General features: G+C 34.5%; 53 protein-coding genes and 1 pseudogene (1 of these 54 running past the window's edge). 17 read left to right on the top strand and 37 right to left on the bottom strand.

The genetic code is table 11. The features are described 5' to 3' along the window. Positions 1-335 precede the first annotated feature (335 nt). A complete protein-coding gene (locus ACFX4E_RS22690; RefSeq protein WP_335571095.1) occupies positions 336-500 on the bottom strand; it encodes a hypothetical protein in 165 nt (54 codons plus the stop codon). Positions 501-664: 164 nt separating this feature from the next. Next, positions 665-1,840, bottom strand: coding sequence for a DUF4145 domain-containing protein (locus tag ACFX4E_RS22685; protein ID WP_377259201.1), 1,176 nt, complete (start codon positions 1,838-1,840; stop codon positions 665-667). Between the two features lie 730 nt (positions 1,841-2,570). Here ACFX4E_RS22685 and ACFX4E_RS22680 point away from each other — a divergent pair. Continuing rightward, positions 2,571-2,792 carry a hypothetical protein gene (locus ACFX4E_RS22680; RefSeq protein WP_377259197.1) on the top strand — a complete coding sequence of 74 codons (222 nt, stop codon included), beginning with the start codon at positions 2,571-2,573 and terminating at the stop codon, positions 2,790-2,792. 73 nt (positions 2,793-2,865) lie between these two features. Here ACFX4E_RS22680 and ACFX4E_RS22675 read toward each other — a convergent pair. Beyond that, a pseudogene (locus ACFX4E_RS22675) lies at positions 2,866-4,363 on the bottom strand (class I adenylate-forming enzyme family protein). Positions 4,364-4,793: 430 nt separating this feature from the next. Between ACFX4E_RS22675 and cax the strand changes: the two are divergent. Continuing rightward, complete coding sequence (gene cax, locus ACFX4E_RS22670; RefSeq protein ID WP_377259194.1) at positions 4,794-5,837, top strand: calcium/proton exchanger; 1,044 nt, start codon at positions 4,794-4,796, stop codon at positions 5,835-5,837. Positions 5,838-6,199: 362 nt separating this feature from the next. Then, on the top strand, positions 6,200-7,714 hold the full coding sequence (locus ACFX4E_RS22665; protein ID WP_098333864.1) for an arylsulfotransferase family protein: 1,515 nt from the start codon (positions 6,200-6,202) through the stop codon (positions 7,712-7,714). Between the two features lie 258 nt (positions 7,715-7,972). Here the strand turns inward: ACFX4E_RS22665 and ACFX4E_RS22660 are convergent, their stop codons facing one another. From ACFX4E_RS22660 to ACFX4E_RS22645, 4 genes are all read right to left on the bottom strand, one after another. Beyond that, entirely contained in the window at positions 7,973-8,374 is a 402-nt protein-coding gene (locus ACFX4E_RS22660) for a hypothetical protein (protein WP_034276572.1), read from the bottom strand. A gap of 309 nt (positions 8,375-8,683) precedes the next feature. Further along, entirely contained in the window at positions 8,684-8,866 is a 183-nt protein-coding gene (locus ACFX4E_RS22655) for a hypothetical protein (RefSeq protein WP_098333476.1), read from the bottom strand. A 161-nt stretch (positions 8,867-9,027) separates the two neighbouring features. Continuing rightward, a complete protein-coding gene (locus ACFX4E_RS22650; protein ID WP_377259190.1) occupies positions 9,028-9,267 on the bottom strand; it encodes a hypothetical protein in 240 nt (79 codons plus the stop codon). Between the two features lie 412 nt (positions 9,268-9,679). Next, on the bottom strand, positions 9,680-10,267 hold the full coding sequence (locus ACFX4E_RS22645; RefSeq protein ID WP_377259187.1) for an NDxxF motif lipoprotein: 588 nt from the start codon (positions 10,265-10,267) through the stop codon (positions 9,680-9,682). 192 nt (positions 10,268-10,459) lie between these two features. Here ACFX4E_RS22645 and ACFX4E_RS22640 point away from each other — a divergent pair, with 192 nt between their 5' ends. From ACFX4E_RS22640 to ACFX4E_RS22625, 4 genes are all read left to right on the top strand, one after another. Next, on the top strand, positions 10,460-11,353 hold the full coding sequence (locus ACFX4E_RS22640; RefSeq protein ID WP_098248865.1) for an AraC family transcriptional regulator: 894 nt from the start codon (positions 10,460-10,462) through the stop codon (positions 11,351-11,353). Between the two features lie 518 nt (positions 11,354-11,871). Then, positions 11,872-13,374 (top strand): spore germination protein, encoded by a 1,503-nt coding sequence (locus ACFX4E_RS22635; protein ID WP_028410003.1) that lies wholly within the window; start codon positions 11,872-11,874, stop codon positions 13,372-13,374. A gap of 30 nt (positions 13,375-13,404) precedes the next feature. Beyond that, positions 13,405-14,598: a Ger(x)C family spore germination protein gene (locus tag ACFX4E_RS22630; RefSeq protein ID WP_098525851.1), complete on the top strand. Its 1,194-nt coding sequence runs from the start codon at positions 13,405-13,407 to the stop codon at positions 14,596-14,598. Positions 14,599-14,617: 19 nt separating this feature from the next. Beyond that, positions 14,618-15,721 (top strand): GerAB/ArcD/ProY family transporter, encoded by a 1,104-nt coding sequence (locus ACFX4E_RS22625; protein ID WP_098332611.1) that lies wholly within the window; start codon positions 14,618-14,620, stop codon positions 15,719-15,721. A 9-nt stretch (positions 15,722-15,730) separates the two neighbouring features. On the opposite strand, the gene ACFX4E_RS22620 is transcribed toward ACFX4E_RS22625, so the two are convergent. From ACFX4E_RS22620 to ACFX4E_RS22605, 4 genes are all read right to left on the bottom strand, one after another. Further along, positions 15,731-15,943, bottom strand: a complete 213-nt coding sequence (locus tag ACFX4E_RS22620; RefSeq protein ID WP_225049659.1) for a YczF family membrane protein — start codon at positions 15,941-15,943, stop codon at positions 15,731-15,733. Between the two features lie 704 nt (positions 15,944-16,647). Then, positions 16,648-16,770, bottom strand: a complete 123-nt coding sequence (locus ACFX4E_RS22615; RefSeq protein ID WP_255256595.1) for a hypothetical protein — start codon at positions 16,768-16,770, stop codon at positions 16,648-16,650. 312 nt (positions 16,771-17,082) lie between these two features. Beyond that, entirely contained in the window at positions 17,083-17,781 is a 699-nt protein-coding gene (locus ACFX4E_RS22610; RefSeq protein ID WP_028409999.1) for a polysaccharide deacetylase family protein, read from the bottom strand. A gap of 1 nt (position 17,782) precedes the next feature. Further along, positions 17,783-18,985 (bottom strand): MGDG synthase family glycosyltransferase, encoded by a 1,203-nt coding sequence (locus ACFX4E_RS22605; protein WP_377238489.1) that lies wholly within the window; start codon positions 18,983-18,985, stop codon positions 17,783-17,785. A gap of 478 nt (positions 18,986-19,463) precedes the next feature. Between ACFX4E_RS22605 and ACFX4E_RS22600 the strand changes: the two genes are divergently transcribed. The 3 genes from ACFX4E_RS22600 to ACFX4E_RS22590 all read left to right on the top strand — a co-directional run bounded on the left by ACFX4E_RS22600 (position 19,464) and on the right by ACFX4E_RS22590 (position 22,899). Further along, positions 19,464-20,756: a VTT domain-containing protein gene (locus ACFX4E_RS22600; RefSeq protein ID WP_028409997.1), complete on the top strand. Its 1,293-nt coding sequence runs from the start codon at positions 19,464-19,466 to the stop codon at positions 20,754-20,756. A 93-nt stretch (positions 20,757-20,849) separates the two neighbouring features. Next, positions 20,850-21,569, top strand: a complete 720-nt coding sequence (locus tag ACFX4E_RS22595; RefSeq protein WP_098332609.1) for a response regulator transcription factor — start codon at positions 20,850-20,852, stop codon at positions 21,567-21,569. Further along, the gene (locus ACFX4E_RS22590; RefSeq protein ID WP_377238487.1) at positions 21,547-22,899 is read left to right on the top strand and encodes a sensor histidine kinase; all 1,353 of its coding nucleotides are present in this window, start codon (positions 21,547-21,549) and stop codon (positions 22,897-22,899) included. The genes ACFX4E_RS22595 and ACFX4E_RS22590 overlap by 23 nt, the downstream gene beginning before the upstream one ends. 217 nt (positions 22,900-23,116) lie before the next feature. Here the strand turns inward: ACFX4E_RS22590 and ACFX4E_RS22585 are convergent, their stop codons facing one another. The 3 genes from ACFX4E_RS22585 to ACFX4E_RS22575 all read right to left on the bottom strand — a co-directional run bounded on the left by ACFX4E_RS22585 (position 23,117) and on the right by ACFX4E_RS22575 (position 25,893). After that, a complete protein-coding gene (locus ACFX4E_RS22585; protein ID WP_051421143.1) occupies positions 23,117-23,350 on the bottom strand; it encodes a hypothetical protein in 234 nt (77 codons plus the stop codon). A 700-nt stretch (positions 23,351-24,050) separates the two neighbouring features. Continuing rightward, complete coding sequence (locus tag ACFX4E_RS22580) at positions 24,051-24,842, bottom strand: phosphotransferase (RefSeq protein ID WP_060744991.1); 792 nt, start codon at positions 24,840-24,842, stop codon at positions 24,051-24,053. Between the two features lie 274 nt (positions 24,843-25,116). Further along, on the bottom strand, positions 25,117-25,893 hold the full coding sequence (locus ACFX4E_RS22575; RefSeq protein WP_279620986.1) for an SDR family oxidoreductase: 777 nt from the start codon (positions 25,891-25,893) through the stop codon (positions 25,117-25,119). 430 nt (positions 25,894-26,323) lie between these two features. Here ACFX4E_RS22575 and mle point away from each other — a divergent pair, with 430 nt between their 5' ends. After that, a complete protein-coding gene (mle, locus tag ACFX4E_RS22570) occupies positions 26,324-27,163 on the top strand; it encodes an alpha/beta fold macrolide esterase (protein ID WP_098248876.1) in 840 nt (279 codons plus the stop codon). 230 nt (positions 27,164-27,393) lie between these two features. Continuing rightward, the gene (locus ACFX4E_RS22565) at positions 27,394-27,981 is read left to right on the top strand and encodes a DUF4825 domain-containing protein (protein WP_098333484.1); all 588 of its coding nucleotides are present in this window, start codon (positions 27,394-27,396) and stop codon (positions 27,979-27,981) included. Between the two features lie 87 nt (positions 27,982-28,068). On the opposite strand, the gene ACFX4E_RS22560 is transcribed toward ACFX4E_RS22565, so the two are convergent. The 9 genes from ACFX4E_RS22560 to ACFX4E_RS22520 all read right to left on the bottom strand — a co-directional run bounded on the left by ACFX4E_RS22560 (position 28,069) and on the right by ACFX4E_RS22520 (position 34,255). Beyond that, the gene (locus tag ACFX4E_RS22560) at positions 28,069-28,758 is read right to left on the bottom strand and encodes an alpha/beta fold hydrolase (protein WP_377238486.1); all 690 of its coding nucleotides are present in this window, start codon (positions 28,756-28,758) and stop codon (positions 28,069-28,071) included. Positions 28,759-28,923: 165 nt separating this feature from the next. Beyond that, positions 28,924-29,847, bottom strand: a complete 924-nt coding sequence (locus ACFX4E_RS22555; RefSeq protein WP_176524054.1) for a LysR family transcriptional regulator — start codon at positions 29,845-29,847, stop codon at positions 28,924-28,926. Between the two features lie 393 nt (positions 29,848-30,240). Continuing rightward, entirely contained in the window at positions 30,241-30,816 is a 576-nt protein-coding gene (locus ACFX4E_RS22550; RefSeq protein WP_377238484.1) for a hypothetical protein, read from the bottom strand. 155 nt (positions 30,817-30,971) lie between these two features. Further along, positions 30,972-31,319, bottom strand: a complete 348-nt coding sequence (locus ACFX4E_RS22545; protein ID WP_377238483.1) for an outer membrane protein assembly factor BamD — start codon at positions 31,317-31,319, stop codon at positions 30,972-30,974. A gap of 95 nt (positions 31,320-31,414) precedes the next feature. Beyond that, positions 31,415-31,747: a hypothetical protein gene (locus ACFX4E_RS22540; RefSeq protein WP_098333486.1), complete on the bottom strand. Its 333-nt coding sequence runs from the start codon at positions 31,745-31,747 to the stop codon at positions 31,415-31,417. A 110-nt stretch (positions 31,748-31,857) separates the two neighbouring features. Beyond that, positions 31,858-32,211: a hypothetical protein gene (locus ACFX4E_RS22535; RefSeq protein WP_098248881.1), complete on the bottom strand. Its 354-nt coding sequence runs from the start codon at positions 32,209-32,211 to the stop codon at positions 31,858-31,860. 357 nt (positions 32,212-32,568) lie between these two features. After that, positions 32,569-32,799 carry a DUF3923 family protein gene (locus ACFX4E_RS22530; protein WP_377238482.1) on the bottom strand — a complete coding sequence of 77 codons (231 nt, stop codon included), beginning with the start codon at positions 32,797-32,799 and terminating at the stop codon, positions 32,569-32,571. Between the two features lie 224 nt (positions 32,800-33,023). Beyond that, positions 33,024-33,317, bottom strand: coding sequence for a hypothetical protein (locus ACFX4E_RS22525; protein ID WP_279620719.1), 294 nt, complete (start codon positions 33,315-33,317; stop codon positions 33,024-33,026). Between the two features lie 434 nt (positions 33,318-33,751). Further along, positions 33,752-34,255 (bottom strand): DinB family protein, encoded by a 504-nt coding sequence (locus ACFX4E_RS22520; RefSeq protein WP_028409980.1) that lies wholly within the window; start codon positions 34,253-34,255, stop codon positions 33,752-33,754. Positions 34,256-34,351: 96 nt separating this feature from the next. On the opposite strand from ACFX4E_RS22520, the gene ACFX4E_RS22515 reads away from it, so the two are divergent. Together ACFX4E_RS22515 and ACFX4E_RS22510 are read left to right on the top strand one after the other, a co-directional pair. Further along, positions 34,352-34,786 carry a diguanylate cyclase gene (locus ACFX4E_RS22515; RefSeq protein WP_217599304.1) on the top strand — a complete coding sequence of 145 codons (435 nt, stop codon included), beginning with the start codon at positions 34,352-34,354 and terminating at the stop codon, positions 34,784-34,786. Positions 34,787-35,051: 265 nt separating this feature from the next. Then, the gene (locus ACFX4E_RS22510) at positions 35,052-35,666 is read left to right on the top strand and encodes a DUF998 domain-containing protein (RefSeq protein WP_221840346.1); all 615 of its coding nucleotides are present in this window, start codon (positions 35,052-35,054) and stop codon (positions 35,664-35,666) included. Positions 35,667-35,759: 93 nt separating this feature from the next. On the opposite strand, the gene ACFX4E_RS22505 is transcribed toward ACFX4E_RS22510, so the two are convergent. Beyond that, positions 35,760-36,356, bottom strand: a complete 597-nt coding sequence (locus ACFX4E_RS22505; RefSeq protein ID WP_028409977.1) for a YdcF family protein — start codon at positions 36,354-36,356, stop codon at positions 35,760-35,762. Between the two features lie 844 nt (positions 36,357-37,200). Here ACFX4E_RS22505 and ACFX4E_RS22500 point away from each other — a divergent pair. Together ACFX4E_RS22500 and ACFX4E_RS22495 are read left to right on the top strand one after the other, a co-directional pair. After that, the gene (locus tag ACFX4E_RS22500) at positions 37,201-38,370 is read left to right on the top strand and encodes an FtsW/RodA/SpoVE family cell cycle protein (RefSeq protein ID WP_028409976.1); all 1,170 of its coding nucleotides are present in this window, start codon (positions 37,201-37,203) and stop codon (positions 38,368-38,370) included. A 142-nt stretch (positions 38,371-38,512) separates the two neighbouring features. Beyond that, positions 38,513-39,703, top strand: coding sequence for an FtsW/RodA/SpoVE family cell cycle protein (locus ACFX4E_RS22495; RefSeq protein WP_028409975.1), 1,191 nt, complete (start codon positions 38,513-38,515; stop codon positions 39,701-39,703). Between the two features lie 228 nt (positions 39,704-39,931). On the opposite strand, the gene ACFX4E_RS22490 is transcribed toward ACFX4E_RS22495, so the two are convergent. Beyond that, positions 39,932-40,843: a C40 family peptidase gene (locus tag ACFX4E_RS22490; RefSeq protein ID WP_028409974.1), complete on the bottom strand. Its 912-nt coding sequence runs from the start codon at positions 40,841-40,843 to the stop codon at positions 39,932-39,934. A gap of 315 nt (positions 40,844-41,158) precedes the next feature. On the opposite strand from ACFX4E_RS22490, the gene ACFX4E_RS22485 reads away from it, so the two are divergent. Next, positions 41,159-41,671 carry a DUF2062 domain-containing protein gene (locus ACFX4E_RS22485; protein ID WP_028409973.1) on the top strand — a complete coding sequence of 171 codons (513 nt, stop codon included), beginning with the start codon at positions 41,159-41,161 and terminating at the stop codon, positions 41,669-41,671. A 166-nt stretch (positions 41,672-41,837) separates the two neighbouring features. On the opposite strand, the gene ACFX4E_RS22480 is transcribed toward ACFX4E_RS22485, so the two are convergent. From ACFX4E_RS22480 to ACFX4E_RS22425, 12 genes are all read right to left on the bottom strand, one after another. Next, positions 41,838-43,307, bottom strand: a complete 1,470-nt coding sequence (locus ACFX4E_RS22480; RefSeq protein WP_098578980.1) for a hypothetical protein — start codon at positions 43,305-43,307, stop codon at positions 41,838-41,840. A 101-nt stretch (positions 43,308-43,408) separates the two neighbouring features. Beyond that, entirely contained in the window at positions 43,409-43,792 is a 384-nt protein-coding gene (locus tag ACFX4E_RS22475; RefSeq protein WP_098248887.1) for a YkvA family protein, read from the bottom strand. Positions 43,793-43,896: 104 nt separating this feature from the next. Further along, positions 43,897-44,334, bottom strand: coding sequence for an NUDIX hydrolase (locus tag ACFX4E_RS22470; RefSeq protein ID WP_098248888.1), 438 nt, complete (start codon positions 44,332-44,334; stop codon positions 43,897-43,899). A gap of 283 nt (positions 44,335-44,617) precedes the next feature. After that, complete coding sequence (rpiB, locus tag ACFX4E_RS22465; RefSeq protein WP_377238481.1) at positions 44,618-45,082, bottom strand: ribose 5-phosphate isomerase B; 465 nt, start codon at positions 45,080-45,082, stop codon at positions 44,618-44,620. Positions 45,083-45,157: 75 nt separating this feature from the next. Next, on the bottom strand, positions 45,158-45,292 hold the full coding sequence (locus ACFX4E_RS22460) for a GapA-binding peptide SR1P (RefSeq protein WP_107917869.1): 135 nt from the start codon (positions 45,290-45,292) through the stop codon (positions 45,158-45,160). Between the two features lie 114 nt (positions 45,293-45,406). Further along, a complete protein-coding gene (gene pfkA, locus ACFX4E_RS22455) occupies positions 45,407-46,363 on the bottom strand; it encodes a 6-phosphofructokinase (protein WP_377238480.1) in 957 nt (318 codons plus the stop codon). Positions 46,364-46,463: 100 nt separating this feature from the next. Then, complete coding sequence (locus ACFX4E_RS22450; protein ID WP_098248889.1) at positions 46,464-47,795, bottom strand: MFS transporter; 1,332 nt, start codon at positions 47,793-47,795, stop codon at positions 46,464-46,466. Between the two features lie 704 nt (positions 47,796-48,499). Beyond that, positions 48,500-49,210: a FadR/GntR family transcriptional regulator gene (locus tag ACFX4E_RS22445; RefSeq protein WP_028409967.1), complete on the bottom strand. Its 711-nt coding sequence runs from the start codon at positions 49,208-49,210 to the stop codon at positions 48,500-48,502. Between the two features lie 208 nt (positions 49,211-49,418). Then, positions 49,419-50,177: an SDR family NAD(P)-dependent oxidoreductase gene (locus ACFX4E_RS22440; protein ID WP_098790777.1), complete on the bottom strand. Its 759-nt coding sequence runs from the start codon at positions 50,175-50,177 to the stop codon at positions 49,419-49,421. A gap of 49 nt (positions 50,178-50,226) precedes the next feature. Next, the gene (locus ACFX4E_RS22435; protein WP_028409965.1) at positions 50,227-51,174 is read right to left on the bottom strand and encodes a transketolase family protein; all 948 of its coding nucleotides are present in this window, start codon (positions 51,172-51,174) and stop codon (positions 50,227-50,229) included. After that, the gene (locus ACFX4E_RS22430; protein WP_303750122.1) at positions 51,174-52,025 is read right to left on the bottom strand and encodes a transketolase; all 852 of its coding nucleotides are present in this window, start codon (positions 52,023-52,025) and stop codon (positions 51,174-51,176) included. Before ACFX4E_RS22430 ends, ACFX4E_RS22435 begins: the two co-directional genes overlap by 1 nt. Before the next feature lie 299 nt (positions 52,026-52,324). Continuing rightward, a protein-coding gene (locus ACFX4E_RS22425; protein ID WP_098248890.1) for an MFS transporter crosses the window boundary here: on the bottom strand, positions 52,325-53,181 show its 3' portion. Its footprint extends 490 nt past the window's final position; 857 of the gene's 1,347 nt are visible here — the last part of the coding sequence; its start codon lies off the right edge, out of view — the gene reads right to left on this strand; it ends in the stop codon at positions 52,325-52,327.

Here is a 53,181-nt window from a genome sequence, read left to right as displayed (position 1 = left end):
TCCATTTCGGACACATCCTCTCAAAAGTCATTGTAAGGACTTAATTAAATGGTGTCCATGAAACTATACTAACTCCATTATATTTGTCTAACTTTCGGAAAAAGCAACCAAATAGTTGGTTGCTTTTTTATTCATCATACGTATAGAATGTCTTTTCATTTATTATCTGCTATGTGTCCCTTTCGCTCCCCAATAAATTTAAAATGAGGTTAGGAGGAGCGAAGGGAACAAGAACATATTTATGATAATAAAAAAAGAGAGAAATCCATTTTATTTTAAGCACCTTATTTCTTCTATTTAAAATCTAACCTCAATAAAAAAGCTTTCACAAAGGCTTAATAATTTAATATAAATTCATTTTCTTCATCGAATTCTGAAACTTCCTTTTGTACAGCTGGTACCTGATCCACAGGGGATGAACTTGAGTAAATAGCAACAACTAAAGTAACCAGAGACGAACAAACAACTACCCATCCTCCATAATACAATGCTTTTTTCATAGTGATCTCCTCCCTAGGGTATTCTTTATAAAATATAAGATATTTCTAACTTGAAGATAATGGAACTATCTCTATTTAGTTAAGCTGGAAGGTGAAAACCCTTAAAATTTTGAAAGGGTTAAGAACCCTTTCCGTTTAGCGAACTCGCTTAGCCATATTACTACCTAACTATATGCATTATTTAGCTTATATAAAAAATCATCTAGTTCTTCTTCGCTTTGAAATTTAAAAGAGTAGCCAAAATTAGTTGGTGTTTTCCCCTTGTTTATCGCTTTCGGAAAGCTTCTTAATGCCGTATTGTGACTCGGTTTGTCAGGAATTTCAAACTTTTCCTTAGCTGTATCTGGGTGTAGAACAATCGTTGTTAGCTTATTAGGTAGTAAATATACAATCTCTTTAGTAATTTTGTGTTCAAATTCTATAGCCTTTTTCGTTGGGTGATTCAATTTAAATTTATGTTTATCAAAGATTTTATTAACCTTTTCGCTTATCGTAATGGTTTTAACTTCAGTGTCGTGGGTTTCTGACATATTCATACGTACTACACTTTCAATACTATTAATTTCTTCCCAAAACTTTTCCATACCTTGGTTACCAATACCATTTAATTTCATATGCAGCTCAGCCATCGGCTCGTTAATTTTATTTAGAGAAGTAATTCCTACACGTGAAAACTCACTCAATAGATACTTACATCCATTTACAGGAAGCATAGTGATAGGCATATCTGCTAGTTCGCTAGGTATAAAAATCTTTTCATTTTTAAATTGAAGATGAGCATTCATGGGAGATAGAATTGCCTCGTTAGTGGCGGAAAGCTTTAGTTTCGCTACATTTTTTACTTCTTCCTTTTCTAACCTCATATCATCAATCTTTTGATCTAGATATAGTTTAAGTGTTTTATCTTGATCGTTATTTGTTTCTGAGGCAATAGGAAGTTTATACGCCGGAGCTTTAAACTCGTATGTCACATACAGCTGCATATACCAAACGCTTATTTCAAATAAAAACTTATGAGTCTGCAGCACATCGGCAGTCTCTACTTCCTTCACGTCATGTACAGCTTTATTTCCCTTCTTTCGAATCCACTCTAATTTTAGATAAATATCTTCTTCAATCGCATTTTGGCGATATAATTTATGTATTCTCTCAGCATGCTTAAGGGCATATAGCTCCTCAAGTTCTTCTTCCTTACTGATTAACTTCACAAGGTGCTCACTATATAAACGGGCCTGTATCAATGAGGCATGGGGCTCGTTAAACAAATTATCTTCTATACGCTCAGCCAGGTTTGCTAATTCGTTCGAGAATTGTCTAACGAAATCAAATAAAAAATTCATCTTTCTCTCTCCTGTTTCTTAGTATCTATTAAGCTAAAAGTTTTATTAAAAATTACTCGTTTTCAATACTATTTAGTTGAAATTTATTTAAGGAATGCTTTTATTACTCTTTCACTTGATATGATAGTAACCTTTGCAAATTAGGAAACTGATTATCTGGAGTAGATAAACAAACTTTATATCATGTTTTTGATACCAATTATTACGTATTAATTCGTTAGCACTCAACAGTTACTTTCACATGTAAAGTTATGCGGATTTTACATCATTTTAGCATAAAATCCCATAAAAAAATCACTCCTTTAAAAAACTATATAACTTTAGTGGCTATCATAACTGTTTTAGGAATTGTATAAATCCGGCTAAATCATCTACTTGTAAAGAAATAAAATATAGAGTTCTTTCTCCCTTTATACATATCGAGGTCCACTTAATTGACGTATTCAATAATAAAAAGAAGAATTTCGATTTACGGCCGATTAACTGGAGAAAAGATGTACCAATAGAAAGTCTCATCGGTCTTTTCATTGGTTTTTTTATTGGGATTTTTTTAATTTATTGTTTTACTGATTATCGTAAAAAGAAAAAACATAATTAATTCACTGCTTTACAAACGAAGCGCATGATGCAAATTTTAATAATCTAAAATAGCTTTCTGTACAACGTTCATAAAAGCAGCTATTTAGGTTAAATTATTATTGAATAAACGCATGGTACTGGAGGTTGTAATTTGTTAATAGGTGAAATTGTTCAAAAGCTAAATAATGGTGCTACTTATGAGGAGATTGCTTCTTCCACCAAAAGTAATGAAGATATATTGAGGAATGATTTAAAGAAATTCGGATTTCACTATGATAATAACGAAAAAAAGCTGGTATTTACAGGATACGAATCTGAGTATAAGAATACACTTCGTATTTGTTATCCAGATATAAAAGGACTTTCCACTTAACATTTCTGCTGTAAATATATAATCTCCCATCATAAAAGCGTGGACTGCATTCAGCCCACGCTTTTAACTAACTTCATTTTAGTTCTCTTTTTAATACTTTACCGAGCTGATTTTTAGGGAGTTGATCAATAAAATAAACTTCGGGAATTTTGTAGCTTGCTAGACGATCTCTACAATATTTTAAGATATCTTCTTTTGTTAAGGAAGAATGAGGATCTTTTACCACATACGCTCTAGGTTTTTCTCCATAAACTGGGTCTTCTACTCCTACTACAGCAGCTTCTATAACCGTATCTATTTGCTCAATTATTTCTTCTACCTGATCAGGATAGATATTATCACCGCCATATACGATAACATCTTTAAAGCGTCCCATAATATATAAAAAGCCGTCTTGATCTACCTTTCCAGCGTCTCCCATATAGAACCAGCCATCTCTAAGGACTTTGTCAGTCGCCTCTTGATTATGCCAATAGCCTTTAAAACAATAGGGGCTTTTTATGATAATTTCTCCAACTTCTCCTGTTTTCACTTCTTGTCCTGACTCGGGATCAATAATTTTTACTTCTACACCAGAAAGAGGCTTGCCTGCTGATTCAATTTTTTCATTTCCCATATTTGGTGTCCATACACTGACTGTCCATGCTTCTGTACTTCCATAACCTTGTATCATGCTGATGTCCAATTTTTCATATTCCTTAATAAGATAAGCAGGAACTTTTGCCCCTCCAGCAATAGCAACCTTTAGTGAAGATTTCTTTGCCTCTGCATTTTTCACTGCTTCGAGCATTTGCATATACATAGAGGGAAACGCTAACATCATAGTGATCTTATGAGTTTCAATCGTTTCCCAAATGATTTCCGGTGTAGGATCTGACAACAAAAATAACCCCATCCCGTTGGAAACAGATTTCAAAATGTTATTAATAGAACTCATATGATAAAAAGGATGCGAGGCAAGAAAACGACCATCCTCTTCATAATCGATTCGTTGACTAGATGGTTGTATGTAAGAATATACATGACCATGCTCAATCATACAGCCTTTTGCGTTGCCAGTTGTTCCAGAAGTAAAAAGAAGCATGGCAATGTCGTCTTGAGAGACCTGTATATTTGGATTTAGTATAGAATACGCAGAAAAAATTTCATTATATTCTTCAACTGTCTCCACACTATTTTTTCTTCCTACTTGTAAAGTAATCACGTCATTTAATATTTCAGAATCAAAAGGAATAACCTCATGAAATTTTTGGTCGTAGAAAATAACTTTAGGTTGTGCACTATCTAAAATATCAATAATTTCATACTTCGTAAGCTGCCAGCTAATAGGAACAGCTACGGCCCCAATTCTTAATGCGGCTAGCAGAATCGTAGGAAACGGATGATTGTTTTGACAGAGAATTGCAATTTCGATCCCCTTTTTTAATGTTATGGCTTAACAGGTAATGAGCGAGTTGATTGACACGTTCATTATATTCTTTAAATGTAAGGAAAGATGTACTCCAAATTAAAGCCTCTTTTTCAGCAGATTGTGTAGCCCTTTGCTCTAATAGTTCTCCAAGTGTATACATGATAGCTCTCTCCTTTAATGATAATGACCAGTTTGAATCATATTTAAATGGTGCTTCATTCTAATTATTTTTAAATCTATAAACTACATTACCCACAATTAACGTTAACGCAAACGTTAATTGTGGACATTCGAAAAATTCATATCTTTTTAGCATGTAGAAGATATATATTGGCTATTCAAAGCAGACTATTCAATATACTTTGAAGCTTATGTTGAGGAGTTCATAGCGCTTTATCTTGTACGATTCTTTTCTTTTTTAACTTTACACCAGCTATTAAGTATGTTCTCTTTCTATGCGTCGAGTTAATTGCTAGTTGCACTCTCCATGTGAATAACAAAAGTCTTAAGAGTTATATTAATAAAAACGCTAAGATAATATAGAGCTTCTCTTCTTGCTATAGGATCTATAAATGACCATGGAGGAAAATATGAATAAAGTCTTTTTCATTTTTATGATTATTGGTGTACCTCTTTCAATTATTGGCAGCATTTTTAATTGGAATTATATTTTCATGTTCTTTATTTACTGTGTGACATTAATTAGCTTGGCTAATTACATCAGACGTTCTACTGAAAGCCTTAGCGTTGTAGTAGGTCCAACAGCAGGAGGATTACTTAATGCTACGTTTGGCAACGCTGCAGAAATTATTATTTCGTTTTTTGCATTAAGTAAAGGACTAAATACAATTGTCATTTCCTCTATTACTGGAGCAGTCCTCGTTAATCTACTTTTTGCGAGCGGAATATCAATGATTGTTGGAGGAATTCGATTTAAAAAGCAAAAATTTAGTGTGTTTAAAACACGACACAATACCTCTCTCTTAATGTTTGCTATTATCGTAACTTTTGTATTGCCATTTATCTTTGCAAAACGCTTGGATGATAAAGATATGCAGGTTCTATCAACTTCTTTTGCTATTGTGATGCTGACCATTTACCTGCTTGCTCTTCTTTTTAAACTTGTCACGCATAAGGGGATTTTTACTGGAAACGCAGAAGAAAATGGAGAGGAACCAGAATGGGGAAAAAAGAAAGCAATCGTTGTACTTGGACTGGCTACAATTGTACTAGCTTATATTAGTGAAAAACTTGTTGGCACCATTGAGCCAGTAGGTGCTGCCTTAGGCTGGAGTCACGTTTTTATTGGAATTATTGTTGTAGCCATAGTCGGAAGTGCTGCAGAGTACGTGTCAGCAATTGCAATGGCCTATAATAACAGAATGGACGTAATGGTGGAGATTTCCATTGGTTCAACCGTCCAAACGGCCATGTTTGTTGCTCCTATACTCGTTCTATTTTCATACTTGTATGATTTTTTGCCTCTTGTATTTAATACAGCGGAAATGATTGCGATGATCCTTGCCGCTCTCATGACGGTGACCGTTGTTAACGACGGTGATTCCAACTGGTTCGAAGGTGTTTTACTTATTGGTACCTACATTGCGATAGGCTTTAGTTTTTACCTTTTATAGAATTTTTTCAAGAAAAAGATGAAAATTTCAGCTTACATAAAGACAACGCTTGGTCATCTTTTTAAATCTTGACGAATAACATATATGCAAAAATTTGCTTTTCTTTTGCATGGTTTTCAACTTTAAACACGATTAAAATATTGCTGCATTGATAATATATAAAGGTATATGAACGAGAAAAAAGAGCTCTTATCTGCTAAGGGCTCTTTTTTTACATTTATTTCATCTGCCCTTATATACAAGCATTTAAAATAAATAAAAGACACAAGTAAACCTAAAACATATGTACATATTCTGACGTAAATGACATATTAATAGCTCGACAGTGCTAATAATAAAATTCAGAGGAGATGAGAGTGGGAATGGATAATTTTAATTCACAATCATCCACCAATCATTCAAACCCGCAAGTATGGAATTTTGTTTCGGCTCCTAATTTACATCCCATGAAGGTTACCATTAATGTTGATAAGCCCGGAACAGCTCCCGGCCTATTATTTGTTGCGCCCTATACGGTATATGAAGCAGCGATGATTGGCCAAACTGGGGCACTAATTATGGATCAGACAGGTAATCCAGTGTGGTTTAGACCACTTGCTAGTAGATATATTCAAAACACAGACTTTCGAGTACAAATGTACTGCGGGAACCCTGTTCTTACGATGTGGCAAGGAACAATTTCAGGAACTCAAACCGCAACTCCAAACCTTCCAGCAGGCGATCCTGAACCTGGTGCTTATTTTCAAATTATCAACCAGCATTATAAGGTCATTAAAAAATTATTTGCTAAAAAAGGATTTACAGCTGATGTGCATGAGTTTACAATCACCGAACGGAATACGGCTTTGTTTACGGCAGTAAAACAAGTACCTGCGGATTTATCTAAGTATGGTGGACCAGTACGCGGATATTTTGATGATTACTCTATTCAAGAAGTAGATATTGAAACGGGAGAGCTTCTCTTCTTTTGGAGTGCACTTGAACATATTAATCCAGCTGATTCAGTGGTACCTGCTTCATCCGCGACAAGTTCTAATAATATATGGGATTGCTACCACGTAAATTCAGTCGAAGAAGGGCCAAACAATACACTTCTAGTGAGTATGCGTAATATGTGGGCCATTTATAACATTGATAAAAAAACGGGAAAGGTAATTTGGCAACTTGGTGGAAAACAAAGTGATTTTAAGCTTGGACCGAACGCTGCATTTTCTTGGCAGCATGATGCGCGCTACAGGTCCGAAAATAGGATAAGCTTGTTTGATGACGCCTGCTGTGCCTCTTCAACCTCTCCTCCGGAGGGACAGGCGCGTGGTTTAATTCTTCACTTAGACTATAAACACAAGGTCGCCAATGTAGATCGAACGTATTATCATGACCCAGCTTTATATGTTCCAAGTCAAGGAAATGCGCAAAAGCTTTCCAATGGAAATCAACTCATTGGGTGGGGGCAAGAGCCCTACCTTTCAGAGTTTAAAAATGCTGGCAATACACAAAGAAACCCTTCATTTAATTTGTTATATGATATGCGGTATCCAAATCAGAATCTTTCGTATCGAGCATTCAAAAATAAGTGGGTAGGTCTACCACTTTATCCGCCTAGCATAACGGTAGACTTATTGCATGACGGTCAAGCTACAGTTTACGCATCATGGAATGGTTCAACAGAAACGGTTGCTTGGCAGGTACTGGCGGGACCAACACCTTTTAAATTAGCAGTAGTGATATTTAGTAGCCCTCGTACTGGATTTGAAACAGATATTCATGTCCAGGCAGCTGGCCCCTATTTTCAAGTAAAAGCATTAGACTCTTGCGGGAACGTCATTGGTACATCACCGACTACTTACGTAAAAATAAGACGAAATAGACGAAAGTGAGCATTAATAATCTTCTATTAGATTTTAAAAATGGTCGTATAGCGCCCCACTCAGAAGGCTTGAGGGGGTCTTTTACCTTTTAAGGAATCAACTAGAAATTACATGAGCTAAGGACTTTTTCAAAAAACCGCTACTATATTAATCTAAACTGCAAAAATAAAATTTCTGATATATAATATTATATTTTAACAAATAGTAAGGATAAAGAACTGGGGGAATATTTGATATAGATGAGTATAAGGTGCTTTTTCTCCCTAATTACTTAACTTTTAAAATCATATCTTCTGACTTTTCATTCCATTTAACCGTTAAAATCATATATTCAGGTTTAATTACATCTTTACTAGCATCAATCTTTACTTTTTCTTTGAAATTCCCTTCTTTATTTAACCTTGCGTCTCTTACTGCAATTCCATTTTGATTATTTGAAGTGTCTAAATTAATCCCAAAATCTCCTACGGATTCTACCTTACCACCTAGATAATTTAAGTTCATTTGAGCTGTTTCTTTCCTATTTTCAACAGGATATAACGTAATAGTAGCTGACCAGCTTTGAGTTTCACCTGAAAACTCTAAAGGATCCTCAGCTTTACTTTGACATCCAACTACTAATGAAATAAAAAAGAAAAGACTAAATAAAGCAATATAAAACTTTCTCATGCTCTTCCTCCATGTAAACACCATAATGTCATTTTTACTACTATATATTTTATTAAAATATATACCTTTAGTTAACATGGCGTAGAATATTATCTAGTAAAGAACATATGCAAGATCTTTTTTAATAGCTGTTCATAGGTTTTGAAAGCCGCACTAAATGTGGAACGTTCCTTTTCATTTCCCATCATAATTTTATCCCCTTTTATTTTAAGCGGGTATATTATATACAAGTTTATACAAAATGAATTGTCGTTAGTTTAAATAATGAAAGGTCTCCCAGAAATAATTCTGAGAGATTAGTAAAAAAAATTAACCTGTAAAAAAACTTACAACACCTATAAGCACAAAAAATATGAGAATTGCAGATAAAATGAGTACAATTGTAAAGATAGGTTTATACTTTGCTCTACTTTCTTCATTACTTATCTTATTATGTAAATCATCTAATTTTCTTTCAATTTCATCCAGACGTTTTTCCGTGTTAATATCCATCACCTCCTACCTTTTATACGAATTACTTCTATAAAAGTTTCCTAATTACTGTATTTTAAGGAATGTATATGTAAAAGCCGTTTTGAATTGTATTTATAGTTAGTTACCGAAATCCCCTTTTCACATAGTAAATTTTCATTTTTTTAAAACCTTAATCTAAATCAAAAGTGAAGTGGACTTACTTGTTTGATAATAAACGAAATGATAAACGAAACAGAAATTGTTGCCGCTAGCTGCTTTGGATTTTTGTAAAAGACTCCGCATAAAACAGCATACATAATGAATTCTTCCATATAACTTACATGGATATAAAATACTCCAACCCCTAAAGAAAGACTTAGCAATAACCCCATAGGCAACGCTGGTAATATCCAAGCTAGACGTAAATTATTTTTAGCCATCTATATAATAGCTGCTAGAAACGGAGACGCTAGTGCGATACTTCCCCACAGTAAAAAATAACTAGTTGGAAAAAATCCAAATAGAAAAGCGGAATATATATAATAGCCTGTTAGCATTCCTATAAAGAACATGAATGTATTAAGAGCTCCACTAATTTTGGTTTTACTATACGCGGCTATAAGGGTAGCAATCAGGACCCAAATACCGGCCCTAGAACACAAATCCCCAAAATACGGCAGAATATTCATCCACCAGCTTCCATCAACACCTGCAATAGTATCTAAATATTTGGCTACTATCCCCAAAGCTGTACCGAAGACTAAATAGATAATAGAAAATGCAAGTTTATTTGTAGACTTAACTACTCCAATAGTAAACTCCCCCTAACCAAAGCAAATCTATTAAATTGTTTTAACTCTTTCGTCCAAAAGCTTTTGTATCAATATTGTTGTCATCTAGAAAATTCTCTATCTTTTTCTGTTCCCTTCCATTTACACCTTCATTTCTATTCATAAGTGACTCAATTTCTGTTTCAGAAAAATCTCCTTCGCTCATATGCTCAACCATGTCATCGATGGCTTGATCCAGTTCATCCAAAATTTGATTGGAACCCATAATAAAGCGGCTAATTCTCTCTGACTCTTTTTTATATCCTTCTGGTAGAGTATTGTGCGAGATATATGTGGAAAAGTTACGATCATTTTCTTTGACCAGATCGTTTAGTTGTTCAAGTTTTTTCGCTTCAGCTTTAGGTAGCTGTTGATCAGAATCCATCATTTCTTCAAATTGATCACTGATATTGGATAAATCCTCGTTAGTATTTAAGTAAGTCTTTATACTTTCTTTCATTTCCTTTTCATCAATTACAGCATTATTTTTCGATGAACTAAATATAGAAGTTGGTAATACAATTTCTTCACTAACTTTTTTTGTACTTTCCTGATAAGAACAAGCACCTAATAAACAAATAATCATTAAGCTAAAATAAAGTTTCTTCAATTCAAACGCTCCCTTTACCAATGTGTTAATTCCATTAATTTACATAGAAAATTTTAGCATTAAAATTCCCTTAGGACTATACATCTAGAGGCGTATATTGCAAAACTACCCTCATCTAATTGAATATAGCAAAAAATGTTAAGAACAACGATTTGTTTGCTGTTATAGTGAACGTAAGGTAGGTGAATGTAAATGAATTATGTAACTTGTATACAGAGAACGCTAGATTACATTGAGGAGAATTTGGAGACACAGATTACTTTAGAAAAGTTAGCAGAAATTGCTTGCTTTTCTCCTTTTCATTATCACCGTGTCTTCCAAGCCATGGTTGGAGAATCGGTGATGGATTATGTGAGGAAACGAAGACTTACACGCGCAGCAGAACGCTTATTTTTCACAGATGAAAAAGTCATTGATATCGCACTTGATGTTGGTTTTCAATATCAAGAATCATTTAACAGAGCGTTCAAAAAATTTTATGATGTTTCACCGAAGCAATACCGTAACGCAAGGAGAATATCTGGACCGCTGCAAGGAAAAGCCTACCTAACTACCACACTTTTGTCAGGAGGAAATAAGATGGAACCAAAACTAGTCACTAAATCTGCTTTTTATGTCATTGGATATGAGCTAAAAACGAAGAACGAGGGTGGTCAGAATAACAAAGACATTCCTGAATTTTGGCAACAGTACATGCAAAATGGATTAGGCTCTAAAATCCCCAATCCCCTAAACGCAAGCGCGGAGCTTGGCATTTGCACTGATTTTAATCCTGAAACGGGTGAGTTTGTTTATATAATTGGCATGGAAGTAAAGGAAGGCACTCCAGCTCCTGAAGGAACAGTTTACAGAAGCTTCCCTGAACTAGAATATGCCGTGTTCACTACTCCAAAATCAAATGAAGAATCTTTTACTTCTTCCATTCAGTCCACATGGAACTATGTTTTTACAGAATGGTTTCCAGAATCAGGTTATGAGCACTACGGATCAATGGAGTTTGAACTGTATGATAAGAGGTGCTATGGTTCAGAAAATAAAGAGATTGACATCTACATTCCTGTAAAAAAACAGACTGTTAAGGCATAAAAGAGAACTTCCATTTGTTTAAGAGAAAAGTAGTGTAGAAATTCATTTATAATACTGAAGATATTCCTATACAAAAGCCCAATCTCTAAGCAATTAAATTTAGGATAGGGCTTTTTGTTATTTCGTGTTGGGAATTTTGGAGTTAATCAATGTGACTATTCACTTCATTTTTAATTATTATCATGTACGATATCGGCCATAAAAACATCAGCTATATAGAGAAATGTGAGGTGCTTTTCTTTCCAATTACTTAACTTTTAAAACAATGTCTTCTAATCTGTCACTGGATATAAAGTAATACTAGCTAAACCGCTTTAATTTTCATCTGAAAACTCTAAAGAATCCTCAGCTTTATTTTGACGTTCAACTAATGCGACAAAATAGAAAACAAAGTTAGATACATTTCCTATCATTTTATTTTATATATCTTCCTCATGCGCATATTTTTTACATTTTATAGGAATGATAACGTTACTCGTTGTATAACAAATATTCACTCATATAAAAGGTGGTAAAACGTGCGACAAAGATATCTTTTGAAAAGCTCTACTAAAGAAAAGACAACGGATTGTTCAGCAACTCCCTTATATGATGATATAAATAAAAATATAGAGAGACTATTGAACGAATTGGGAAATAGCTCTGATGTATCGTTTCGAATGGTTGAGTCTCCGTATCAAAAAACGTTAAAAGCAGCCGTTATTCACCTTGACGGATTAGCAGATGAAAACATTATAAATGAGAATATCATGACTCCTCTTATTCAGGGGCTTAAGGAAAGTAATCAAGTAGTAACCGTCAAAGAGATAGAAGCACAAATACCCCAGATGTTAACTGTATCTCAATTGACTATAAAAGAGAATTGGCATGAATTTATGTCAGCGGTTTTAACTGGTGATACAGTCATACTACTGAATGGAAGTTCTAAAATTTTCATTGGCAATACAAAAAAACTTCAGTCCCGCGCAGTAACAGAACCAACCAGCCAAACTGTTGTTAGAGGACCTAAAGATAGTTTTACAGAGAATTTAAGGACTAATACCTCCTTGATAAGAGCTAGAATTCAGGATTCTAATTTACGCTTAGATAGCATGAAAATTGGAAGCGTAACCCAAACAGATATAGGGATTATGTATATTAAAGGGAATGCAGATGAACGTATTGTAGAGGAAATCAAAGAACGTTTAAAAGAGATTAAGGTAGATGGGGTCCTCGAGTCGAACTATATTGAGGAATTTATCCGGGATGATAGGACGACTATTTTTCCACTTTTATTAAATACGGAACGACCTGATGCTGTTGTAGGAAATTTATTAGAAGGTCGAATTGCTATTATTGTACAAGGAACACCTTTTGTATTAATTGCGCCTGCTATTTTTTCTCAATTTTTTCAGTCTCCCGAAGATTATTATCAAAATTATTATATTGCTTCCTTTTTAAGGATACTAAGATTTGGCTCTTTTTTTCTTTCTATGTATGCGTCTGCTATCTATTTAGCATTGATTACGCATCATCAGGGACTTATTCCAAACACATTAATGGTCAGCTTAATGGCGCAAAGAGAAAGAGTTCCTTTTCCAGCAATTGTAGAAATGGTAGTGATGGAACTAGCTTTTGAGATGTTGCGAGAAGCAGGAATACGAATGCCTAGGGCAATCGGACCAGCAGTCTCCATTGTAGGAGCGCTGATTCTAGGACAAGCAGCTGTAGAAGCAGGTTTTGTATCGGCGGCTGTTGTGATCATTGTTGCTATTTCTGCCATCAGCAATTTTACACTGCCATCTACTAGCATTGTCAATGCGGCCCGTGGTTTTCGGTTTATCTTGATTCTAATTTCAGCATTTATTGGCTTATATGGAATTTTGCTTATGACCTTATGTATATGGCTTCATATAAGTAGTCTAAGATCTTTTGGTATCCCCTACTTTTCACCTTTTGCTCCCTTTGATTTTAAAAAGCAAAAGGATACTTTAGTTCGATTCTCTTTACCATCTCTGTTGAAAAAACATCAAAATAAATAGACTTCGTATAAAGATAAATGAGGATAGAAAATGAAAACTTATCTTTCGCTTTTATGGATCGCTGCCATTTGTTTATGCGTTTCAGGATGTTCGAATTACCGAGAATTAAACCAAATAGGAGTTATTATAGGATTGGGAATTGATGAGAACGAAAACTTGGAACAACCTTATAAAGTAACCTATCAGATCATTAATCCAAGTGGTTTATCACAGGGCAGTTCGTCAGGAGGACAGGGTCTTCCTGTCATTAACTATACAGTAACGGCCAAAACGTTAGTGGAAGCATTAAAAAAAGCCTCTGTCGTCATCCCAAGAGAACATATTACTTCTCATCTTTCGCTTATCGTTGTAGGTGAAAAGTTAGCAAGAAATGACCTTAGCTTATTATTTGATGCCTTGGATCGAGGCAAGCAAGCTCGTACAAGTATTCCAGTTTTTATTGCACGTGATGGAACTGCTGAGAAATTGCTTGGTGTAATTGAACCTTTCGAGGTTACTCCAGTCAAAAGTATTCTAAGTACAACCCAGAACAATCAAAAAATGTACGGAATAGTTAGTAATGTACAAGCATATGAAGTTATTTCTATGCTTTTGAGTGAGGGAAAAGACCTATCTCTTCCTGGAATCACCATTAACAAACCCTCTCAGAAGTCAGAAGAAGCAGGCAATTTAGAGAATACCAGCCCAAGTGCTATGCAGGTAAAGGGATTAGCTATGTTTAGAAAAGGGAAATTAGTTCGATGGCTGGATGGCGATGAGGCTCGATCTGTTCAACTTGTTACGTCTAAAGTGAAGAGCACGGCCCTTGTTTTCCCTTGTAATATAAATGCGAATATCACAGTTACGACGACCGGAATAAAAAGTCAAATAAAGACAAAAATCCGCCATGGACAACCTTTTATTCATACAGATTTGAATGTCATGGGAGAAATTACGGAAACATCATGCCAAAAAGATTTAAGCAACCCAAAGGTATTAAAAGAATTGGAAAAAGAGGTACAAAATGAATTACAAAAGGAAATCACAAAAACTATTCGCATCGCACAAAAAGAAAAGGTAGATATATTTGGCTTTGGTGATAGCTTGTCTCGAACCAACCCTAGTTACTGGCGTCAGCATAAACAGAATTGGGAGAATCTATTTTCAAGCGCAAAGGTATCGATGAATGTGAACGTCAGTATTGTAAATACCGGAATGCGGACAAATCCTTATGAGGTAAACTAGATGAGGAGCTGAAAAAGCGTTGACTAAAATAAAAATCGATGGGTTTCAATTATTTTGTATGATGTTTATCTTTATATTAGGCAGTACGTTGCTTTTAGATATAGGAAAGGCTGCTAGGCAAGATGCATGGGTAGTCCCCCTTTTGGCTACTTTTTTTGGATGTTTACTGTATTTAGTCTATATCTCCTTATATAAGAGATACCCTAATATACCCTTGACTGGCTACCTCATTAAAATCTGGGGTAAATACGTAGGCGGTGCTATCAGCTTTTGCTATATTATATATTTTGTTTATATTGCTTCCAGAGTACTACGTGATTTTGAAGAATTACTAATTAGTTCTTCTTACTATGTTACATCGATTATTACGCTGGGGATATGTATGACCTTTGTGCTGATTTATAGTATTCACTTAGGAATAGAAGCATTCGCACGAGTTACATGCTTATGTTTTGTTGTTATTTTACTGACTCTTTTTATATTAAATGTTTTATATGTAGTAGGAGGCTATATCAAGGTGGAAAACCTTCAACCCGTATTAGCAAATGGATGGGGAAACATAGGGAAAGAGTTAGCCCCTCTTGGTATTACTGTCCCTTTCGGGGAATTGATTACCTTCACTATGATTCTTCCTTATTTGAATAAAAAAAGTCAGGCTGCAACAATTGGGTTATCCGCTATTATAACAGGAGGAATTGTCTTAACCATTAATTCGATTATTCTTTTGTGTGTACTCGGACCAGAGACTGTTTTAAGATCCTCTTTCCCCGCTCTGACAGCTGTGAGTTACATTAACATAGCTAGTTTTATTCAAAGGCTGGATACCTTTATTCTTATTCTCATGGTCATTTTAGGTTTTGTTAAAATAACCATCTATTTCTTTTGTGCAGTGATTGGCGCGGCTGATTTGTTTCGAATGAAATCTTCTGTTACAAATATTTATTTAATTGGCGGTGTTATTTTTTTCTCCTCACTCATGATTGCTCCTAGTTACCAAGCTCATATAAATGAAGGACTCAAAATTGTTCCTTATTTATTGCACCTTCCTTTTCATATAGCAATTCCCATCCTATTGCTGATTACAGCATATATAAAACAAAAAATAAAGCCTGCCCTTTCATGACAAGGGAGGCTATTGTTTTTTTAAAACAGGAAAAATGCTAACAGTAAGGAATATCAAAGCAAATAAAATAACCAAAAAATAATCTTCTCCACGGGCAATTACAAAATATTGTTTTAGGTTATAAAACGATTGAAACATATAGTTTCCCTGAAAAACGTCGATGAATGCAATAAGAACATAAGCCCCCAGCAAAATGCATAAGGATGGAATTGTTTTAGCCATTATATCAGCCTCACCTTTTTCTTTTAAATTGCGGTAAATAATATAAAAATATACAAGGCGTCCATGAGATTCAATAATATTTATTAAATGATGGAAAATAATTGATTTTCTGCAAAGCAATCTGTTATAAAAATTTAACGCAACAAGAATTGTGGACATTGAGCTCCAAGGAACTTTGTTCATTCTAATGCACGATTCTATTTTTATAGACTCTTAAGAAATAGTACAAGCCAAGCAGAAGTAATCCTACATTTGTATAAAAATAAAAGATAAATTCATACAAAAAGTTCTTTTGAGCCAATGAATCAAAAACGTAGTGCAATAAGTGGTATAGCGCTACATAGATTAAACAAAGATTCCAGAAAATATTTTCTTCTCTAGAATAAATCTCTCTTAGTAATAAAAGAATGATCCACCAAAACACAAGTATGGATAATGTACTGAGTAAGTTAATTGGATAAGTCTTATAGTAAAAGAAATACGCGCTGCTATAAAATAAAAGCATCGATAGTAACAACATGAATAGTGGCTTTCTAGAGTGTTTATTGGTGATAAAAAAGTACAAGCCAACTAAAATGGCAATAAAAAAATAAATGTAATTCAACAAATTTCCCATCTTAAACCTCAAAATCTTTATAATTTAATACTATGATATTTAAGTTTCTACTAAAATCTTTTATGTATTGGCTCAAAAACACAGCACTTTACGCTTCCTTGCCTTTTTTATATGTATAATACCCGAAGATAGCAATCCCAAAGGAAACTCCAAAAGCGGTTGAAAATGCTGTTAAAAGATCAAAATTAGAGGTGAACAGAATATTAATCATTAAGTTTCCTCCAAAGAAGATTAAAAAGTATACAAAGAATTTTAAAATAACTTTTTTCAAGAACTACCCTACTTTCATAGATGTCGTTTAAATTGACTGCTGATTCAACATAGATTTTATAAACTGCAAAATTATAAATATATCCAATATAAGATTATATTACCATATATTTTTTACTGGCCATAAAAAAGAACCTCTTTAAAATAGAGGTTCTTTTTTTATAACAGATAAGATATTTAGTTACGGTAATGACAAGAATTAAAATGTCATTCGCAAGCTTTAATAAAGATAATCTTCTAATCCTCTTACTACCTATAGCTTCTCTACCAATTCATCAACACGGACACAAGTGAATCCTTTTGTTTTCACTGTCTTTAATACATCTCTTAACGCATTAATTGTGTTTCTTGGAGCTTCAGATTCTGCTCCGAGCGTATCTCCGCAGTCGTGCAGCAAAATGACGTCCCCGCCTTTTATATTGGCTAGGCGTTTTTTAATCTTTTCGCTTCCGCCAGAGGTTCGCCAATCTTCCGCCATGATTGACCATAGAATAATCTTATATTTACCTCTTCTCATAAAATCGAAAAGGTTGAGCATTCCCCAAGGCGGTCGATAATAAATAGGTGTGACTCCAGTGATAGATTTAATCACCTTGGCTGTATTCTTAACTCCATTTCTAACCTTCCAAGGCGACATAAACCAGTTGGAGTGATGTACGTAGTTATGAATTCCGATTAAGTGGCCTTCATTATGCATGCGCTGAATCAGTTCAGGGTACTTTTCTGCTTTAGTACCGACCACAAAAAAGGTTGCCTTCACCTCATTTTTCTTCAGTAAATCAAGAAGTATGGGGGTATAAACAGGATTCGGACCATCATCAAACGTAAAAGCAATTTTGGATAAATCCCTTCCTCTTTTAACTACGTTCACTCCTAGGCTACGTGATAGGAAATACGGAATAACGGTGTATAATAAAATAAAAAAAATAATAGCAGAAATCATGAACTCCATATTATATACTCACCTCTATCTCCTTTTGCTTTTGTATCGTTCTACTATCTGTTACGTTACGTAATGAACCGCATCTTGCTGCTTCGACAATGACATGGAGAGCTTCCGTGGATGATGTTTTGGTTTGATATTTTTTCATCCTTTGTTTCATCCATCTTAAAGGTGCTGAATCGCGGACAAGATTTTCAATTTGCGCAATTAACTTTTTTTCTGACTGTGCAGACAGTGCGAATCCCGAACGACATAAATATTCTGCATTGTCTTCTTCTTGTCCTGGTAACGAATGATAAAGTAGTATTGGCAAACCCATCGCCATTGCCTCAGAGGTTGTTACTCCCCCCGGCTTGCTGATCATTAAATCTGAAATAGCCATTAATTCTTCAACCTTTTCACAGTATCCAAAAATTCTCACGTCATGCTTTGAGTCTTTTAATTCCCACTCTAATTGTGTTTTTAATTTCTTATTTTTACCGCATACTATAAAAAGTTGAATCGGTGTGGAAATGGATTCTAATGCCTTAAAGGTTGAAAGTCCTTTTCCAAAAAATCCGTCTCCCCCTCCCATGATGAGCAGGGTGAACATATTTGGATTGATCATATATTTATCTAAGAGAAGGTCTGTTGGAAGAACATCCATAAATCTTTTCCGTACAGGTATTCCAGTGTTTTTAATTTTGTCCGCCTCTACCCCTAACGCAATTAATTGATCACGCAATCGAGCAGACCCTACCATATATTGATCTGTAGAGGGATGAATCCAATAAGAATGATCCGTATAATCTGTGATGATGGTTATCGCCGGAATATCAATTAACCCTTGCTCTTTTAATTTCGATATTATCCCAGCGGCAAATGGATAGGTACTAACCACTACTTTCGGTTTTATTTCCTGTATGATTTTAAGCACCGTTTGCATGCCCGATAAAAAGATCGAATTTAGCTTAACGGAAAACGAATTTTTTACACGAGTTTTTTTATACAAAAAGCTATACACTTGAGGAAACTTCTTAATGCTTTTTTTATAGATATAGTTGCTGATTGGATAGAGGTTGGGATGAATCCATTCCATGATATCCATGTTAATAGGCTCAGCATCAGCAATCAGCTCATTTACTGCCTCGCTTATCGCATTTGCCACTTGTTTATGCCCTTCTCCAAATGTAGCGGAAAGAATGAGGTATTTATCTTTTTCACGATTATTCATGACTTTTCCCTCCTTGTAGTTTGTCTGCTTTTGCTATGTGGTAAAGCCTGGGCTGTTTCCCGCACCTTTTTGTTCTCTTGTTTATACGATTAAAGAATTACTCTACTTGGAAAAGAGTAAGCATTATAAAAAATTAATAATGGGTAGTTACCCTTTTTAATCAATTTGTGTGATGTGTCTTTTCTTCTTTTTCGTTACATAGATTGGTTAGGAACTCCTTACACTATTTATTAGAAAAACAAACAGTCTTAAGTTGAGCTTTCAAATAGCACATTTTCAGTCTACGTTTTGTAATTAAAAATAGGCTAAAAATAACATTAAAAATCAATGAAAAATCCAGTTTTTTTAATAAATAATGCTACATTAAAAGAAATACAAAGGTGAAATTAATCTTTTCATCTTTGTATTTCAATCCCATGTAAGCATATTCGCCTTACCGACTGTGCTTTAGATACATACTATGAAAGAAGGACAAACCATGGATTTTATCACATCTTATATAAATCAGTACGGATATATCGTGCTGTTTCTAGCATTAATGCTGGAACTTCTTGCGCTTCCTCTTCCAGGCGAACTGCTTATGGGCTACGCTGGGGTTCTTGCTTTTCAAGGACATTTAAGCTGGGTGGGAAGTATCTTGGCGGCTGGTATGGGGAGTATGGTTGGAATGACTATAGCCTACGGGGTAGGCTATAAGTTAGGGACTCCTTTTTTTGATAAATACGGCAAACCCCTTCATATGGGGCCAGAGCGAATTGAAAGAATGTCAAAATGGTTTAGTGTACATGGAAACAAGCTGTTGATTATTGCTTATTTCCTCCCAGTTATTAGACATATTACAGGATATTTTTCAGGAATTACTCGGCTTCCTTTTCGCACGTATGCACTGTACGCCTATAGTGGATCATTTCTTTGGGTCACCACATTTATTACTCTAGGAAAGTTATTAGGACCTCAGTGGGAACAGTTTCATCATTCTATTAAGAAGTATTTTATCATTGGGATAATTGTAGCTGTAAGTTTGTTCGTTGCTATTTACATTTATAAAAAGTTCAAAGTAACGATTAAAAAGATAGCAATTAATTGTCTCGAGTGGATAGTAAATGTGTTTCATACGCGGAAACGGGCAGGTCTTGTTTTTATATTTACAGCATTAGTAACATTAGCGTTTATTCTGCTTATGGTTGGAATGACGCAAGACTTTATCGCAAACGAGTTTGGAGATTTTAACAAAATAACCAGTCTATTAATATCAGCCCTTTTTAATAAAGATTGGAATGTACCAATGCGGATACTTTTCATGCTCGGATCCAGGCAAGTTCTGGTGGCATTAATTTTCTTTACACTTGTATGGATTTTATGGAAAGGCAGAGATAAAAAAATCGAATTATTATCTCTGGTAGTTGTGGCAGGCGGCGGAGAGCTGTACGAAGAAAGCCTAAGACGAATTTTTCACCATTTCTCCCCTATTAGAAAATCGTTGATAGAACAGCTTTCATACACCTTTCCAAGCGAGCAGTCTTTAATGGCTTTTGTTATTTATGGGTTTGCTGTGTTTATGATGGTTCGACACTCTAAAAGATTATGGGTTCCTACATTAGCACCAATAGCAGCCATTCTTATTTTATTGCTTATTGCGATTAGTCGTTTGTACCTCAGCATACAATATCCCAGCGATATTGCAGCAGGATATGTATTTGGAGGAGTATGGCTAGGGTTAAACGTTTTGCTTCTTGAAACCTTCCGTCTTATGAAAGGTATTAATCTATAGTGGTTCACTAAAAAGAAAGGTCCAACTAAACAGGAGCTTATCTTGTCCAAATGAAGTTTATTACATTTTGAACGATGCGAAAGGAGAACCTGCATGCAAAACCGTATTTTAATCGTTGAAGATGAAGAAATGATTGCACGAGCTCTTCAGATTGAGCTTGAGCATGAAGGATACCAAGTACTCGTAGAGCACGAAGGAAAAAGCGGCCTTGAAGCTGCTTTACATAACAGCATTGATCTAGTTTTATTAGACGTTATGCTTCCAGAACTTAGCGGTATCGAAGTCCTTCGAAGAATTAGAAAAAAGAACACCTACCTCCCTGTTATTCTTTTGACAGCCCGTGATACTACGTTAGATAAAGTGATGGGACTAGATCATGGAGCTAATGATTACATCACCAAGCCCTTCGAAATAGAAGAGGTATTAGCTAGAGTGCGCAATAGTCTTCGTCATAGATCTATCATTCAAGAAGTTACTGAAAAAAAAGATGTTCATTTATCAATAGAAGATTTATCTGTAAATTTAGAGACCAGAGAAGTGATAAGAAAAAACAAAACGATTATATTAACACCGAAAGAATATGATTTGCTTGTTTATTTACTAAAAAATCAAAATATCGTACTGAGCAGAGAAAATATCCTTTTGACCGTTTGGGGCTATGATTATGAAGGAGAAACAAACGTCGTAGATGTGTATATTGGACATTTGAGAAAGAAAATAGAAGAAGAGATTAACTCTCCCTTGATTCGCACCGTCAGAGGAGTAGGATATGTGATAAGAAAGGAACCATATGAAAATTACTACCAAGGTTAACTTGTTTATTACAGTTTCTCTGTTAGTCAGCTTGCTCATTGTAAATACGATTGTATTTTTCTTATTTATGAAAACAACCGTTAATATGGAAGCACACTTAGTCTTCAAAAATGCGAATGAAATGTTGAAAAAATACCACATTTCTGAATCATTATCGCTAGACAAAAACCTTTTAAACTCTTACATGCCTAGTCACTCTTTTATTCGAATCGTGGGACCGAACTCTACAACTATTAATCAAGTCACTAACGACAAAGTCCTTGTTCAGAAAATCTCACCTACTTTTTCAACGGAAAAGAGCTTTGAACTTAGACCTTTTCAAGAACATCAAAATTTAGTAGTTCACGTACCGATTCATCAGAATCACAAAGTAATAGGCACGTTAGAAATAAGTGAGCGGTTATCAGGACTAGAAAGCCGCAAAGATATTATTTTGTCCATAATGGGGACTGTTACCGTTGTTTCGGTTCTTCTCTCTTTTCTAGCTGGCAGATGGTTATCGGCTATCATTATGAAGCCTATTGTATCAATGATCTCTACAATGGAGGATATTGAACAAAGTGGAACGCTGAAAAAGATTGGTATACAAACTGAAACAAAAGATGAAGTGTACAAAATGGCAGCTACATTTAACCGCATGATTAGTAAACTGAAGGAAAACTCAGATAAACAACGGCAATTTATTTCCGATGCCTCTCATGAGTTAAAAACACCTGTGACTGTTATTAGCAGTTTTATTACGATTCTTAGAAGGCATGGAACACAAGATGAAACAATAGCAAAAGAAGCAATTGAGGCTATTTATTTAGAAACAAATAGAATGAAAAATTTGACTAAAACACTGTTAAGTTTAGCTGAATTAGAGGACTCGGAACCTGTTGACATAAAATCAGTTGACCTTGTCTCTCTCAGTACAGCCCTTGTAACTCAGTTCATGCAAGTTTATGACCGACCTATTATCCTGCATAAAAATTCCCACTCCATTGTCATCAAGGGAGATGAATTGAAGCTGAAACAAGTAATCATTATCTTTTTAGATAATGCCATAAAGTATAGTACCGATGTAATTGAGGTCTTTTTGGAAAGTAATCAGCATAAAGCGATTCTCCGAATAAAAGATTATGGCATTGGCATACCAGAAGAAGAACAATCTCATGTTTTTGAAAGGTTTTATCGAGTAGACAAAGCCCGCAAACGGGATTCAGGAGGAAGTGGACTGGGATTAGCTATTGCTAAAAATATTGTGAATCTCCATAAAGGAGAAATTGATATACAAAGCAAAGAACATGCTGGAACAGAGATTAAAGTTACTTTTCCCCTTACAAACTGAGTAAGTCGCTTTTATATAAATTAGCTCATGTACCACTAGTGAGGCAGCAACTATCAATATTTAATTTCTAAAAATGCTACCTACTGGATGCACCCAAAACGGAATCCCCAGTTTTTTATGAGAAAAAACACCTCCAAGTGATTGCTCGGTACTCCATACCCGGTTATCAGCTTGAAGGTGTTTTTTATTTATATAAAATCAGAGCCTGTCCAAATTATTAGCAACTACGTTTTCTTAATCTGCGAACGCTGATACTTTCTAAACTAGTCGTATTTCTATTACCTGAATTATCTTCCCATACCAAAAATCCGCCTTCTGCTCGAATAAACGTACCATTTCCATCAAGCTGTCTTCCAGCAGAAAAAACTTGAATTTTATCTCCTCTTCGAAAATTATCTACTATAGAGCGAGATTGAGATGTACGACGATCTCCACTACGACGTCCTGGCATAACTTCACCTCCTTATACATTTATAGTACATACTATGAAAAAAACGAAAATTGGCATAAGCAAAACGCGTAAAAGCACAAAAAATATTTTACAAATCGAAAATTTGGCCATCCCTGTCCATAGTATTTCTGCAATTTCTCTTACATTCATTCCTACTCAACATAATGCTTTCTAGAGCACATATAAAAAGCTAGCTCTTAGTGCATAACGATCCTTTTTGTTGCTGCAACTTAAAAACACACTGAATCTCTTTCATCTTATATTGCTGTTGTTGCATTGATTTATTGAGTATAAAATACATATATGTTAAAGAGTTTGATATATATAATTTAAAAAGTTATATCTTTTAGACACAAAAAAAGAACCCTCCATAAAATGAGGATTCAAACAGGGTAAGTAAGAAAAAGAAATATACATGCATGTTCCTGGGGGGCACTACGCTTGTATAATCAACTTATACCCGCTATTCACTGATTCAAACAGTTAAAAACATTTCAAATAAAAATTAATCGCTAATCTATTAAATACAATCTCTGAATATATTCAATAGCTTTATCTTTGTACTCTACCTGTTCTCTAATATTAATAATTCGCATAACAAGTCCTCCTCTACAAAGAATAACAACCATCATTTACATAAAGGGTGTTATAGACATGCTTTTTAATAAAAGTGTGTTGCTTCTTCCATTAAAACTTATCCTTAAGCCCATTCTTTCCTATGTTCACGAATAAATTTAATGTCATTTTGATAATGTTCAAGATGTCCTTCGTCTATCATTTTTTGGAACGCCCTGTCGCCTTCACTGGCTTTTCTTGTAATTGTTTTACATAACCCCTCTAATCGCAGCAATACCACTTCCAAATAACCTTCTCGTAATTCTTCGCCGTAAGATTCAAAAAATAATTTCACTCTTTGTTTTCTATGTTGAGCATGGTGCAATGAATTATAATAAATCTTCTCACCTGTTTCAGAAAGGTAAAATCTACTTAAGGGGACGCACGTATAAAGAGTATAAGCAATGTCCCAAATTCTTGGCCCGGGCCCAGCAACATCAAAATCAATGATGCCTACGGGTCTTTCTTGCTTGAAAATGATGTTGTATATGGCAAAATCATTATGACATAGTACCTCAAATGGTTTAGGAGTGTTATCTATTGATTTCCAGCTGTCATCAAATGAAAAACCACTCACTGAATTATGATAAAGACGGAGCATTTTCCCTATTTCTATTAAAACATCATCAGACCACATATATTTCTTCAAAGGATAATTCCCAGCTTCACCTTCAATAAATGACAAGACCTCTCTCCCTTTTTCATCAATGCCTAAAAATTTTGGTGCATAACTAAAACCTTTGTTCTCTAAATGCTTTAATAGCTTATGAAATTTATGGCTATCTGATTTTAGTTCTCGTCGTACAGTTTCTCCCAAGCGATAAACGTTAGAGACATTCCCTCCTGTTAGCACTTCTTCGTCCTCAAAGCTTGACATATAAACATTCCCCCTGAATATATCCTATTTGTCGTCAATAAGTGAAAATGATAAAGCATTCGTCATAAATGAAATACCTGATTTTACTACTGATTCAGAAAAGCCCGTACTTTTTCTTTTATAGCCCATCAACAATCCTTTGGGACTGACTAATAAAGTGGAGAAAATCGGTTATCGTTACATTATAAAAAAAGAATCTTCCTTCGAAGATCCTTTTAACTGCTTGTTTCATACAAAAATCCTCTAAAAAATGAAAGACCGCTACTATATTAAATCACCAAAAGCCTCCATCTGAGTGAATAATTTGTCCGGTAATCCATTCTGCTTCTTCACTTGCTAAAAAAATAACTAATTTTGCGGCATCCCGTGGCTCACCAAGTCGACCCATCGGGAACTTTGGCCGTAGCTCTTCTTTTAACTCACTGCTCATCCAGCCAGTGTTAGTTGGTCCAGGATCTACAGCATTAACAGTAATCTTAAGAGGTGCTAATTCAATAGCAACTGATTTAGTAAACGTAGAAACAGCCCCTTTTGTTGCAACATAGGCCAAATTCCCCGGCTCAGGTGACTTATCTTGACCTGACACCATATTAATAATTCGACCGCCATGCTTACCTTCGATTAGACGTGCAAACTCAACAGTCAAAAGACACGTCCCTCTAACATTCACGTTATAATGAGCATCAAGCGTATCAGCATCTATAGAACGAAAATCTACGTCCACAGAATGTGTTGCATTATTTACAAGGATTGATGGAGACCCTAGTTTGTTTTGAACTTCATCAAGCAGCTTTCTTGGTGCATCGGGTTGCGATAAATCCAATTCCATTGATTCACATCGCACTCCCAGACCGCGAATCTCTTCCATAAGATGTTTCGACCATTTAAAATCATCCTCATTGCAATAATCCATTAAACGATCATACTTTGACCAATGAGTGAAAAAAATATCTGCGCCTTCTCTAGCTAATTCCCTGCATATTTCAGTACCAATACCTTTTGCCCGACTGGCACCAGTAACAACCGCAATCTTATTTATTAACCTCTTCATAATGCATCTCCTCATGAGAACGTTGAATTCATATGCTCACCAATAGCACAGGAATTCAGCAATCCTGTATATGTATATTAGTCTATCAAGTTATAATAAATGAAAAAATGTAATTAAAGTTTAAAAGGTATTTTCTCCATAGTAATCATTCATTCTTATTTCACCTCACATAAGTATTTTTCCATACATGCATTCAACTTTCCTGCCTTATCAACATGTTACAGACAGCAAAAACTGAATCCCCCTAGTCTTCAACAAGTTTGGACTTACATTTTCAAGAACGTTATATTTTACTTTTTAGTAAAAAGGTAAAGAGATAGGTAGAATAATGGATTTCCTAAATAAAATTCCAAAAGGAAATATCCCTATGTTAGAGAACTGAATAAAGGACTGCTTTTCATTTCTCTAACACTTAAAAGGAGGTACACGAATGAATGAAGAGATAATAAAAATTGATAACGTTGAGATTTGTACAGAAAGTTTTGGAAACCCCAAGAATCCCGCTGTACTTTTAATAATGGGAGCAATGTCTTCGTTAGATTGGTGGGATGAAGACTTCTGTCTTCTCCTCGCTGAACATGAGAGATTTGTTATTCGTTACGACCATCGTGATTTAGGACGGTCTACCACTTATCCACCCGGTACGTCTAACTATACAATAACGGATATGGCTGACGATGCAATTGGTGTTTTAGATGCTTACTCTATAGACAAAGCTCATATTGTTGGAATGTCTTTGGGCGGGATGATAGGACAAATCCTTGCTCTTAGATATCCGGATCGCATAGACTCCCTTACTTTAATTGCATCAAGCGTATTTGGAAAGGAGGCGGAAAAATTGCCCCCAATGGATCAGCGGATACTTGATTACCACACGAAGAGCGCTTCCATAGACTGGTCAAATCAAGAGGAGACTGTTCCCTACCTTGCAGGTGGATGGGAAATTTTAAGTGGAACAAAACCTTATGAAGAGAAAAGAATGTATAAGCTAGCAGAAAGAGAAGCTGCCCGCGCCAAACGGCTGCCGAGTAGATTTAACCATGCTTTGCTTCAAGGAGGAGGCCAATATTATGACAGATTGAGTGAAATTACTATACCTACACTGATTATTCATGGAACAGAAGATCCGGCCCTCCCATACGAACATGGACTTGCTCTTGCAAAAGCTATTGCTCATGCTAATTTAATAGCTCTTGATCGTACAGGACATGAAGTCCATAGTGAGGACTGGGCACAAATTATCGAATCAATTGTAGGGATTAGTTCCTAAAAGTAAAACATGAGATATGAAGACTTCAAAGCGCTTTTTTAAGAAAGCTTTGGGGTCTTTTCATGTTTCAAAGTTCCTTCCTTCTACTTACAGTAGACAAAACGTCTCCTATAGCAAAGGGTGTTTTGTACAAAAGTACCTACATCTTTTCAAAACATCATATTTACGATACACTGATAATTCGCGAAATATCCACATAAGGGTATTACAGTAAGAAAGTGGAGGTTTTTATGAAATATTTTAAGGTGCTTTTTTGTTTAATCTTATTAATCCTTGTAGGTATAACCGGCTGTTCTTCAAAAGAAGAAGTCACAAGCATTAACACTGTTGATGTAAAAGATCTTAAAGACCACAGTGGAACTTATGTTGGAGATAATTCTAACGTAGTAGCTATCGTAAGAGCATTGCCTGGAGGAGAAACGTTTAAAGAAATTAATTTACATAATAAAACACCAAAAATAATGTATGGTACTAAAGAGGACTCTTTATCAGAAGATGAAATATTAAAATATTGGCTCGACGGTAAGGATACACTAGAGAAAAACTTTCTTTATAATGCTATTTATTTAACGATACTAATACCTAATGCTGAAGGGTACAGTTTTAAAATAGATGATCAGAAATTCTCAGTATCTAGAGAAGAAATGAAACAATTCATTTCCAAAAACATTCAAACTTTACCAGATAGCAATGAGTTATTTGATAAAGAAAAAGCACAGCAATTTATAGATAATAATAAAGAGAAGATTAATAAAGCAGTTAAATCGGCAGCTATTCGAGAACAATTTTTTAAGAATGTTCCTATCGTAAAAGAATAAGAACAAATAAAGAGCCTTAAATAAGGCTCTTTATTTGTTTTCTATTTACTTCACCAAACTTTCAAATTAAATAAAAGCTCCAGAAAGTCACGCATCAAGGAAGCTTTTCACAGCAGTTAAAAAAGCGGATAAGTTTCCTGTATGCACCTCATGTCCAGCCCCTTCTATCGTTGCTAATTTACAATTTGGAATGCGCTTAGAAACTTCCTGTAATTTATCTTGAGGAATATGGCTGGATCCTCCTCCTATGATGAGAGTAGGTGCAATTATCTCTGTAAGACTTCCCCACCATTTAGGTTTGGGGTTGTTTAACTGTTGAAGAATTGAAGGTACAACCTCCCAGTCAAACGGTAAAGAACCAGGCGGTTTGGCAGGAATTTCGAACTTCTCTCCTGTAAAAGGTGGAGGAGTATCTTCAACAATCAGCCGATCTACCCTTTCTGGAAATGTTTCAGAAAAAAGATAGGACACCGTACCGCCCATAGAATGCCCAATTAACGTAAAGCGCTCCAAATTCATCGCATTTACAAACTGAAGCAAGTCATCACACATGAGTTCAAACGTGTACGCGTCAGTTCTCTCACTTCCACCGTGTCCTCGCTGATCTAAAGCTAGAAACCGATATTCCTTCCCTAATACAGCTGCTACTTCATCCCAAGACTCTGCACTCATTCCCAAAGCGTGAAGTGCAATAATAGCGGGTGCCGAAACTTCGCCCGCCTCTCGATATTGAAATGTTAAACCATTTAGTTCAATTTGATTTACTCCCATTTTCAAATTAGATCAACTCCTAACTCAGATTTCACCAATTAAAATCTAGATTATTAAGGTTCATCTATATATTAGCGAAGGAATGAAGATTTCCTTCACCTCTTATCTTATTAGGAAAGATATTAGATTATTTTATGTATCCTGTGTAATTCTTTAGTCAGCATAACGCACCTAGAGTTTTTTACTTTCGAGACCTATATAATTTAAACCAAAAGTACTGCAAGCCAATTGAATAAAAGATTGCAAAGGAAGAGACATGAATTTATCTTTATGCCAAAACATTTGTGTGTAAAGAGGTGTATCAACTTTAGTGCATGCTAATTCTTTTAATATACCTTTCTCAACTTCCGCTTTTACTACTACTTCCGGTAGTATGGCAATACCTAAATCTAACATTACACACTGTTTAATAGCTTCTACGCTTACAAATTCAAATTTAGTTGATGTGCAAATACCCGCCTCACGAAACAAGTTTTCCAATACTACCCGGTATGAACAACCCGACTCAGTATACAAAAGAGTCTCATTCTCAAGGTCTTCTAAGTAGATTTCCGCTTTATTAGCTAAAGGATGCTGAGGAGAAGCTATAATTTTTAGGTTTTCTGCAACAAGACATTGCGTATGTAGATTTGCATCGTAATGCTGAATAGGCTCCAATGTAAAGGCAATATCAAGAGTGCCATCTAGTAGCTGCGCTCTCGTTTGTTCTTGAGAGTAAATGGGCTTAAAGATCATTTTAACCTTTGGAAATTGATCCTTGAACTCTTTTAATATTGGAGGCAATCTATACGTGCACTGACTTTCAGAAGATCCAATGATAAGTGTACCTGCGGGCTCCTCCACTCCACTTACAGCGTTTTTTGCTTCCTTAGTCAATTGAATCAGTTTATCGGCGTACCTTTTGAATTCTCTACCTGCTTCTGTTAAAACCAAGCGCTTTCCGAGACGTTCAAATAAAGGCGTTTCAAGTTCATTTTCAAGAGCTTTTATTTGAGCGGTAACGCTTGATTGAGCAAAGTTCAAAATTTTAGCTGTATATGTAAAATTTAAATTTTCTGCAGCTGTTTTAAATGTAATCAGTTGTTTTATTTCGATTTTCCTCACCTCTTTATAATCGGATATTTCGATTGATTCAATCGTAATGTTCATCTGTAACGATTGCTAATTTCATTATAAAATATGGTAAATCAAACCACAACACACTAAATATAAAGAGATAAGGGGGAAATCATAATGTCTATAAAAAAAGAGAATACAAAGGAATCAACCGTTCTAATGCCAAAAAATACAAGTGACAAAAACTTCAAATACTATTGGAATGAAATTATTCGAGCGCTTATCGTAACCAAATAAGTAGGGCTAATCAATTTTATTTTTTGGAAAAGTAAATCCACATACAAGCGTATAAATATAAAAACAATAGCTCGCTAACGCTGACGATATACAGAATTAGCGAGCTATTAATCTATTTAAACTTATTAATCATGTTTATTGGCTTGAATCTAACCTAAACTTTGCAATATCCTTTTCATCTTGGGAGATAATGAGCGTACCCTTTAACGCATTAGCTTGTAGCTTTTTTAGTTCTTCTTCAGTTGGTAAAAGAGGTAATTCATTATTTTTTTCCTTTGCTCCTAAGGTATAACTAAGAGTAAATTTACTTGTTCCTTTAGATGGAATTTCTCCTATACTCATACCAATACCTAACTTATTGTTATCCATATTATAAATATTTGAACCAATTGATTCCTTTACAGCTGATACTAACTCCTTATCTGGTTCTATGCGAATGTTTGTTTTAGCAGAATCAAAGAGAGCCATAATATTATTAGACGTATTTTCCATCGTAAATGTATAGCGTAACTCCATTGGAACGATACTTTTACTTTTATTCTTTTTATCAGGTACTATCATTTCCCCAACGATTTTTTTATCATCTGTTAACGTTACCTCTGCTTTTTGTAATTTTAGGTACTCAACATTGTTTACATATTCCGTTTTTGAACAAGCGGAGATGATAAACACCAAACACATAATAAACAAACCAAGATAGAACTTTTTCATATTTCTCCTCCAAACATTTTTTGTCCCCCAACAATAAACATATGTTATTACATTTTCTATATTTTGTATTTTATAATTGTCATATGAGCTATTATTAAACGTAAAAACACCAAGGTGCTTTATGTTTCCTTGGTGTCTTTTATTTGTTTTTGTATCTAGTAATTTTCTTCTACAAAACGTATCGCTTTGTTTAATTCTGAAGTTCTTAAAACGACTTCTTTATCATTAAAAATAATAAAGAAAGGGCTGCCTTCTACCTTTAAGTCCGGATATTGATTCTTTACTTCTTCCAACGAAGAAAAATATCGAACTTGTTTTAAACCCATTATTTCCTCTGGATGATCGATCTCTTCTCCTACTGCCAAAATAGAATATTCTTCTCCATCTGACAATAACTCTTTAGGTGGAGAATCCGCGTATTGTGTTTTCCAAGTTAAACTTGAACATGCTGCACATAGAATAACCAAAGATAGAATAAAAGGTAAGTATAACCACTTTTTCATAACACAGCCCCTTCTGTATTCGAAATATATTTCAAAAGAAAAATGATGCAACATCTTTATTTACCATAATGGGTTTTACAGACACTTTAGCACCTTTATTGACGCGAGTACAAAAACCACGCAGGCATCTCGGTGTTTTCAATTAGCAGCACTTGTTTATGCTTAGGATCACCTTTAATAGCATAAACAAAATCCCCATTTTGTGTTTTACCAAAGGCTCTAAAATATTTCTTAGAGTCATACTTTGTTTGATCAGACATCTCTGTGCACTCATATTTTCCATATGTATCACTTAAAAGCTTTGTGTTAAACATATTATCGTCTTTTGTTACATAAAACTTATCGTAAGAAAAGAACAAAAAATATATACTTAACGCCCCTATAATTGTTATACAACTAGCTAAGCCCCATCGAATTTTTTTATTCACTTTCGACCTCTTAAAATTTTTTTGTTTTACTATAATTAGGTTTTGATATATGTAATACGCTCACGTAGAACGTATTTTCTGAAAGACAAAGTAGTCAACTTAAATAATACTCAACTTTTTTGGGCTACCTTTTTCATTAACTGACTTTTATGATCTTTATCTTTAACTATAATATAATCCTCTGTTCCTTTTACTGAATAGATTTCTGAACCAACTGTAAAATAGTTTGATTGATTATTACCTTCGGGCATCGTAGTTGCTTTAGTTTTCTTTTCTATGGTTCCTATTTGGTCTCCTATTTCTTGTGTTTGATCTAATTTATCTTCTGTTCCGTTATATTCCTTGTTTTCAACTACAACAATGATAGCAGAAGAACTCTCTATATTTTCCCCTGTACTTTCTTGATTACATGCAGTTAGAACGGTTAAATAAACTACTGACAGAAAACTAAGTGTTCTCTTCATAATAGCCTCCGAAAATCATTTTCCTTACCCCTTGATTAAAATTGATATTAGGCGATATACCAAGTTCAGTGACGTATCATAATGTATTCCAAAACGAACAATCCTAAAAGTTCTATTAAACAAACTTTCCGGGTTCCTCCACATAAAAATCCACATAACCGCAGCTTGAACAAACATAAGGTATTAACTCGCTGTAATGGTGATTGTTATTTAATACGCTACTCGGTGTTTTATTTACACCTACTGTACCAGGTGATAATTGAATACGATCTTTGATTAGAGCTGAATCACATTTAGAGCATTTTTTGCTTTGCATACACATCATCCCTCTCTATTCCATAACATTATTCCTATTTTCTATAGTACATGCTTACTAACTTTAAAATTAATAATTAGCCATATAACTTGAATAATCAAAGGGAAAATACATGCAATTAGCAACACTATAAATCCCAATAATTTTAGCTCCGGTGTTTGGGTAACACCCGCTCCATCCACTTCTCTTGTCCAGATAACAGCTGTGCCTACAGCGAAAAGTATGATCCAAATTATATTAGCTATACACCAGGAAATCCATCGTCTTTTCACATCATCACTTCTTTCAATTTAAGCTGCATCTTTCTTTATTAATTCCCAGATAAGAGCAATGGTAGAAATAGCTCCACCTACCGCAAAGAGATAAGAAGAAAACGGTATTGTTTCATGTATGAATAAACTTCTTACTCCATAAAAACACAGGATAATAGTGCTGATTAAACCAATCATAAGCCGAATATTTTTATTGATCGTTTTCTCCCCCTTTAGGCTTCTCTTTACACCTGATCCTTTATCATAAGCCCAAATATAGCGAAAAAGTTTAATACAACCAGAAACCCATAATAAAAGCCGATCCCTTCAAAAAGCAAAGAGAGAATAGGAAATATCATAGATTCAAAGCCAAACAACATAATAATAAGCCCAATTCCTTTAGCGAGCTGTTTTTCATCCTTAGGTGTAAATATCTTTCCATACCCAGCAATAAAATTAGTACTACCTTTTTTCCATACACGTTTCCCAATATAAATGATGAAGCAGCTTACTAAACATATAAATAATACGTTTAACATCAGATATTATCCCTTCTTTACACACTTCAATTTAACATATATAGTATATTTTACCATAAAAATTTACAAATATTATGTATTAAAGGTGGACTCATAAAATATAACACTATAAAATATATCCATACTAAGTATGGATATTTTAATTAATCAAGAACTCACTGAAGAATATAATAAAACTGAAAAAGTTGTGAAAAGCGCCTTTTAAAATGAAGAATACAGCGATAAGAAAGAACATTTTGACGTGCCTGAAGAATTCTTTATGACCTTAGAGTTAACAGAGGGATTATTAAAAAATATGCAAGGTGTTGTGCAGTACTCAAAAGTTTTTTCAGAGTAAGTACTAACTGATTAATTAGGTTTTATGTAAAGGCTGCCTGAGAAAAAATTTTATAGTATTTTCTATGGACAGCCTCTTTTTTATTTACCTGATATTATTAAAGCGGTGGGTTTTCCACACCTAAATGAACCCAATCTTCTTTTGGAGGCCCATAAACTCCAGGGGGTTTCAGTCCTGCTTGACGCATCAGAATGGTAATTTGACCTCGGTGATGAACAATATGCTTGATTAGTCCCATTAAGATTGTGGCATTTGATTGGGTTCTTCCGAACGCTTCTTGCGTATGTCCTAAAGATTCATCTGTCCATTGCTGTTCAATGATTTTAGCAGCGTGAGAACTTACATTTTTAAAGGTTATAGCGATTTCCTGTGCTGAAGATGGAACGCTTGCTGTACTTTCTATTCTATCTATGCTCAGTCCAAATTCAGTTAGATAATCTGGAATATTTGTTGTAAAATGCCAAGCGATTCTTCCTAACGTACGTCCTTCAGGGCAAACTTGTTGTTTCAACGAATCATCTGTTAAGCTATCCAAAACTTTTTGAGTTAGCATGGCTTCGCTGTTCCATTCTTTGATAAAATCTGAAATGGTGTTATACATGTAAAAGACCTCCCAATATAAATCTAACCTAAATTAACACTTAAATAATATCATAGAAAAAACCAATTGGCTTATTTACTAAAGAAAGGAGATTCTATGTTATTTAAAGCTACCGCTCAAAAAACTATCATGTTTGCTTTATTACTTTTGTATGCTTTATTATTCATTCAAGCAATTCAATATAAAGTACTTGCCTTCTTACTTCTTTTTGCTATCCTCTGTTCATTTCTTTCCCTTTTCCTCAGATATGAATTTCAGATAGACAAAGATGCTTTAACCTATAGAACATATATATTATGGTTTAAAGTATATGCAAAAACCGTTAAACCAATGGACATTAAAAGAATTGTATTTAAAAGGTTAAGTTGGAAAGCAAAATTGGCTGTAGTACAAGTAGAAAACGGCTGGAATATGCGAATAGCATTATTTAATCCACCAAATGTTTTTAGGGAATTAGAAAGATTTGCACATGAATATGATGTAGATATTCAAAAAACATCAGATTATAAAATTTTAGATAAAACGCCTTGAATGTCACTGCGTTTTGGATACATTAAACTACACGTAAGTTAAGCCTTATAATCAGCAGTTATTCATTTCTAATTAAGCAGCTTTTGGACCTCTTTACCGCTACCAAACATTAGTAAAGAGGTCTTTTCCTAAGTACCTCCAAGTTTAAACACTTTGTCCTCCTTCCTCACATCAACCTCAAGCCCTACATAAAAATAGGCTTCAAGACCATTCTGTTTAACATTATTTAGATATACAATTCGTATATAACGCTTTTTAAGAGGTGATGATTCTGTATATATCGAAAAAGGTTGGCATTTTAAGCTGGTTTGCTACTTGCTTGTATTTTTTAGTTGAACCTTTCTTTATTTTGACTTCAACTGCTCCCTACAGTTTTTTAAATCACGCAATGAGTGATCTTGGCGTAACTTCTTGTGGAACCTACACCTATTCAATTGCACCTCATGACATTTGCTCTCCTCACCATTTCTGGATGAACGTATTGTTTATTATAAACGGATTAACACTTTCGATTGGTGTTCTGTACATTTCACAAAAACTCAAGAAAACAAAAATAACCCAGCTAGCAACAGCTTTTATTCTTATATTAGCTTTAGGTAACGTTGTTTCAGGCTTTATACCGGCTGATATAAATTTATTTTGGCATTCAATATTCGCTCAACTTGGCATGATCACTGTTTTAGCTGGTCTATGGATATATGCATCCTCCTTAACCAGCGGCAAGTATTGGACTTATGGCTGTTTAGTCTCCTTACTAGTCATCCTCATACTCATTATGCTTGTATTTTTTGTTCCTATGCCTACCGGTCTGCTGCAAAGATTATTCTATTTAGTAATCTTTATATGGGGCACTATGCTTTCCTTTATGTTAAACAAATAATCTATCATCACAGGACTATGTTGAACTACTCCTCGTCATCTCAAAAAGCAAAAAGTCCATAGAGGCATCCCCTATGGACTTTTTTGCAATTTTTTAGATAAATTCTCTTAATAATTCTTTAGATTTCTTTCCGCTAAAACCAAAATAATTGCCAATAAGCTTGACGTATTCTGTGTAGGTAACTTTTCTATTTAAAGCAGTTTCCCACCATCTCTGTGGATTATAATAGCGACTTCCACTAGAACAATAGGTTAATTGTATTTGGGTATCCTTAAATTCTTTATTAAAGTTTTTTTCTACTCTTTTCATATGATAGTTGGAAGAAACAACGATAGCGGATTGAAAATGATAGTTCATCATTAGCCTTTTTGTGAATTTAGCGTTTTCCGTAGTACTTGTAGCGTGATTTTCTAATATAATTGAATCCTCAGGTATTCCTGAGTCCTTGGCTTGATGATAAAAATTATTTTCTTGACCATTCGAAAGGATTAAATGAGCCGCATAGCCTTTTTTATATAATTCAATTCCTTTCTCCAGTCGATCATTATCACCACTTAACACAATGATCACGTCAGATTTTACAGGCTTTTCGTTTACCACAAGCTCTTTCCCGGCAAACAGAAAAAAAATAATCCCTAATCCCAGCATAAATATACTAATTTTTATCCTTTTACCTTTAATTTTTTGCATATAGACCCTCATTTAAAAAGTTCACTTCATATCGTATCATAAAGCTCAATATTCATAAAAATAAAAAGGTGCTTTCAAAAAAACTTTGCATTCTGTAAACAATCACAGCTTTTATATAAAAGTTAACATTAAAAATTTCAAAGAACATTCTTTCTCAATATTTTCATGAATAACATGAATTTTATATAAAATTAAATATTTTTTAACTTATTTGTATTAATATTTCTCTTTTCACTTATTTTTCATTTTTTAATGATAAAATTACAAACGATATGAGAAGTAAGCAAAATAGCTTATTTATTAACCTTAAAAAACTGACCATTATGGTCAGTTTTTTAGTGTAAAAAGAGTTAGTTGCATCATAGTTTTCTAACCGAATTTAACCAAAGTAATTCAGTTTGTAGTTAAATTCTAAGTTTTTTATTAGACAAATATTTTTCCTTAATGTTAAAATGTTTCCCTGAGGAAAGATAAATTAGGATTCTAATATATAAACTGCTAACACATGTAGACATTTCAGTTTGTTCTAAGTCAAAATTTTATTTTCAAAGGGTTTCTTATGCTCCAAAAGTTTCCTTAGGGAAAATTTATAGTATTTAATAAAAAAAATAAGCTGAAGTCAAAAAAATGTCTTGTTCACTAAATTAGGGCTAATAAACGTTTTGATTATACAGGCTATCGTATGGTAGACCTTTTATATAAAAAATCACAGTTAAAACAGATTGGAGGTTTGTGATAGATCGTGAGAAGAAATCTATTTTATTGATATTTTTCTAACATACATTAGAGAACCTTATATTCAGTGATTGGAATAGAAATTTAATAACGAAAAGGTGTTTTAAACATGGAACGCAAGAAGTCAGAAAGCTTTAATTATGGTCTTGCTTTTACACTGCTGCTGTTTTTTATTATTAGCTGTATAGCTATTTATAACGCGCAAAAAACAGGACAGTATTCTACAAACTTCGTAATTAAACAAGTTGAATGGTACGCAGTAGGTATTGGGATTATCTTCATCACCATGAGGCCTGATGAAGATCAGTGGGACCAATTCACATGGTTCTTTTATGGGCTAAATATTTTTATCCTTATTTTACTCATCGTTTCTCCCCAAAGTATTGCTCCTGTCAAAAATGGTGCAAAAAGCTGGTTCGTCCTTCCTGGTATTGGATCGATACAGCCGTCAGAGTTCACAAAAATCTCTTTAATCTTAGCATTTAGTAAAGTGATACGAAATCATAACGAAAAATTTCGCGTAAGAGATATAAGAAGCGACGTTTTACTCGTTGGAAAGCTAGGAGCTACGTTAGCGGTCCCTATTCTTCTTATTATGCAGCAGCCCGATTTAGGAACGGCACTCGTGATGATCTTTTTATTCTTTGTCATGATATTCGTTTCAGGAGTCAGTTTTAAGCTCATTCTTCCTACCTTTACTTCAATTATAGGAATCGCTTCAGGTATTTTATATATGGTTTTGAACCACCCAAAAATATTGGAAAAATATTTGCACGTTCAATCCTATCAGTTTGATCGTATCTATGCGTGGTTTGATCCAGAATCTTATGCAGGCAGCTTGTCTTACAACTATATGCAAGTGTTAAAAGCAATAGGTGCCGGATCCATTTCAGGAAGAGATACATCAAAATTTTCAGTATATGTTCCCGAAAAACATTCAGACTTTATTTTTAGTGCAATTGGAGAAAGTTACGGTTTCTTAGGAACTAGCCTTATTCTTTTCTTATTTATGGTGCTGATTTACCAAATTATTACCGTCGCATTTCATACGAAAGATCAATTCTCTACATACATTTGTACCGGCGTTATTTCAATTGTTTTCTTTCATGTTTTAGAAAATGTGGGCATGTGTATAGGACTTCTTCCGATAACGGGAATACCACTGCCGTTTATAAGCTACGGGGGAAGTGCGTTAATGAGTACGATGTTTTTGATGGGACTAGTATTAAATATAAGCTTTCAATCAAAAGCTTATATGTTTGATCAGGATGTGAGGTAATACAATGACTAATAAAAAAATGGCTAAAGAGATAAATTTAGACCTAAAGATTCGTATAAAAGTATTGAAATATATGTGTATTTTTTTATTTTCTCTCTTGTATATAGCCGTTATTAGGTGGGTTTTTTAGGAGGAGTTTTTTATGTTCAAAAAAATTCTAAAATGTTACGATTACAAATTTATTGCTGCGTTAATTGTTCTAAGCCTGATCGGTTTAATTATGGTTTATAGTGCCAGCATGGTAACAGCAATTAGCCGTTATGGTGTATCTGGGGATTATTTTTATAAAAAACAAAAGCTTGCTCTTATAGCAGGCTTTATCCTTTTCACATTAGCAGCTATCGTACCATATAAAATTTATCAAGAAAAAGCAGTATTAAAATTTTTATTAGGTGTCGCTATTTCACTCCTTATTTTAGTTTTAGCTTTTGGACATACAGCGGGTAATGCACAAAGTTGGTTTAAAATAGGGCCTATTGCTATTCAGCCGTTAGAAATAACAAAATTAACGCTTATTATCTATTTAGCCGCTGTTTTTGCAAATAAACAAGAGTATATCAATGATTTAAAAAGGTCGATTCTTCCACCTATGGTGGTTGTGCTTTTTATTTGTTTCTTAATTATCTTGCAGCCTGACTATGGTGGAGCCTTGCTTATTTTAGGAACAGTTGCAGCTATTGTGTTATGCTCAGGAATTTCAAAGAAATCTATTTTAAAAATTAGTTTATTAGGGCTAATTGGAACACTTGTTATGTTAGCCGTTTTATTAGTAACCGGAAACATGGATCTTTTGTTTTCTCCGGGGCGTTTGGCCCGTTTTACCGGATTCTTGCATCCTTTTGAAAATCAACAAGGCGATGGATATCAACTTGTTAATTCTTATGTGGCTATAGGAAACGGAGGAATATTAGGTATGGGGTTAGGACAAGGCATTCAAAAAACGGGCTACTTGCCTGAATCACATACGGATTTTATTATGGCCATTATTGCAGAAGAGCTGGGATTTTGGGGTGTACTTCTTGTATTGGGGCTACTGTTTTTTATTATTTTTAAAGGATTAAAAACAGCTATTAAGTGTCGTGATCCTTTTGGAGCACTGTTAGCTATCGGTATTTCCGTTATGATTGCTGTTCAAGTATTTGTAAACCTTGGGGCTGTCACAGGTCTTCTTCCTATTACTGGTGTCACCCTTCCTTTTATAAGCTTTGGAGGTTCTTCGCTTACATTGTTAATGCTTGCTGCAGGAATACTTACCAATGTTTCCATGTTTAACACGTACACTCAAACATTCAAAAGCCATTCAATGGAACAAGCTTATATAAGAAGTGTTTAACGCCTGAATGGCTAAATGATGTATGTTAGCTAGCGTTATTGTTATTAACAAGCTGCTACAGGACACATACATCTAATTCTTTCAACCAAGCTCAACCTCTATATTAAGACCATTGTTCGCTGCTATAACAAAAAGTCCTGACTGTATATCAGGACTTTTCACTTTATTTACACAAATAATAATAAAGCTGCTTAGTTTCAATTGCTATATTTTTTTACTAGTAATCTATTAGAAAATAGATTTACTTCCTAAATAACGAGGTGCCCAGTAAGAGTTGCTTAACGATGCAATAGTTACACCAGTTGAACTGCCAGCATGAATAAACTGCCCGTTTCCAATATAAATTCCAGCATGTGAAGGACCTCCAGTAGTATCAAAGAACACAATATCTCCTACATTTGGAGTAGATGTACTTTTTCCTGACTGATACAAGGTAGCTACTGTTCGCGGTACAGTTACTCCGCCTCCATTTTTAAATACATAATAAATGAAACCGCTGCAATCGAAACCACTCGGTGATGTTCCTCCCCACACATATGGTACGCCTATGAATTTTTTAGAATAAGCAATTATATCACTAGCTGTCGCTTGCGTTGAACTATTGACAGTTGAAGAACCAGTGGAGCTGCTAGATGCGTTATTTAAAGCATTCAAAGTAGCCGGACCTACTATTCCATCCACGGCTAAACCATGATCCCGTTGGAAATTCATAACCGCAGTTTGAGTAACTGTACCAAAATAGCCTGTTGGTGTGGCATTAAAGTAACCTTTTTCCTTTAACAATTGCTGTACTTTTTCAACTTCATTGCTAGTCATTCCATATTTTAAAAGTGTACCGTTTGTAACCGTACTTGTTGAATTACCTATTAACGCTTGATATGTATTAGATCCTACAATTCCATCAGCGGTTAAACTATGAGAACGCTGAAAGCTTAAAACTGAATCTTTTGTAATTGAACCAAAATAGCCAGTCGAAGTAGCTGAAAATATCCCCTTCTGTCTTAAAACATCCTGTAATTCTTTTACGTCTGGATCTGTCATACCTTCTTTTAATAGCTTGTCTCCTAAAGCTGCCTGGCTTATTGTCGGTAACACAATCAATGACGAGCATAGAGCTAATGAAGAAATTATCTTTTTCACTAAGTATATCCCCCGATGTTATATTTTTCTTGTTCTTGACTATAAAATTTTAGCAGGGAGAAAGAGAAAAGAAACAACCTATTTGTGAATTTTTTGTGAAATTTTCAAAAATCACTTGATTTATTAGGAGGTAATTATTTGTTTTGTCATATAAAGTATAAATATACTTATAATGGTTAAATCTGTTGTTCTTTAACCTCATTTATCTTTTTACTTATATAACGCCAAATCTTGAATACAATAAAACACCTTTCTATAATGGTATACACCAAAAGGAAAGATAGGATGCCAGCGTGAAAAGATAGGAGGAATAATGTGGGCAAATTAGTATTTTTGAAGCGCCGATTTAAATACTTACTTCTTAAACTATTAAGATTAAAAGATCATTCACATAAAGTTGCGCTAGGTTTTAGTCTAGGTTCTGTTGTGAACTTTGTTCCTACCTTTGGATTGGGCCTTATAATATCCGTAGGTTTAGCTAAATTATGTAAAGGAAACAGCATAGCGGGCCTTATTGGTGGAATGTTTTTTATGTGGGCCTTTCCGTTGATGTTTTACTTAAATACAGTAGTGGGAGGATATATATTTCCAATCGACCTTAATCAAACTTTGCTTCAGAATGCAGATGAAGATTTGGATAATCGACTAGAACTAGGAGCGAAAGTAGGAAAGAATTTTTTAACAGGAATGGTTCTTAATAGCTTCTTATTTGGAAGTATACTTTATATTGTTAGTTACTATATTATAAATCAGTACAGAGGCTTCCTCTTACACTACATCTATAAGAAATGGACAGTAAAAAAACACACTAAAAAAACGGATAATTAGCTCAATTTCAACATTTATCTTTAATTGTAAAGCGATATAGCTGAACATTTTTTAAAAAGGCATAGAGATAAATTAGCCTATAATTGATACCTATGGTTATCAATTATAGGCTATACGATCTTTATTTCTGTTTTAAGATGAATATGGAGGAAATAAAGGACTGCTCTCATTCCTTTGTTGAAGATAATACAGTTTGTTTCACCCATTTTTTTCGATTTCTTTGGTCAATTATCCATTGATATAAACTTTGTATACCTAGTATCAGAGAAATTATGACACCGCTAGCTGCCAAGATTAATGCAAAATATTCTACAGGATTGTACGCAAGTATATTTCTCCATTTGATTCTTCCGATAAAATCATTTACTACAAGCCCCATTCCAAGCATTTGACCTACTACGGAATAAAGAGTCAAAATCAGCAATAGCAGGCTGTCTTTTTTCGCATTAACGTTTTCCTGGTATCTAAATAAACTCTCTAGAGATTGTTTAGCTTCCTTATATAACAACTCAATATTGAAATTTTTCCTAAGAAGATAAAAAATATCACGGCTCCGGGACTGAGATACTATTTCAAGCGAAAAATAATTGGCGGTAAACGAATTAATGGAATAAATTAATTTTTCCATTTCTTTTACGTCTTTTTCAATATTTAGCTCTGTATAGGTATTAGCTAATTTTAATAAAACGATCTTGTGAAACAGATTTAATACAAGCCCGTAGTAAAATTCTCCATAAAACTGATTAGCTAAATCAGGAGTTGTACGTTCATCTTGAATCGTTATACAAGTAAAAATATGTTCTTCTATCAGAAAATAAGTGCTAGGAGCCCAGCGCTGATAAGCATGTTTTTGTAAATAATCTTGAATGTAAGGAAGGTTATTAGCATGAACATATGGCTTCCCCTCTACAGTTAAGCCGCAGAGACTTCCCATTCGATAAACATCAACTACATCGATTTTTTCATTTTTCTCTAATGCCACTAAAGATTGGACATACATTCTTTCATCTTCAAAAAAAGAAAAGGTTTCAAAATAAGAATTTTCCTTTGAATCACCTTCAAAAAAGCGGGAGAGCCCCTCAAAGAGGTTGTTAAATACAAATTCCCCTGCTCCCTTGTATATCTTGCCATCGCATTCAATTTTTGTACTGCTATCTTTTTGTGTTCGTGGTTCTAATACGCGAAAGCGATCTGCGAATTCTAAAGAATGAGACAACGGCACAGAAGTAAAGGGTTTCAACTCAGTTCGAATGGTTAAAAACCCAAGTTCATAAGGACATGTAGTTAAATCCACAGAGTGTATTTGAAAAGGAATGCATTCTGTATCTGTAATTAACTTACCTCTTATATTTAAAGGTTTTGAATATCTATGAAGGCCTTTTTCTTTTTCTGAGTGTGGAAAGAGTATCTTATTAGTGAAAGACAAATAATACGCCTCCATATCACGATGTGAGACTTTAAAATCGCCGTAATATGCACATTCGTCTTCTAGTTGATTTAACTGAAATAGCTTAAATCCGCTCTTATTTAAAAAAAGGGAGATACTAGATTCAGTTCCTTGCTTTAAGGAAAAAGGGAAAACAAATTGAAAGAGAGCTCTGTCTATCTTTTTTTCTTGGATATCAATTTGCTGCATTTGTTCTAATGTACTCCTTTCAATTATATATATCATTTACCATTTTGCATCATAACAATCGATAGTAAACCTACTATAATTTTTTCTTGATAAGAGTTCATTCAATTTAATAATTTAAAAACAGTAAAACAGCTCCACATAAAAATAAGTAGCCATACTACGATAATAATTGAACCCGCAACCCAATTTTTAGGTCGTTCATTTTGAATGAGCTCTTCTGCTTTTATTGTGCAGTCCTCTATAACACTTGTAGGTAGCATTTTCAAAGCAAGCATAATTCCTAAAGGAACAATGATTATATCGTCAATATAGCCTAAAACCGGTATAAAATCAGGAATTAAATCGATTGGACTGAAGGCATATGCAACAACACAAGCAGTAAATAATTTGATATACCAAGATACTCGTTCATCTTTATAAGCTAAGTATAAGATGAATAGCTGTTTTTTTAACTTTTTCGCCCACAGCTTTAATTGATTAAGCATGTTTCCTATTCTCCTTTGCTATATATCTGGACGGTTTGATGTAATATAAAATTACTTTTATTCTCATTGATACCTACATATTTCTCTTATTAATAAATTTATAACTATAAAAATAACTGATTAATGCAATCATCTTGATTTACAGCTAGTTTGGGAATAGCTTGAATAGGAGCCCAATAGTATGAAAAGATTAATCCTGCATCTTCCCCTTTAGAATTAACCTTATATTCCCACCGTTCTGCAGGTTCTTCTTTAATTTCCAAATGAAAAACATGTCGTTCATGATACTGGCTTTTACCTTCATGATGGTAAACATATGTTTTCAATTTTGTTACCGATAAAAACTCCATTAATCCAGATTCTTCTTTAATCTCCCTATATAAAGCTTCTTCAATTGTTTCTCCCTCTTCTACAGTACCTGCCGGAACTTGAACTCCTGCTTCTGGATAATCTTTGTGTTTGTAAACTAATAACTCTGTATGATGACCATTAAACCTAGTTATGTAAGCCATAACTTTTGTTATCATCGTTTTACCCTGCATCTTTGCTTCCTCCTATATATAGATACTAACCATACAGATTTCTTCATCAGCAAACAAACTTCTTTAACTCCCAATAATAAATCAGGGATATTTTATTACATCTATTTTAATTGTAAATAATTAGTCTCAGTGTTGTCATAATAAGCTGCTTTTACGGAAGGTTAACTGGTATGGGAATTGGAATGGTTAGTTTTGCTATTCTGATAGGATCTATAATCATCATATCAGGAAGTGAAATAATAGGAAAAGGCAAGAATCAAATTGATTCTTGCCTTTTTTGTCTTTATTTTCTTTCAAGAGAAGGTTCTGATACATTTTCGTATTCTGTAATTTTACAGATGCGATTTTCATGACGGCCTCCAACAAATGGGGTTGTTAACCAAGTCTCCGCAATTTCGCGGGCTAAACCTGGTCCAATTACTCGTTCCCCCATGGCTAAAATGTTCGTATCGTTGTGTTCACGCGTCATTTTAGCTGAAAAAACATCATGAACGAGTGCGCAACGAATTCCTTTTACTTTGTTAGCGGCAATACTCATGCCAATTCCCGTACCGCAGATTAAAATTCCAAAATTCGCTTCTCCATTTGCTACTCGTTGGGAAACTGGAATCGCATAGTCCGGATAATCGACTGAACTGCTGCATTCACAGCCTAGATCTTCATATATTATGGACATTTCATCTAATAGATTTATAATCTCTTTACGAATGTTTATCCCACCATGATCTGAAGCAATTATGACTTTCATAAGATTACTCTCCTTGTTCAGCTATAGTCTTAATTAAAATTCTAATGATTTTTGGGGTCTCTTTTTACCGCTACGTTATTTCCTGGAACAATCCTCAGAACACTTCCCGTACCATGTTTTAACCCCTTCAGAGTTGTCTACATTCTCAATAACTTTCCCACATACTTGACAAACGATAGTTCCCTGTTTTACATTAACCTGCTTATTCATGTTTATTTCCTCCTTTTTATTAGAAAAATTCGTTTGTATTCAAATACATTTCTTTAGAGACAAACTCGTTTTATCTCTACTTTGATAAAACATTGGATGTTAGAAAAGATATTCTTAAGCCAGAATGGTATCCAGTAAGCTGTATTTATCATCATTACTAGATAACTTCGAATGAACTTTTTCAATATCTACATTAATTAAGTCATTTTCTTTGATTCCTACAGCCCTACCAGAATATCCTTTGAATAATAATTCTACTGCTGTGATTCCCATTTTACTTGCTAATATGCGATCAAATGCGGACGGCTGTCCTCCTCTTTGAATGAAACCCAATATACTTGTCCTTACGCTAATATCTAATCGATCCTCCACATATTTTTGCAGGTCTTGAATATCGTACATTTTTTCAGTAATCAGGATTAAGTTATCTTTTTTACCATTTTTAATTTTCTCATTAAGCTTGAAGCAGATCTCTTCAAAGCCCAATTTTCTCTCTGGGGTTGAAATAATTTCTCCAGCTCCTGCTAAAGCAGAGTATAGGGCCAAATCTCCGCAATATCTTCCCGTAACTTCTACAATGGTAGTCTTTTCATGAGATAAATCTGTATCCTTAATTTTACCGAGGCATTCTAATATCGTATTTAATGTAGTATCAAATCCAATTGAATAATCTGTATAAGATAAATCATTATCAATCGTTGCGGGAATAGCAATGACATTTGCACTTAATTCATGTAATTTTTGAGCGCCTTTAAAAGATCCTTCACCGCCGATTACCACTAAATGATTAATTCCATAATCTTTTAATATACTTAAAGCTTTCATTCTGCCCGACTCTTTCATAAATTCTGCGCAGCGGGAGGTTTTTAAAAATGTCCCTCCTTTATCCGCAACATAATCTACATCTGTAGAGGTTAATCTATGAAGTTTACCTTCTATTAAACCTTGGTAACCACTCTCGATTCCCATTACCTCTATGTTATGATAGTCAGCTGTTTTTACTACTGCTCTAATAGCAGCATTCATTCCTGGAGCGTCTCCGCCACTTGTTAAAACTCCTAGCTTTATCATTGCTAAACACCTTCTCATTAATTTAGAAAGGTGACCGACACATATTAAAGACCTTTTTGTCGGTCACTCTCAGTAGTACAATTTTTCTTTCAAACAAGAATTAACTAGTTTTTTCTAATCGATCGACTGTGTTTTTTTTAATAGCTCTTCCTGATTGTTTTAATAAAAAAGCTACGATAAAGGAAGCTACAAACATGCTAATACCTAGAAATGTCATACTAGCATTAAAAGATCCGGTCATATCTTTAATATATCCCACGATGTACGGTCCGAAGAAACCGCCTAGATTCCCAATACTATTAATAAGGGCAATGGCACCTGCAGCAGCAGCTTCCGTTAAGAAAGACGGTGGAATTGCCCAAAACGGAGAATATGCTCCGAACGCTCCGCAAAGGCTGATCGTTAAGAATACAAATGATAAAACAATGTTCATATTTGCAACGTAGCTACTAATAATCAATGCCACGCCACTTGTTACTAAGCAAGCAACGACGTGAAAGCGTCTTTCATTTTTCTTATCAGAGTGGTTACTAACCAACATCATGGTTACCATTGCACAAACATACATTAATCCTAAAATCCACCCCATAGCATGCGTACTAAGAGAAGTGGTTTTAGATAACCCTTCTGAAATTGTCGGTAAAAACATGACGATGCCATAGTAGCCAACCATCCAGAAAAAGTATCCTAAAGATAAGGTTAATACGTCACGGTCTTTTAAGGCCTGAGCGAATGTATAGTGTTTGGCTTCCTGCTTTTCTAACTTCTCTTTTGTTGTAACGTCGATTAACCATTTCTTCTCCTCGTTAGTCAACCATTTTACATCCTCCAGCTTATCGTCAAGATAGAAGAAGCATATCACACCTAAGATTAAAGCTGGAATCGCTTCCAAAATGAAAAGCCATTGCCATCCAGCCATGTTTAACCAGTCAATACCTAATAAATAAGTAGAAAGAGGAGATCCTATTGCATTAGCACCAGGGATTGCAATCATAAATCCAGCAATTGCTTTTGCATGATGTTTTGTTTGATAAAAACCACTTAGATAAAAGACCATACAAGGATAAAAGCTAGCTTCAGCAATTCCTAAAAGAAATCTTGCGGTATAAAACTGCCATGGTGTTTGGATAAAAGCCATTAAAATAGCAATTACTGCCCATGTAATCATGATTCTACTAATCCATCTTCTAGCTCCGACTTTCGTCATCATAGCACTTCCAGGTACTTCTAAAAGGAAATAGCCAAGGAAGAAAATTCCTGCCCCTAATCCAAAAACAGCATTAGAAAAACCTAAATCTTCATTCATTTGTAATGCAGCAAACCCAATATTTACTCGATCAAGTATCGATATGGTAAAACATAAAAATAGAAATGGAATGAGCCTTAACGTTACTTTTTTAGTAGTTGAACGTTCTAAGTTAATTGGATCCAAAATAATTCCTCCCTGGGTTACCATCCTTCTATTCTTCATACTCTTCGGTCTTTGACCTGAGTGTTTGCTCTAGGCTAATTGACAGAAAGAATTAAAAGTTTATATAAAAGATGATTGATCTATTTCTAAGTCTCAGTAAATCTAGTCCCTACTTCTGTAATCCCTTTCATATGGACATATAAAAAATGAAAGAGCGAAGTATCCCCCTGTATTATTTATCATTTAAAAAAGTAAGAACTATTAGAAAATATCATACACCAAAACCTTACTAGCGATATGAAAACACTATAAATCCACTTTCTACTTTCTATCCTAATAATCCAAAACATTTGTACTCCACAGTAACGGTAAAAAACGCTTACATTTTCGAACCCTTCTCTTAATCTCTCTAAAAAAATATCGAGCTGTAAAGACTAATGAATTTTAAGATTCACATTACCTCCGTTTTATAGATTTAGCTACTTGTATACTAAGTTACCTTATATAAACAGTGTACTTACATACCTATCAATTGTCAATATAATTATTATATTAAATATTTTCTGAACCTTATTAAAAATGAAAAGAAATACACAGTTTGTTTGGAAAGAAAACACTGAATCTTACTCATTTTATGCTATCTTTTCAACAGCAAAAAGACAGCTACACTTTAGCTGCCTTTTACCTCTATATTTGGTATTGTTCTAATAAAAAATTAGTTGGAATTAAGCTTTCCAATAACGATCATATAGATTTTGCATGTGAAAACTCATAATTCTCACAGCTTCTTCTTCGTTATGCTGTTCAATTGCATTAATAAGTAATTTATGCTCATTAAAATTAACTTCCCGGTAGTCAGGTCTAGTGACGGTTCGATCTCTTATAAACTTCCACATTTCCTGCTGTTTCATCGCATTGCTAATAGCTGCCATAATACTAATAAATAAATCATTATGAGAAGCCTTTGCTATACCATTATGTAGGGCTTCATCTGTTTCTGGTACGTACACCCCTGCGTTCGTTTCTTCCTCCATCTTATCAATAGTTGCACGCAGGTCCTTAATATCTTCTTCTGTAGCTCTCAAAGCTGCAAAACGTACAATAAGAGGCTCTATGTTCATTCTTGCTTCTACAATGTCTTCAGGGGAGGTAGAGTCCGTTAAAAGTGTTGATTGAGAATTTTCAGCTTCTGTTTGAAACTCTTTAACATATACACCTTCTCCTTGACGAGAATAGATAAAACCGTTCAATTCCAGGGCGCTAAGGGCTTGTCTAACAGGCACGCGGCTTACACCAAATTGTTCACACAGCTCCCTTTCAGCAGGGAGTTTATCTCCTACTTGAAACGCTCCAGATTGAATTTCAGAAAGAATTTGATTATAAATTTGAATATATAATTTATTATTAGAAACTGGATTAAAACTAATGGAAATCACTTCTCTCTATAATTATTAGCTCATTTTATTCATAATTAAGTAGACATAATTATTATATACTGTTCTATTTTTAGGGGCAACAAGCCTAGCATCTTCTAGCAAAAAAATCCTTATTTATGTAGTCAGTTTCTCATTTTACTAATGATTTTATCAATAAACAGCTATACAGGCATACCATCATGGCATGCCTGTATAACGAACCTGAATATTAATCCATATGTGAGCCACCGTTTATATCAATTTCTTCTCCTGTAATATAAGAAGCTTCTTCTGAAGCTAAAAAGGCAATTGTAGCCGCGATTTCTTTCACTTCACCTGGTCTACCCATAGGAATACTGTCAATCACAGACTTTGCATCTTCTTCAGGAAGTGACTTCCAAATTTCTGTATTAACGAGTCCAGGAGCTACACAGTTAACCGTAATGCCATCTAAGGCTACCTCGCGCGCTAAGTTCTTCGAAAAACCTAGTACTGCGGCCTTAGATGCCGAGTAGTGAGGTCCCCCAAACACTCCTCCACCTCTTTTAGCCGAAACAGAAGACAAGCTTATAATTCGACCATACTTTTGATCTTTCATTGTTTCTAATACTGCTTGTGTACATAGAAACAACCCAAACATATTGACGTTAAACACTTTTGTAATGTCTTCAAGCGTCATATCTTGAACGGTAACCTTTTGAGAAATACCTGCATTATTAATTAAAATATCAATTCTGCCGAATTCTTCAAGTGTTTTTCTAACCATCGCCTCGCAAGAATCTTTACTTGTTACATTTAACTCTATTCCTAAGGCTTTGCCACCAGCTTCTTTTATTTCGTTGACTGTATCCTGCACACCATCAAAATTAATATCTGCTATAACAACAGCCGCTCCTTGCTCTGCAAGTGTCAGGGCGATTGTACGTCCAATCCCTTTTTTGGAACCGCTACCAGTAATAATTGCTACTCTCTCTTTTAAATCAAACATGTTATATTTCCCCCATCTTGTTAGCTTTATCTATTTAATATAGTTAGTCTTACATCAGTTCTTTAGCTGTTTTGATAATATTTTCTACAGTAATTCCATTTAACTCTAATAGTTTTTCATAAGGCGCAGATTGTCCAAATTGATCCTGTACACCAATTCTTCGAACTGTACCTTTTCCTTCTTCCGCAACTACTTCACATACGGCACTGCCAAGGCCATTTAGAATATTGTGATCTTCAACCGTAATGATTTTTCCAATATTTAAGCAGTCAACCACTGCTTCTCGATCTAAAGGCTTAATCGTATGCATGTCTAGTAATTTCACAGATATGCCTTGTTTCTCTAATTCTTTCGTTGCTTCTAAAGCGAGTCGTACTGTATCGCCGTTGGCAATAATAGCGATGTCGCTTCCATCTTTAATTTTTTTCGCTTTTCCGATTGTAAACTCTTCATTTTCATCGTAAATCATTGGAACCGTATCACGAGTAAAACGAAGATATACAGGTCCGTACACTTTAGCAGCTTGTTCTACTAGCTTTCTAGTAGAATAATAGTCAGCTCCCATAATGACGGTCATATTTGGAACCGATCTTAATACACCCATATCTTCTATAGCTTGATGACTTCCGCCATCATTAGCTGGCGTTAAACCGCCGTGTGAACAAGCAATCTTTACATTTAAGTTAGGGTAGCAGACTTCTTGTCTAATTTGTTCAAGCATTCTTAACGAACCAAAAACCGCGTAAGTGCTTACAAAAGGAATTTTACCAGTCGTAGCAAGTCCAGCCGCTAACCCGGCTGCATTTTGCTCTGCAATTCCTACATTAATATGCTGGTCGGGTAATTGTTTGATAAAGTTTACTGTTTTACACGACTTTGCAATATCGACATCAATGACATAAATATTTTTATTTTCTTTCCCTAATTTTACGATTTCATCTCCAAAGGCTTCTCTCGTAGCTTTTTTTACTGTAAGATCTTTTTCTAGTATGCTCATTATCTTAACCCTCCTGCTACTTCTTCCATTGCTTGATGATATTGTTCTTCATTTGGAGCAACTCCGTGCCAATCAGCCACATCCTCCATGAACGAAACTCCTTTACCTTTTACCGTGTCACAGATGATACATTTTGGTCTTCCATTCTTCGCTACTTTTACTTCATCCAATGTTGCTACAATCTCTTCCATGGAGTGTCCATTAATTCGCTTTGTTTCAAAACCAAATGCATCAAATTTTTTCTCTAAATCTTGCAATGGCATAATTTCATCACAAAATCCATCGATTTGAAGTCTGTTATTATCTACAAATACAACTAAATTATCTAATTGGTACTTAACTGCTGTTTGAGCAGCTTCCCAAATTTGTCCTTCTTGACATTCTCCGTCTCCTACTAAAGAAAAAACTCTATAGTCTTTAAAATCTCGTTTACCTGCGATTGCCATACCTACGCCACACGAAAGTCCTTGTCCTAGTGAGCCTGTTGAAATATCAATACCTTTGCACTTTTTCATATCTGGATGCCCTTGAAACGGAGAACCGTATTCTCTTAACGTGTATATCGTTTCATAAGGAACGAATCCTCGTAAAGCTAAAGCGGAATACTGAATGGGACAAACGTGACCTTTAGAAAGGACGAATCTATCGCGATCTTCCCAGTTAGGGTTGTGCGGATCAACATTCATTTCTTTAAAGTAAAGCGCTGCCATAATATCAGCCGCAGAAAGTGAACCTCCTGGATGGCCAGATTGTGCTCCATAAATCATTGTAAGAGCTGTTTTTCTTAATTGAATGGCTTTTTCTTTTAATTCTTCAATACTAATTTCTTTCATTTTAGTCACCTCATTAATTTATGACTTGCTGTTTTCTAAATAATATATCTATTAACATATAATTTAGTATACTTAGGTAACTTGTATACTAAGTAGCTTTGTGACTTAAGTGTACATCTGAAATGCGAGTTCGTCAACAACAAGATTGAATTATTAGAATTTTTTTTATTTAAAGCAAGTCATTTTGTAAATTCGTATGTTGTTTTCTCTAAAGTTTTTAAGTAAAAAAAAGTACTGCTCCTATTTTAGAAGCAGTACTTTTTTTATTGATTGATTAGTAAATTGTGTATATAAACAAAAGCTTTATCAAAAAACAACTATGCTTTTGCACTAGAATTATTGCTGCTTATTACATCTTGGCTACTAGATTTAATGCTTCTAGCTACTAGTATGCCTACTATCCCCGATATCCCTAAAATAATGAAGATGTAGTTATAGCTTGTAACGAGCGCAATAAGCGTGGACGAAATAATACTTCCAAAATAGCGAAATGTCGAGTAAATGCCAGAAGCTGTACCAGACTGTTCTTTGCTTACGGAGTCCAGCGAGGCAACCTGCATGCTTGTTAAACCTATTCCGGTCGAAAAACCTCCAATAATTAAAGCTACGATAAGAAAAAGAATAGATCCAATGTTCTCTAAAGATAGAAAAAGGATATTAGAGACAATAATCATAGCAAAAGAAAACCCAATCACTTTTTTAGAACTAAATTTATTGTTTAATAATCCACCTATCCAGCCGCTTAAAGACATTGAAATCGAAAAAACTGATAAAACAAGCCCTGTTTGCGCTGTAGATAGATGAAATTGAGACTTCATTAACAGAGGCATAATTAATAAAATCACATACATAACAAAGTTGCTAAGCATAATAGATAAATTAGCGCTTGTAAAGGTGGAATGTTTAAATAAAGAAAAATCGATAATCGGGTTTTCTGCCGTATTTTCTCTTTTGATAAACAAGATTGTAGATAAAATAAATATTATTCCCATTATTAAAGCCTTGGTAAATTCCATACCGTGTGTCAACAAGATCAATAAAGAAATGCTAATTGCTAAATAAATAGAACCTTGAATATCTAAAGTACTTGTTTGCTTTTTAACATTAAATTTAGGAATCATAACTATTCCGCTGATTAAAGCTAAGAAAAGAAAAGGAACGTTGACCCAGAATA

Origin of the sequence: Priestia sp. YIM B13491 (assembly GCF_042787605.1) — a bacterium.
Classification (GTDB): Bacteria; Bacillota; Bacilli; order Bacillales; family Bacillaceae_H; genus Priestia; species Priestia megaterium_E.
This window is presented reverse-complemented; position numbering and strand designations above follow the sequence as displayed.

Coding starts and splice junctions, on each gene's coding strand:
- ACFX4E_RS22665 (WP_098333864.1), top strand. CDS start 6,200: ATGGATAATTTTAATTCACAATCATCCACCAATCATTCAAACCCGCAA.
- ACFX4E_RS22620 (WP_225049659.1), bottom strand. CDS start 15,943: ATGGCTAAAACAATTCCATCCTTATGCATTTTGCTGGGGGCTTATGTT.
- mle (WP_098248876.1), top strand. CDS start 26,324: ATGAATGAAGAGATAATAAAAATTGATAACGTTGAGATTTGTACAGAA.
- ACFX4E_RS22580 (WP_060744991.1), bottom strand. CDS start 24,842: ATGTCAAGCTTTGAGGACGAAGAAGTGCTAACAGGAGGGAATGTCTCT.
- ACFX4E_RS22495 (WP_028409975.1), top strand. CDS start 38,513: ATGTTCAAAAAAATTCTAAAATGTTACGATTACAAATTTATTGCTGCG.
- ACFX4E_RS22660 (WP_034276572.1), bottom strand. CDS start 8,374: ATGAGAAAGTTTTATATTGCTTTATTTAGTCTTTTCTTTTTTATTTCA.
- ACFX4E_RS22655 (WP_098333476.1), bottom strand. CDS start 8,866: ATGGATATTAACACGGAAAAACGTCTGGATGAAATTGAAAGAAAATTA.
- ACFX4E_RS22515 (WP_217599304.1), top strand. CDS start 34,352: ATGTTATTTAAAGCTACCGCTCAAAAAACTATCATGTTTGCTTTATTA.
- ACFX4E_RS22440 (WP_098790777.1), bottom strand. CDS start 50,177: ATGTTTGATTTAAAAGAGAGAGTAGCAATTATTACTGGTAGCGGTTCC.
- ACFX4E_RS22590 (WP_377238487.1), top strand. CDS start 21,547: ATGAAAATTACTACCAAGGTTAACTTGTTTATTACAGTTTCTCTGTTA.
- ACFX4E_RS22520 (WP_028409980.1), bottom strand. CDS start 34,255: ATGTATAACACCATTTCAGATTTTATCAAAGAATGGAACAGCGAAGCC.
- rpiB (WP_377238481.1), bottom strand. CDS start 45,082: ATGAAAGTCATAATTGCTTCAGATCATGGTGGGATAAACATTCGTAAA.
- ACFX4E_RS22690 (WP_335571095.1), bottom strand. CDS start 500: ATGAAAAAAGCATTGTATTATGGAGGATGGGTAGTTGTTTGTTCGTCT.
- ACFX4E_RS22525 (WP_279620719.1), bottom strand. CDS start 33,317: ATGTTAAACGTATTATTTATATGTTTAGTAAGCTGCTTCATCATTTAT.
- ACFX4E_RS22600 (WP_028409997.1), top strand. CDS start 19,464: ATGGATTTTATCACATCTTATATAAATCAGTACGGATATATCGTGCTG.
- ACFX4E_RS22535 (WP_098248881.1), bottom strand. CDS start 32,211: ATGAAGAGAACACTTAGTTTTCTGTCAGTAGTTTATTTAACCGTTCTA.
- ACFX4E_RS22585 (WP_051421143.1), bottom strand. CDS start 23,350: ATGCCAGGACGTCGTAGTGGAGATCGTCGTACATCTCAATCTCGCTCT.
- ACFX4E_RS22630 (WP_098525851.1), top strand. CDS start 13,405: ATGAAAACTTATCTTTCGCTTTTATGGATCGCTGCCATTTGTTTATGC.
- cax (WP_377259194.1), top strand. CDS start 4,794: ATGAATAAAGTCTTTTTCATTTTTATGATTATTGGTGTACCTCTTTCA.
- ACFX4E_RS22470 (WP_098248888.1), bottom strand. CDS start 44,334: ATGCAGGGTAAAACGATGATAACAAAAGTTATGGCTTACATAACTAGG.
- ACFX4E_RS22435 (WP_028409965.1), bottom strand. CDS start 51,174: ATGAGCATACTAGAAAAAGATCTTACAGTAAAAAAAGCTACGAGAGAA.
- ACFX4E_RS22615 (WP_255256595.1), bottom strand. CDS start 16,770: ATGATTAATATTCTGTTCACCTCTAATTTTGATCTTTTAACAGCATTT.
- ACFX4E_RS22545 (WP_377238483.1), bottom strand. CDS start 31,319: ATGAAAAAGTGGTTATACTTACCTTTTATTCTATCTTTGGTTATTCTA.
- ACFX4E_RS22575 (WP_279620986.1), bottom strand. CDS start 25,893: ATGAAGAGGTTAATAAATAAGATTGCGGTTGTTACTGGTGCCAGTCGG.
- ACFX4E_RS22500 (WP_028409976.1), top strand. CDS start 37,201: ATGGAACGCAAGAAGTCAGAAAGCTTTAATTATGGTCTTGCTTTTACA.
- ACFX4E_RS22610 (WP_028409999.1), bottom strand. CDS start 17,781: ATGGAGTTCATGATTTCTGCTATTATTTTTTTTATTTTATTATACACC.
- ACFX4E_RS22510 (WP_221840346.1), top strand. CDS start 35,052: ATGATTCTGTATATATCGAAAAAGGTTGGCATTTTAAGCTGGTTTGCT.
- ACFX4E_RS22565 (WP_098333484.1), top strand. CDS start 27,394: ATGAAATATTTTAAGGTGCTTTTTTGTTTAATCTTATTAATCCTTGTA.
- ACFX4E_RS22685 (WP_377259201.1), bottom strand. CDS start 1,840: ATGAATTTTTTATTTGATTTCGTTAGACAATTCTCGAACGAATTAGCA.
- ACFX4E_RS22475 (WP_098248887.1), bottom strand. CDS start 43,792: ATGCTTAATCAATTAAAGCTGTGGGCGAAAAAGTTAAAAAAACAGCTA.
- ACFX4E_RS22480 (WP_098578980.1), bottom strand. CDS start 43,307: ATGCAGCAAATTGATATCCAAGAAAAAAAGATAGACAGAGCTCTCTTT.
- ACFX4E_RS22605 (WP_377238489.1), bottom strand. CDS start 18,985: ATGAATAATCGTGAAAAAGATAAATACCTCATTCTTTCCGCTACATTT.
- ACFX4E_RS22595 (WP_098332609.1), top strand. CDS start 20,850: ATGCAAAACCGTATTTTAATCGTTGAAGATGAAGAAATGATTGCACGA.
- pfkA (WP_377238480.1), bottom strand. CDS start 46,363: ATGATAAAGCTAGGAGTTTTAACAAGTGGCGGAGACGCTCCAGGAATG.
- ACFX4E_RS22550 (WP_377238484.1), bottom strand. CDS start 30,816: ATGAAAAAGTTCTATCTTGGTTTGTTTATTATGTGTTTGGTGTTTATC.
- ACFX4E_RS22650 (WP_377259190.1), bottom strand. CDS start 9,267: ATGGCTAAAAATAATTTACGTCTAGCTTGGATATTACCAGCGTTGCCT.
- ACFX4E_RS22640 (WP_098248865.1), top strand. CDS start 10,460: ATGAATTATGTAACTTGTATACAGAGAACGCTAGATTACATTGAGGAG.
- ACFX4E_RS22460 (WP_107917869.1), bottom strand. CDS start 45,292: ATGAATAAGCAGGTTAATGTAAAACAGGGAACTATCGTTTGTCAAGTA.
- ACFX4E_RS22505 (WP_028409977.1), bottom strand. CDS start 36,356: ATGCAAAAAATTAAAGGTAAAAGGATAAAAATTAGTATATTTATGCTG.